We start from the raw sequence: 57,466 nt of genomic DNA on the forward strand, positions 1-57,466 counted from the left end.
CCCGTCGCGCTATCTCATTGCGACAGTTGAGGAGCTGGACAGTCAGCTATGGACGGTCAACAGCATCAAACCGAACACAGATAACACGGTTTCCCTGACCGTCGCGGAATACAGCGACGCCATCTACGAATAAGAACCGCCCCCCCGACAAACCAAACCCGGCGAGAGTCCGGGTTTTTTTATGGAATAAATATGGCCACTACACCTACTAATCTGCCAGTACCTAGTGAATCTCCGTTCGATTTCAAATTCAACATAGGAAAAATCGACGAGGTTGTTACGTCAGAAAATCATGTTTATGTTGACAGGTTCGGCGATGAACATCGTACAATTGCGGGAATAAATTACGATGCGAATCAGGCAATTCTTAATTATGGCTATATCACGAAGGATTCTTTTGAAGATGGCAGCACCATTAGCCTTGCTAACGAGTGCCTACGCTGGAAGAGCAACGGGGAATATTACAGATGGGACGGAATCCTCCCCAAAGTAGTTCCCCCAGGATCTACTCCCGATAGTACTGGCGGTATTGGTGACGGGAAGTGGGTCAGTGTTGGGGATGCCGCTTTAAGGACAGAGCTAAACAACGGTAAATACCGCAGTGACGCATTAGCTGTAAAATATGTTCCAGGGGTCGTCATCGATGGCACGACAGATAACCGCGCAGCAGTATACGCTTACACAGGACAAATTTATGTTCCGAAGGGTGTCCAGCTACGCTGTAATTTCCTGCCAGACGATGATGTAACAAAATTCATCGGTGAAGGGAAAATTCTTACTCGTGATCCGTGGGGTAATGAGCATACCTTTGACGTGTCTTTATCTACACATGGCCCGAAGCTTACAGCACTTGGAACCATTGCTGAGTTCGCAAATAAACAAGGATATCCGTCTACAATATCTGATTGCAAAGTTGGCATTATTGGCGACTCCATTACTGATGGGGCGTATAGCAAGGACTGGGCTCCAAATCCAACAGATGCAAATGGTAACTTAAATTCAACAACTTATAATCACAACCTTAATGGCGGTAAATATTCATGGTTCCGTATATTTACAGATTGCCTGAACATGATATCAGACAGCACATCAAGCATATTTAAGGGGTATAACTGCGCTTCATCAGGCAAGAAACTATCAGATGGATGGGGCTACGCTAATATAGATTACGGTTTCTTCCAGAATGCTGATTATGGTAGAGCGGCGCCTGACGTGCTTTTCATCAGCCTTGGTTTTAATGATAACAGCGATTTACCCACCATCGGATTTGATGCTTATTTCCATGAGTTTGAGAAGCTTATCCGTAAGTCCTGGGGGTATGGCTGCCCGATCTGCTTCATAACCGTTAATAATAATGATGCGCCTAAAGCTTTTCTTGAGTTGGCAATTAAAAAACGCATTGAAAGACTATTCCCTAAAGTTGAGTTTCTAGATATCTCAAAGGCCACTACTGATGCGTATGCCGACATTGGCGAGTATTCGCTCCCTGATGTAGCTAAGCGTGATGGAGGAACTGTATTTGACCAGAGCCATCCATCAACCGTTGGTCATGCTTATCTTGGGGCATATGCGGCCAAAGAGGTGTTTAAGGAAAGGGTTTATTTGGCCAGTAAAAACAAAAATGTAATCCCTACAACTCAGTTGTCCTTTATCGGTTTTGGTTTCCCTTCTGGCGCCAGGTATTATCCGTCAATTTCCAATCTGAGTGGAGGAGATTATCTTGATGCTCTCGGTGGTTGGGGGGTTATCACCCCATCATCTGAAAATGTTACGTGCAGGTACTTTGTGTGGAGTGACTCAAGCGATATTTCAGTTACACTGTTCGAGCCTTATAATCCCACCTATACAACTTCAGGCCGTGTGAACCAATTCTCTGTTATCCTTAATGATATCAGGAATGCTGCATATCTGTCAGGGCCGGTTGCGAGTAATGGCATGGCATCATTCACGGGCAAGCAGACAACAAATATCGGAACTCTTAAAAAGGGTCTCAATATTATATCCGTATCTTATGACGGGGCGCCTTCAAGAGTTTACCCTCCGGGATTAATGTTCAGGGAGCCAATGAAACAAATTTTCACTGGATTTAACTTCATTGCGCTAAATGCTGCACAAATAAAAGGTGTGTCAGGTAATGACCCTTCGGTCAATGATTTGACTTTAGGATATAGCTTATCAACACCTGACGATGAAGCTCCTGATATGGTTAATGGAGTCAAGGCATACCAGGTATCAACAGTCGATCTGGAGTCTATGCCAGTTGGCACCATGGTGCTTTTTAACTACAAACAAAAGCAGAAGTCCGGATGTGGCATAAGCAGAACCGCTACAGGCACTATCAACTTCTATACGATGAGTAATGGCACGCTAACCTCGGTAGCTACATCCTCCGTTGACGTGACAGGAAAGGTAAGAGTTATTAAAGGTGGTGACACCATCACTCTATACCCAACCTCAGGAAACTCTGTTTCGCAAAATATAAGTGGATTTTCTGGCGGTAAAACCTGCATGATGAATGCGGGAACAGCATCATTCACTGTTGCTTTGCTTTCTGCATTCTCTAAATAGTATGAACTAGCCCGTCATAATGACGGGCTATAATTCAACAAGTAAATGTCTATCTAATTTAACCACTTACAAGTCAATTCTGCCTCAGGGCTTGATCGACAATGTCGCTTAATATTACTGTGTATGCATACAGTAATATTAAGGGTGGTTAGATATGAAGCCTGCATCTCAAAGTTACAAACTTGAGCAGTTGTGTGGCGTTAACCGCTACTCCTGCTTGGTTGAAACGTCAGGCGGTTATGCGCTTTTTCAGCCTGATCTTGTGCCATCCAACGGAACACGCGTGCTGGTAAATGCGTTCGGACAACTACAGTTCGCGGTCGTTATGGGCGGGTCGCTCATCACCGAAGACGGTGAAAGCATAGAAGGTGATGCTTTAGATGAAGTCGATGTCATGGGAGTGGTGACCTTTTTTATCAATGGCGCTGCGGCGTTCACAGACGACAACCCGGTGATGTGATGTTTGCCCTGGTCGATGTGAACTCATTTTATGCCAGCTGTGAAACAGTATTCAGACCAGACCTGCGCGGGCTGCCTGTTGTCGTTCTGTCCAATAATGACGGGTGTGTTATTGCACGTAGCGCAGAAGCAAAGGCTGCCGGGATCGCGATGGGTGAGCCGTTCTTCAAGCAGAAGGATTTGTTCCGGCGCGCTGGTGTTGTTTGCTTCAGCAGCAACTACGAGCTCTATGCAGACATGTCCAGCCGGGTAATGACCACGCTGGAAGAAATGAGCCCGCGCGTGGAGATTTACAGCATAGACGAAGCCTTTTGCGACCTGACCGGCGTAAGGAACTGCCGGGACCTGACTGAATTTGGGAGAGAAATCCGCGCGACGATATTACAGCGAACACATCTTACAGTGGGGGTCGGCATAGCTCAGACCAAGACGCTGGCTAAGCTGGCTAACCATGCTGCGAAAAAATGGCAGCGGCAGACGGGCGGGGTGGTTGACCTCTCAAACGTCGACCGGCAGCGAAGGCTACTGGCGCTTGTTCCTGTGGAGGATGTCTGGGGCGTTGGCCGGCGCATCAGCAAGAAGCTGAACGCTATGGGCATCAAAACGGCGCTGGATCTCTCAGAACAGAGCACGTGGATTATCCGTAAGCACTTTAATGTGGTGCTGGAGCGAACCGTCCGTGAGCTGCGCGGCGAGCCATGCCTGGATCTGGAAGAGTTCGCGCCGGTGAAGCAGGAAATTGTATGCAGCCGATCTTTTGGCGAACGCATTACTGACTATGAGCAAATGCGGCAGGCTATTTGCAGCTACGCGGCCCGTGGTGCTGAAAAGCTTCGCGGCGAGCACCAGTATTGCCGTTTTATATCCGCTTTCGTCAAGACCTCTCCATTTGCCCTTAATGAGCCGTATTACGGAAACAGCGCATCGGTAAGGCTGCTCACGCCAACTCAGGACAGCAGAGACATCATCAACGCCGCGGTAAAGTGTCTGGACAAAATATGGAAGGACGGTCACCGGTACCAGAAAGCGGGCGTCATGCTGGGTGACTTCTTCAGTCAGGGGGTGGCCCAGCTCAATCTGTTCGACGACAGTGCTCCCCGAGCTGGTAGCGAGAAGTTAATGGAAGTACTGGATCACCTGAATGCAAAGGACGGAAAGGGCACGCTCTATTTTGCCGGGCAGGGTATACAGCAGCAGTGGCAAATGAAGCGAGAAATGCTGTCGCCTCGATACACTACGAGATTTTCAGATTTGCTTGTTGTCCGATAAAAGAGGTGCGCACCTGATAAATCTTACAATCGGATCGGTGGTGATTATTCTGATGGTATGGGAAGGCGTAAAGCGGCAAGTTGCGAAACTGGAAGGAGCTACGCAAAGTTGAGGCGATGGGGCGGGTGACGTTCTTCATCAACAGCGTGATGCAGGATGACAGGGTGGTGTGATGGGGCATGGGTGGGGCATTAAGTTACCGCGAAACGACGTTAGTTCATTGCACATGACAAATCGTATCGCGGCAACATAGCAGAAGTTACCGCACATCAATCCAACATCAAGCCACTTCGTTAAAAGACTTAATAGTCTCCAGATGAAGATCGCCTGAAGTACCGGATTTCCGAGGAAAGGGATTAGAGTAATGACGTCATGGCTGCTTAACGAGCTGCCGATCCCCAGCATGATCCCGCAAAAAGAGAGAAGCGCCACGGGCAGCATAAAGGTTTTGCCCAGTTGCTGGAAAAACTCCCACAGCGATATTTTTTGTGCTGCTTTCGTCGTCATAAAACGACTCCTTAAATGGTAGAAAGAGATTTAACGACCGCGATGGGGCGAAAAGATAAAACGTTTTATCAAACTTTAGTGCGCGCTAAATCACATTCTCAGGCTTTTACTGGTAGTATAAAGATAACGTATTGATAAAACGTTTTAGCGATCTCATTATCAAGGAGTCACGCCACCACATGGCTGTAGCGAAAAAGATCACCATCAACGATGTCGCGCTGGCGGCGGGGGTTTCCGTTAGCACCGTTTCGCTGGTATTGAGCGGGAAAGGGCGCATCTCTCCTGCTACGGGTCAGCGCGTCAACGAGGCCGTTGAGCAACTGGGCTTTGTGCGTAATCGCCAGGCGTCGGCGCTGCGCGGTGGGCAAAGCGGGGTGATAGGGCTGATTGTTCGCGACCTCGCGTCGCCGTTTTATGCAGAACTGACCGCCGGGCTTACCGAGGCGCTTGAAGCGCAGGGACGAATGGTTTTCCTGCTCCACGGTGGGCGCGAACCGAAGCAACTGCTCTCCAGGCTGGATATGCTGCTGACGCAAGGGGTGGATGGGGTGATCGTGGCCGGCGCGTCCGGTGTGGGCAGTGAATTGTGTGAGCGCGCGGCGCAGAAAGGCGTACCGCTGGTGTTTGCGTCGCGCGCCAGCTATCTCGACGAAGCCGATACCCTTCGGCCGGATAACATGCAGGCCGCGCAAATGCTGACCGAGCATCTTATTCATCGCGGCCATCAGCGCATCGCCTGGCTCGGCGGTAAAAGCTCGTCCCTGACGCGTGCCGAGCGGGTGGGCGGTTACTGCTCCACGCTCATCAAATACGGCTTGCCGTTTCACAGCGAATGGGTGGTGGAGTGTGAATCCAGCCAGAAAAAAGCCGCCGAAGCCATCGGCACGTTGCTTCGCAACAGCCCGACGATCAGCGCGGTGATTTGCTATAACGATGTGATTGCGATGGGGGCGTGGTTCGGCTTGATCCGCGCCGGACGCCAGAGCGGTGAGGGCGGGGTAGAAACGTTCTTCGGCCATCAGGTGGCGCTGGGGGCATTTGCGGATGTCGGTGAAAATGCGCTAGACGATCTCCCCATCGTCTGGGCGACGACGCCGGCTCGTGAAATGGGATACACCCTGGCAGACCGAATTATGCAGCGTATTGAAAATACGGACGTGCAGGCCGGGCATCAGATTGTGGCGGCGCGGTTAGTGACGGTGAAGTAATCTCCGCTGCACATCGCCTGGCAATAAAAAAACCCCTCATGCGAGGGGTTTTTCGTTTACTGCTGCGGTACTGCTGGCGGCGCTGCCGGTTCAGCCGGTGCCGGAATGCCCAGCGTCGGCATACCAAACATGCCGACAAAATCTTCCAGCGGCATTTTATCGCCGTTGAGCGTTACCTGGCCATTAGCATATTGCAGGCTGGTGGAAATGGTGTTGTCTTCCACCTTCGTGATGCGGAACATCTGGCCCATCGCCGCCAGGCCTTTCACCTGTTGGTTTGCCAGTTTACCTGCATCTTCTTCACCATACCCTTCGAGTTTCGCAATCTGCGTCATGAACTCGGTTGCCATATCCATCGGGATGGTCAGCTTGCTGTCGAGCGATTTCACGCTGCGGTCAACTTCCTGCGCCAGGGTCTGCGGCTCGCCGGTCGCGGCCGCCGGATCCTTCAGGAACAGCGACAGGTTGAAGTTGGTTTCGCCTTTGTCGTTTTTCCAGCTCAGTGGCGCAACGGTAATTACCGGCTCGCCTTTCAGCAGGATCGGCAGGTTATTAAACAGCACGGCCATCGCCTGCTGCTGGTACGCCTGCGGGTTCTGTTGCAGGGCGGCATCGGTCAGCAGAGCCTGACTCTCTTTGCTGTATTTCTGGCTAAATTCGTGCCATGCCTGGCCGTCAATGTTGCCAATTTTCAGTGACAGCTTGCCGGTACCCAGGTCCTGATTCTGTACTTTCAGGCTTTTCAGGCTGTAATCCAGCTGGGTGTTGATGCTTTTACCGTCTTTGGAAACGTCAGACTTGCCGTCCAGATCCATGCCTTCCAGCACTGCCATCTCTTTACCTTCAATCGCAATGGCGATCTTATCGAGGCTCAGCGTCTGATCGCCAATACGCTCGTCAAAATCGGTCATACGGCTATTGCCGCTGGCTTTCAGGTTGTTGAAGGTAAGCTGGACCTTCTGGTTATATTCATTGACTGAATTCACCAGGCCGCTGGCGGCATCGCCGGTCAGAGAGACATTCTTGCCGTCGCGATCGGCATCAAGCTGGAAATTACCGCCGCTGAAGGCGACTTTATCGGTGCCTTGTTCGTAATTCAGCGCTTTCAGGTCGATGTCGGAACGCGTATCACCGGCATAGCTGATGCGGGTATTGATCTCGAACGGCGACTCATTTTTCGCCATATCGAAAATTGGCTTCGTCACCTCGTTATTTACCAGTACGGTTCTGGCGGATGCCATAGAGGGGATCAGGTTAAACTTTTTCAACTGTGCCAGCGGGAACGGACCGTGGCTGACCACTTCATCCAGTACCACGCTCTGGCCCGGTTTCAGCCAGGCGTTCTGATTGCCCGCTACCGGCTTCACCACCACCTGCATATGGCTGGTAAAGACGCCACGCTGGTAGTTCTGGTAGCTCAGCTCCAGACCTGCTTCAGGCGCGCTGCGCTTAATCTCGCTGTTTGCCTGCGCCATCATCTCTGCCAGACGGCTTTCCAGCTGTTTCCCGGTATACCAGGAAGCACCCGTCCAGATCACGCCTAAAGCAACAATCACTCCTACCGCTACGACCGATTTTTTCATTGCGATTATCCCTAAAATGAAACCAGGCGGTTAAAACCGCCTGGTGTTACAACGCCTGTTACTAGCTTAGCAAGAGTTGTTAAAAAATTCAGTAAGTCCCTAAAGCTTATTAAAAACGCGCGCCAGGCGACCAGTGCCGCTCACGAAGACAGGCGACTCGTTTGCCGGGACAAAAGCGGACTCCCCCGGTTTAAGCAGCAGACGCTCGCTACCGTTATGCAACGTCGCTTCGCCTTCCACACAGAACAGGATCGCGGCGCTCTCCTGTGCAATGGCGGTTTCGTCTGCGCTGAGGTCATGCAGGGAGAAGGCAAAATCGTCAACCGGAATCGGGAAGTCCAGCTCTGCGCCGTTTTTCACCGGCTGAGTAAGCAGCTCCGCAGCAGGTTTCGCCACGAACTTCACGTTGGCAACCAGCTCAGTGATGTCGATGTATTTTGGCGTCAGGCCCGCGCGCAGTACGTTATCGGAATTAGCCATCACCTCCAGCGCCACGCCGTTCAGGTAGGCGTGCGGGGTTTCAGCGAACAGGAACATTGCTTCGCCCGGGTTGAGCTTCACCACGTTCAGCAGCAGCGGAGAGAAGAGGCCGCTGTCGTCCGGATAAAACGCGGAAATTATGCGAATGGTGTCCCATGGCTCACCCTGCTGGCCGTTCAGCGCGGCTTTCAGCACCGCCAGCGCGTGGGATTTTTCCTCGCCCTGCATATTCAACAGGCTGGCAAACAGCGCGCTCAGGGCTTCTGCGTTCGGGTTTTCCAGGAAGTGGGCGATCGCGTTGTGAGCCCCAGCGACCGGTTGCAGCAGGGAGATGATCTCGGAAAACTCGCGGAAGGCATTCATCGCCAGGAAAGGGGTAAGGGCGAAAACCAGTTCCGGCTTGTGGTTAGGATCTTTGTAGTTACGCTCTGCGGCGTCTAACGGAATACCGGCGGCATTTTCTTTGGCAAAGCCCAGCTCAGAGGCTTTTTTGTTCGGGTGAACCTGAATGGAGAGCGGCTGGTCGGCGCACAATACCTTGAACAGAAAAGGCAGCTCACCAAAACGATTCGCCACTTTATCGCCGAGCAGCGCGGCTTTGTCGGCATCGATGACATCACGCAGGCTGCGCACCTGGCCGCTGGCATCTTCAATTTTTGAGCTGCTCTTCGGGTGCGCGCCCATCCACAGCTCTGCCATCGGCAGGTTGTCCGGGTTGGCGATACCGTAGAGATCCGTTAACGCAGTTTTACTTCCCCAGGCGTAGTTTTGCACTGAGTTGATGAGTTTTTGCATTATCAAGCCCTGATTCATATGTGGAATTAACTTCGCGTATTAAAGCAATAAACCGAATGGAAGTAACCTGGGGATGTAAAAAGTCGTACTAGTCTCAGTTTTTGTTAAAAAATTGTGTAGGATAAGCTGACTCGCTTTTAAGCCGGGCAGCGGAACATCTGCCCTGAATAAACAGACCGAAGCAGTAAGTGAGAGAATAATGTCGAATAAACCCTTCCATTATCAGGATCCTTTCCCCCTCAGTCAGGATCGGACCGAGTATTACCTGTTAACCCGCGATTACGTTTCTGTCTCTGAGTTTGAAGGGCAGGAGATCCTCAAAGTTGACCCGCAGGCGCTGACGCTGCTGGCGCAGCAAGCCTTCCACGATGCTTCCTTTATGCTCCGTCCGGCGCATCAGCAGCAGGTTGCCGATATTTTGAGCGATCCGGAAGCCAGCGAGAACGACAAGTACGTTGCCCTGCAATTCCTGCGTAACTCTGATATCGCGGCGAAAGGCATTCTGCCGACCTGCCAGGACACCGGCACGGCGATTATCACCGGTAAAAAAGGCCAGCGCGTCTGGACCGGCGGCGGTGACGAAGCGGCGCTGGCGCGCGGCGTTTACAATACCTACACCGAAGATAACCTGCGCTATTCGCAAAACGCGGCGCTGGATATGTACAAAGAGGTGAACACCGGCACCAACCTGCCTGCGCAGATTGACCTCTACAGTGTCGACGGTGACGAGTACAAATTCCTCTGCATTGCCAAAGGCGGCGGTTCAGCCAACAAAACCTATCTTTACCAGGAAACCAAAGCGCTGCTTACCCCGGGCAAGCTGAAGAACTATCTGGTTGAGAAGATGCGCACCCTCGGCACGGCGGCCTGCCCGCCGTACCATATCGCGTTTGTGATTGGCGGTACGTCTGCTGAAAGCACCCTGAAAACCGTTAAGCTGGCCTCAACCAAATACTACGATGGCCTGCCAACGGAAGGTAACGAACATGGTCAGGCGTTCCGCGACGTGCAGCTTGAGCAGGAATTGCTGGCCGAAGCGCAGAATCTGGGGCTGGGCGCGCAGTTTGGCGGCAAATACTTCGCGCATGACATTCGCGTGATCCGCCTCCCGCGCCACGGTGCATCCTGTCCAGTGGGGATGGGCGTGTCGTGCTCTGCGGATCGTAACATCAAAGCGAAGATCAACCGCGACGGCATCTGGATCGAAAAGCTGGAGAACAACCCGGGCAAATACATCCCTGAAGAACTGCGTAAAGCGGGTGAGGGCGAAGCGGTACGCGTTGACCTGAATCGCCCAATGAAGGAGATCCTGGCGCAGCTTTCGCAGTATCCGGTTTCAACGCGCCTTTCTCTGAACGGGACGATTATTGTTGGCCGCGACATCGCCCATGCGAAGCTGAAAGAGCGCCTGGACAACGGTGAAGGGCTGCCGCAGTACATTAAAGATCACCCGATCTACTACGCAGGCCCGGCAAAAACGCCTGATGGGTATGCTTCCGGCTCGTTAGGCCCAACCACGGCGGGCCGTATGGACTCCTACGTCGACCAGTTGCAGGCCAACGGTGGCAGCATGATCATGCTGGCGAAAGGCAACCGCAGCCAGCAGGTGACGGACGCGTGCCACAAGCACGGCGGCTTCTACCTCGGCAGCATCGGCGGCCCGGCAGCGGTGCTGGCACAGGGCAGTATCAAGAGCCTGGAGTGCGTGGAGTACCCGGAACTGGGAATGGAAGCGATCTGGAAAATTGAAGTGGAAGACTTCCCGGCGTTCATTCTTGTGGATGACAAAGGTAACGACTTCTTCAAACAGATCCAGTCTTCCCAGTGTTCGGCGTGTGTGAAGTAATTCTGTAAATTGCCGGGTGGCGCTGACGCTTACCCGGCCTACATTCTCGTAGGTCGGGTAAGGCGCAGCCGCCACCCGACATCAAAAAGAGCGCACAAAGCGCCATAACGTTTCTCAGAAGTCATCAATACTTATCTCTTAAGCATGTGAGCAATCCCATCTTTGTTATCAAGGAGTAAGTAATGACAATGCATCGCCGCGAGAAAGACTCCATGGGCGCCATCGACGTCCCGGCCGACAAGCTATGGGGCGCGCAAACCCAGCGTTCGCTGGAGCATTTCCGCATTTCGACAGAGAAAATGCCCGTCTCGCTAATCCAGGCGCTGGCGTTAACCAAACGCGCTGCCGCCAAAGTCAATCAGGATCTGGGCCTGCTGGATGCCGATAAAGCCTCCGCCATCATCAATGCCGCCGACGAAGTGCTGGCGGGCAAACATCCCGACGAATTCCCCCTTGCCATCTGGCAGACCGGCTCAGGCACCCAGAGCAACATGAACATGAACGAGGTGCTGGCGAACCGCGCAAGCGAGCTGCTTGGCGGCGTACGCGGCATGGAGCGGAAGGTTCACCCGAACGATGACGTGAATAAAAGCCAGAGTTCCAACGACGTGTTCCCGACGGCCATGCACGTGGCGGCCGTCATCGCTATCCGCGAGCAGCTTATCCCGCAACTCAACGTGCTCAAATCTACGCTTAACGAGAAAGCGCAGGCTTTCAGCGACATTGTAAAAATTGGTCGTACGCACCTGCAGGACGCCACGCCGCTGACGCTTGGCCAGGAGATCTCCGGCTGGGTGGCGATGCTGGAGCACAATCTTAAGCATATAGACAACAGCCTGCCGCATCTGGCGGAGCTGGCGCTCGGCGGAACGGCGGTTGGCACCGGGTTAAACACCCATCCCGAGTACGCGGTGCGCGTGGCCGAAGAGCTGGCGAAGATCACCGGGCAGCCGTTTGTTACCGCCCCGAATAAATTCGAAGCGCTGGCGACCTGTGATGCGCTGGTCCATACCCATGGCGCGCTGAAAGGGCTGGCAGCCTCGCTGATGAAAATCGCCAACGACGTGCGCTGGCTGGCCTCCGGCCCGCGCTGCGGCATCGGCGAAATCAGCATTCCGGAAAACGAGCCGGGCAGCTCCATTATGCCGGGTAAAGTAAACCCGACGCAGTGCGAAGCCATGACCATGCTGTGCTGTCAGGTGATGGGTAATGACGTTGCGGTCAACATGGGCGGCGCGTCGGGTAACTTCGAGCTTAACGTCTATCGCCCGATGGTGATCCACAACGTACTGCAATCGATTCGTCTGCTGGCCGATGGCATGGAGAGCTTTAACGAGCACTGCGCGGTGGGCATTGAGCCTAATCGCGAGCGAATCAGCCAGCTGCTGAATGAGTCCCTGATGCTGGTCACGGCGCTAAACACCCATATTGGTTATGACAAAGCGGCCGAAATCGCTAAAAAAGCGCACAAAGAGGGGCTTACCCTGAAAGCCTCTGCGCTGGCGCTGGGCTACCTGACGGACGCCGAGTTTGATGCCTGGGTCCGCCCGGAAGCGATGGTGGGCAGCATCAGGTAATCACTGCGCCACATACAGGTGCAGCCGCGGGATAATCAGCTGTAGCGGCTGCGCCTGGGGTTTATAGCGATGCTGAACGTTTTCAGCATCGTAGTTCAGCAGTTCTCCGATATCCGGCACCACCGCACCCTGATCGGCATCGTAGAGCGCAATCAGCGGTGTCGGGCAGGCGTATTGCACCTGCTTTTGCTGTCCGGCATACCAGACACGAGCGATAGGCTGCACCTTCACCGGACGCTTTATTTTAAGACGGGTATCAGCCGGCAGGGAGGCAATGCTGTGGTACTCCTGCTCCAGCCGTTCAATCCACTGTTCCCGCGACCACGGGGCGACCGTTCGCGGCGATTTCAGGCTTTTCTCCAGCTGAGCCAGGATCTCGTCGCGCGTGAAGTTTTTAATGATGTGCTTGTTGGCCCAGCCGAAGCGCAGCGTGGCGGGGTGGCGCAGTACCGTCAGCGTGCGGTAAGCATTCAGGGTGATCAGCCCCGGAAGCTGGCGATGCACCCATTCAAAACGGGCAGCCGGTGCCAGCCCGGATTCAACGGTCACGATTTTCTCGAAGGCGGCTTTCAGCGTATTAATATGCGTAATTTGCGCCTCAATGGCTTCACGCGTTGCGGTATCCGTTTGCAGACAGATGACGCCGGGCAGGCGAACGGCGGCCTTACTGCTGCGATTTTCGGACTGCTGCTGGATGAAAAGGCGGCGATAGTGCTGCAACGTCAGTTCCAGCGCCACTTTACCGATATGCTGCGTTACCTCAATGGTGTTCAGCGGGTCGTGTTCCGCGCCTTTCGCCACCTCGGGCAGGGAAAAGACGCGGGCGGCCAGCAGGCGGCAGCCCTGTAGTTGCGCCGTCAGGGTCAGTAACGCCTGCTCTATTTCCCGAAATGTGGTGTTAAGCCTTTCGATGAGATCGTAAGTCGCCATAATAGCCCTTAATTAGTTACAACATACTACTGATATAGCACAACACGCCGGGTCAGGCCAGCGTGCGGTTTAGGTCAGGCAGGTACGGGAAGAGGAATGTTGTGATAGATCGGCCAGCTAAAGACGAACCGGGCCCCGCCCAGCTCGCTCGCTTCGCAGCGAACCGAACCGCCCATCGCCTGGGCAATAGAACGGACAATAGCCAGCCCCAGACCACAGCCGCCGGTAGCACGGTCGCGGCTGGGGTCGAGGCGCACAAACGGCTCGAAAACTTTTTCACGCTCCGCTGGCTCAATACCGGGGCCATCGTCTTCCACACACAGAATTGCCTGGCTCCCCTGCAAATCTAAACCTATGCGCAGCGTGGTTTCGCTGTAGCGCATGGCGTTGTTCATCAGATTATCCAGCACGCGTTCCATCAGGCGCATGTCCAGCGCGCCGTACGCGCCGGGGGTAATGGCTGTCAGCAGTTTTCGCTGAGGGTTAACGCTCTGCACATCGTTAATATGCGTCTGTAGCCAGACGGGAAGATCCGGCGTACTGAGGTGCAACTCCGTCTGAGGCCGATCGAGGCGGGCATAGGTCAGCAGCTCTTCAATCAGCGCTTCAAGCTGGCCAATATCCCGATTGAGGGCCTGCGATTCCGCGGCGGTGAGGTTCTCGCTCATCTCCAGGCGATAACGCAGGCGTACCAGCGGAGTGCGCAGTTCATGCGCAATACCGTCGATAAGCTGCTTCTTGCTGGCAATCAGGGCGTTGATGTTATCGGCCATCTGGTTAAAGGCAATACCGAGACGGTCAAAACTGGAACCGCTATCGAAATGTATGCGTTCAGTTAAATGACCCTCCCCAAAACGGTGTGCGGCGGATTCCAGTTTCAGCATGTCCTGCCAGTGCGGTCGCATCCAGATGAACACAGGGAAAGCGAGCGAGATGGCAATAAAGCCCAGCAGGGCGAGATCCAGCAGGCGCATCTGGTGCAGGTAATAGAGATAGGGCACTGGCCCGACGGCCAGGACATAGTGGCTGCGCGGTATACGCTGAATGAAGGTATATTTCTCGTCCAGGGCGACGATGTCTCCGTCGCGCAAACGCTGCATCGCCGGCGGCGCTAAATCAAAATCCTTCATGGGTTCGATACGCAGATCAAACGACAGATTCAGATCCAGCTCTTTTAACGTACGTGCCCAGTCATGCGGAGGAATTTCGCGCAGCTCGCTACGCATCAGGTAGAGCGAGCTTTTCATCAGATCGTCCAGGGATTGTCTGCCCGCACGCTCTGCGGTGAACTTATAGACCAGCCCGACCAGCATGGTCATCACCAGAAAGCAGACAAACAGCAGTAAATAAAACTGAACAAACAGCTTCTTCATTAATTTCACCGAAACAGGGGCTTCACTACACGTCTTTTACCAGCAGGGTCGCTATGGGCGCAAGTCAGGCATGATGCGTTGAAAAGGGGTATTCGTCGAAAGGTAATAAAACACGGCATCGCTTTATTCCATCAATGCCCGGGTAATCCGTTTACGCTTCGCTATACGAGTTTATTTGCGATTGAGAGTATTTGTGAATCAGAATAACAATGACAAAGGCCACCTGCGGGTGGCTTTATTTATGGCGTTTACCACTGAGAGGTATCCGGCGCAAACGGTGTGACAAAGATACTTATCTTTGTAACCTGAACATTACCAACATTCGTTAATGTCTGGATTTGACTGTGCTGACAATCAGTGGATTCGTGATAAACCCATGCGGACACTTACGCGCGTTGCAATGCACCGCGTAGGTACATATCTCCTCTTCCTGGTTTCGATTGTATGGGCAGGCCATCTTGTTTTTAATTTCACTCCATAACATCTCGTTGTAAGGGGAGATGTTGTATATCGATATTGGCTTGAAAACACCATTAATGAAGACGCCATTCTTTGTCGGATATATCCTATCGCCGGGGTACAAATAGACATCGCTTTCATACCAAATGATGAGTTTCAAGAACTTGAGTCCCAAGATGCTTGAATAAACGATCCCCGTGTTAGGACAAATTACCGAGCTAATGACTCTCCATGACATTGCTATACCTCGTTCATTAAATAATTGAGAGAGTATAAGGTTTAGCATGAGAATTAGATTTCTGCAAACGCGTAAGCTATTGAAAAAGATCGATATTATTTATATGCTAACTATATCCCCTTTGTTTTCATAAGGATAAGATAATAATTTAGTCAATTGTAAAGTTCATTTTTAACACAATGTGCATTTAAGTGACGGATTTTTGATCGATAATGGTTCCTGAACTGCTGAATATATATTGTACTATAGCAATGAAATACATTAGAGCTACTTTTGTTTACGCGAAAAATGCACATCGAAATTGAACAGGTAAGAGCAATGTGATCAAGGGATATTTCATGACTAACGATGCATATAATCGAAAACTTACGACGTATACCGATAACATTCCTGATGCATCGCAAGTTAGTTTTCGAAATTTACTGTGTGGTTTTTTTTCAGGTTTCCCATGCGTGCGGGGCAAACAGGTAGCCCTTATTACGTACGGTTTTAATGCGGTAGGGCTCGGTGGCGCTGTCCTGCAGTTTTTTTCGCAGGCGAGAAATCGCCACATCAACGCTACGATCCATTCCGTCGTAACTTACGCCGCGCAGATTTTTCAGCAATGCATCCCGGTCCATAATTTGCCCGGCATGAGTTGCCAGCTCCCACAGCAGGTCAAAATCTGCGGTTGAGAGCGCAATTAGCTCCCCGGAAAGCATAACCTGTCGGTTGACCGGGTCGATAGAAAGCGTGCCGAACCGCATCGCCTTATGCGGCGTTAAAGAGGGCGCAGGCGCTTCACGCTCAGCGCTGGCACGCTGACGCAGATGAAGGCGCAAACGGGCAAGCAGGACCGCCGGCGGCGTGGTTTTCAGGATGTAGTCATTCGCGCCCATCTCAAGGGACAGAATATGATTCATATCGCTGTCGAGAGAGGTCAGCAGCACGATCGGGCCGTCCCACTTCGCGCGCAGATCCCGGCAAAGCGTCATGCCATCTTTTCCGGGCAGCATAATGTCCAGCAACACCAGGTCCGGATTTTCGCGGGTGACGACGTCTTCAGCGCGATCGCCACGAGGTTCGACAACCACTTCAATATCATGTTTACCCAGATAAGCGGCGATCAATTGACCCACTTCAGGTTCATCTTCAACATAAACAATCTTATTCATACTACGTCTGTCATCGCGAAAAACGTCAACATACACCGCACAACCTTAACCTTCCATTAATCTTTCATAATTAGCCGGAGTTCCGTTATCCTGCACGGGAATGTTATTTGATTGTTAAGGGAAAAGAATGGGGCTGTTGATCAAAGCCGCGCTGGGTGCGCTGGTCGTGCTGCTGATTGGGGTGCTGGCTAAAACGAAGAACTACTACATTGCCGGGCTTATCCCGCTGTTTCCCACCTTTGCGTTAATTGCGCACTATATTGTGGCCTCTGAGCGGGGTATAGAGGCGCTGCGTGCCACCATTGTATTCGGGATGTGGTCAATCATCCCGTATTTCATCTATCTGCTGTCGCTGTGGTACTTCACCGGTTTTCTGCGTCTGCCCCTGGCGCTGGGCGGGGCGGTGGTCTGCTGGAGCCTCAGCGCCTGGGTGCTCATCTTCTTCTGGAGCCGCTTTCACTAGCGCAGCGGGCGGCCACCGTCCACGGCAAACGTCCTTCCCGTGACGTAACAGCTGGTCAGCAGATAATCGATCAGGTCGATCACCTCTTTCTCGCCGGGCGCAATTTTCATCAACGATTTGTTAAGCGCCTGCTGACGATACTCGGCATCATCGCCCTCGTTAAATAAAATCATCGCCGGGGCAATCGCGTTGACTTTTACCTCGGGGGCCAGCTTGCGCGCGAACGAGCGAGTCATATTATCCAGCGCGGCTTTGCTGGCCGCGTAGGCGATGTGTTTATCGCTGCCTCGCTCCACCACGTAATCGGTGAAATGGATAATGTCGCCTGCGGCATGGCCGTGTCCGCGTAGCAGATCCTGTAGGGCATGGTTGAGCAGATAAGGCGCATTAACGTGGATCTGCATCATGCAGGCGAGCGTTTCGCTGAGCGAATGTCCTGCTTTTTCAGGAAGCCAGGTACTGGCGTTGTGAATAACCGCCCGCAGCCCGGGGGTGGTCGATTTCACTTTTTCCGCGAAAGCAAGAATACCTTCATCCGTGGAGAAATCCGCCTGAATGCAGACGGCTCCGGCATGTCGTAGCCCTTCAATGGAGGGATATTCCGTGCGGTAACTGACGATAACCGGATGGCGAAGATTGAGAAAGTGATGGGCGAGGGCGAGGCCGATGCGACGGCCTGCGCCAGTGATCAATATTGGGCGTTGCTGCGTGTGTCCCATCGTAATCTCCTTTTCAGTTCAACAATGGGACAGGCGGCGCTATCCCATTAACATCCACGTTGCCGGTACGGCAGCGACTAACAGCAAACCTATCAACGCCATTTCGCGGCGCTTAAGAGCATTATCAAGCTGATGCGTACGGCGAGCGTAGATAAATACCAGCAGGCCTGGCGCGTAGAGCACCACGGACAGCAGCAGATGCATCGGGCCGGAAGCATACAATAACCATAGACCGTAAATACAGGCACCTACGCCTACCGCATAGTGTGCCGGGCGGGTCGCAATTTTTAACAGATATGCGCCCACTAAGAAATAGGGTACCAGAATCATCTCGGAGGCGATGGTCAGCAGCGTGTTATAGTCCGAACCTGTGAGCCAGATCAGCACCAGACAGACCTGCACGCTGATGTTGGTGAGCCACAGAGAAGCCGATGGCGCACTGTTTTTATTCTGACGGGCAAACAGGCGCGGGAACGCTTTGTGCGTGGCGGCCAGGAACGGAACTTCTGCCGCCATAATGGTCCAGCTCAGGTACGCGCCGCAGACGGAGACAATCAAACCTGCCGCGATAACCACATCACCCCAGGGACCGAGCATTTTCACCATCAGCCCGGCCATGGACGGATTACGCATCTCCGCCAGTTCAGGGCGGGCCACCACACCGAGCGACAGCAGCGTCACCAGCAGATAAACGCCCAGCGCCGCCAGGACGGCCAGCAGCGTGGCGCGTCCCACGTCGCGTTTGTTACGCGCGCGGGCAGAAACCACGACGGCACCTTCAACACCGATGAACACCCACAGGGTAATCAGCATGGTATTTTTCACCTGCTCCCAGACGGGAACGCCCAACGCAATACCGCTGAAATCGAGCTTAAAGACATCGAGACGGAAGGCGAGGAAGGCCAGCACGACGAACAGGCCAAGCGGCACCAGCTTGGCCAGCGTCGCCACCAGGTTAATGCTGGCCGCGGTCTGAACACCGCGCAAAATCAACCAGTGAACAATCCACAGCAGCACCGAGGCGCCGACGATGGACTGCCAGGTATTGCCGTCACCAAACAGGCGCAGTTCGGGCGTATCGGTAAAGAAACTGAGCGCCGAGAAGACGATAACCAGATAGGAGACGTTGGCGATCACCGCGCACAGCCAGTAGCCCCAGGCGGAGCAGAAGCCAATCAGCTCGCCAAAACCTTCACGGGCGTAAGTGAATATTCCGCCGTCCAGATCCGGTCGGATACGCGTCAGCAGCAGCATGGCGAACGCCAGCAACAAAATCCCGACGCCGGTGATGCCCCAGCCAATCAATAATGCGGCCGGGCTGGCGACGGCCGCCATGTTCTGCGGCAAACTGAATACGCCCGCGCCCAGCATTGAGCTCAATACAAGTGCAGTTAACGCACTCAGGCCAAGTTTCTTTTCCATTGGCTTCCTGTTATGAAAAGTCCAAATCCAGAATAATTATTTCGCTAAGGCGCATAAAAATGGTGGATCACGCTAAGGCGCGGGATTTTACGGAGTGTGACGGATGCATGCAATGACATGGGGCAGAAATCAGAAAAAAAGTAACAAAAAAGGCGGCACTGCGCCGCCTTTATGAAACCGTTTTGTTACTTGTACAGATCAGCACTGATGGTCAGGTTGTTGCCACGTTCCTGCCACTGGCGGGTGATGTGGTAATACTTCGCGCCTTTCTTCGCAGCACGCTTCGCCACCTGATAGGAGATTTCTGTCATGTTGCCATAGTTGCCCGTAAACTTGATGCTGTCGAACGGCACCATCTGCGCGGCAGTGGCTTTGTTCAGCTCTTCAATTTTCGTGCCGTCTGGTAACGTAACGGTATAACGACCGCCTTTGGTGGATTGGGTTTCAAAGAAACGACCCACTTCTGCGCTTGGTGCCGCAGACGTTGCTACGCCCGGAATTTCAACTTTCTTCGCTTCTTCACCGCCTTTTGCTAACGCAGCACGACCGGCTTCTGAATCCGCTGGAATCGCATCCGGGCTTTGCACTACGCGTTTTTTCGCATCTTGCTTATAGATGAAGGCGGTAATGCGCTGGTTTCCGCCCTGGTTGGCATCAACCTGACGCACGATATAAAACGCGTAAGCGCCTTTTTCTCTCGCGGCTTTGGTGATGGCATCGTTAACTTCAGGCTGGCTGCGGTAGAAGCCCTGAACGGTCACGGTGTCATACGGTTCCAGCTGAACAGCCTGATCTTTCGGCAGTTCAACAATGCCGTTAATAACGCGGTTTTTCTGTTCATCTGCCTTTGGGGCATTCTCTTTGTACAGCGCAACAGTCACGCGCTGGTTACCGCTGTTGCCCTGATCGGACTGGTCAACAACGTAAAACGAGGCAGCGCCGTTTTTATCGGCGGCTTTTGATGCGGCGGCGACGGCATCGCCAATGGAATTATACCGACCCACAATGACCGTATGGTCAAAAGGTTTTAACGCTGCCGCTTGCTCCGGCGTCAACTCTGTCGCAGCATTCGCTGACAGGGCGGTCGCGGAAAGAAGTGCGGACGCCAGGAGTGTGTTCTTAAGCTTCATAAAAATAATCCTTCGCCTTGCGCAAACCATGTACTGGTGTTGTTGTTAATTTGAGACGGTCCCGATTATGGCATTTAACACCCGTCGCTGTCTGCGGCATTTTTCACAGCCTGTGCTCAGCAAAGGACCTGATTCGATAACATTTTGTGATATGTGGAAAAAACAGGCGTTTCACAAGAAAAACTGATTAAGCATATGACTTTTACAAGTTAATTTAATGTTAATGAGTTGTTCTTTTATGGCGCTATATCATGTTTTTACCGCTTCGCTTGCGCGATTTATCGGTCCTGAAGGCGAATTTAAGGTAAATATCTCTGTCAGTGACCCCGATCGCTTATTTTTCACAGATAAAATAAGAAATAGTGTTTTCTGGCGGTAGATCACGGGCGCTATTTTCAGTAGGTTATAGAAAGTTTGTTACTGTTTTATTTTCCGGGGTTAATCATTCTCCGTCGTTATCGCGATGGTGAAAATTGATACGAACCGCGGGCAATTATCGACAAACCATCATCACAAACCGATGGAAGGGAAAACTATGCGTATTGGGGTACCAAAAGAACGGTTAGCCAATGAAACCCGCGTAGCGGCAACACCAAAAACGGTGGAGCAACTGCTTAAACTGGGTTTTACCGTCGCGATTGAAAGCGGCGCGGGCAAACTGGCGAGTTTCGATGACGAGGCCTTTACTCAGGCTGGCGCGGACGTAGTGGACGGTGCTGAGGTCTGGCAATCACCCATTATTCTGAAGGTAAACGCACCGGAAGAGAGTGAAATTGAACTGCTGAACGCGGGCACGACGCTTGTGAGCTTTGTCTGGCCAGCCCAAAACCCGGAGCTGATGGAGAAGCTGGCGGCACGCGGTGTCACCGTGATGGCGATGGATTCCGTGCCGCGTATTTCGCGCGCGCAGTCTCTGGATGCGCTGAGTTCTATGGCAAACATTGCCGGCTATCGCGCCATTGTCGAAGCTGCGCATGAGTTTGGTCGCTTCTTTACCGGTCAAATTACGGCCGCAGGCAAAGTACCACCCGCGAAGGTGATGGTAATTGGTGCCGGTGTGGCAGGTCTTGCCGCCATTGGGGCCGCAAACAGCCTGGGCGCTATTGTTCGTGCGTTTGATACCCGGCCGGAAGTGAAGGAGCAGGTGCAGAGTATGGGCGCCGAATTCCTTGAGCTGGACTTCAAGGAAGAAGCGGGCAGCGGTGATGGTTACGCGAAGGTCATGTCTGAAGCCTTTATTAAGGCGGAAATGGCGCTTTTTGCGGCGCAGGCAAAAGAGGTGGACATCATTGTCACCACCGCGCTTATTCCGGGTAAACCGGCACCGAAGCTGATCACCCGTGAGATGGTGGATTCCATGCAGCCGGGCAGCGTGATTGTCGATCTGGCGGCGCAAAACGGCGGTAACTGTGAGTATACCGTGCCAAATCAGGTCACGACGACCGCGAACGGCGTGAAGGTGATCGGTTATACCGACCTGCCAGGACGTCTGCCAACCCAGTCCTCTCAGCTGTACGGCACGAACCTCGTTAATCTGCTGAAGCTGCTCTGCAAAGAGAAAGACGGCAACATCACCGTTGATTTTGATGATGTGGTGGTGCGCGGCGTGACCGTGGTGCGTGAAGGGGAAATCACCTGGCCTGCACCGCCGATACAGGTTTCCGCTCAGCCTCAGGCTGCGCCGAAAGCGGCGCCTGAGCCTGCAGAACCAGCGAAACCTGCGTCGCCGTGGCGCAAATACGCCATCATGGCGCTGGTCATTATCCTGTTTGGCTGGCTGGCGGACGTCGCGCCAAAAGAGTTCCTTGGCCACTTCACCGTCTTCGCGCTCTCCTGCGTGGTGGGTTACTACGTCGTGTGGAACGTTTCCCATGCGCTGCATACCCCGCTGATGTCGGTTACCAATGCCATCTCCGGGATTATCGTGGTTGGGGCATTGCTGCAAATTGGTCATGGCGGCTGGATCAGCTTCCTGAGCTTCATTGCAGTGCTGATCGCCAGTATCAATATTTTCGGTGGTTTCACCGTGACTCAGCGCATGCTGAAAATGTTTCGTAAAGGCTAAGGGGTAGCATATGTCTGGAGGATTAGTTACAGCCGCATACATTGTTGCTGCAATCCTGTTTATTTTCAGTCTGGCGGGGCTTTCCAAACACGAAACGTCTCAGCAGGGAAATAACTTTGGTATCGCCGGGATGGCGATTGCGCTGATTGCCACCATCTTTGGGCCGGACACCGGCAACGTGGCGTGGATCCTGGTGGCGATGATCATCGGTGGTGCGATTGGTATTCGTCTGGCGAAACGCGTTGAAATGACCGAGATGCCGGAGCTGGTTGCTATTCTGCACAGCTTCGTGGGTCTGGCCGCGGTGCTGGTGGGCTTCAACAGCTATCTGTACCACGAACCGGGTCTGGAACCGATTCTGGTGAACATCCACCTGACCGAAGTGTTCCTCGGCATCTTCATTGGCGCGGTGACCTTCACCGGCTCAATCGTGGCGTTCGGCAAACTGCGCGGGAAGATCTCTTCCAAACCGCTGATGCTGCCTAACCGCCACAAGCTGAATCTGGCGGCGCTGGTCGTTTCCTTTGTGCTGCTGGTGGTCTTCGTGCGTACCGAAAGCGTAGGCTTGCAGGTGCTGGCGTTACTGGTGATGACCATTATCGCGCTGGCCTTCGGCTGGCATCTGGTGGCGTCTATCGGCGGGGCAGATATGCCGGTAGTCGTCTCCATGCTGAACTCCTATTCCGGTTGGGCAGCGGCGGCAGCAGGCTTCATGCTGAGCAACGACCTGCTGATTGTCACCGGTGCGCTGGTCGGTTCTTCCGGTGCGATCCTGTCTTACATCATGTGTAAGGCGATGAACCGCTCGTTTATTAGCGTCATCGCGGGTGGCTTCGGTTCTGACGGTTCATCAACCGGTTCTGATGAGGAAGTGGGTGAACACCGTGAAATCAGTGCGGAAGACACCGCAGAGATGCTGAAAAACTCGCATTCCGTTATCATCACCCCGGGCTATGGCATGGCGGTGGCGCAGGCGCAGTATCCGGTGGCGGAAATCACCGAGAAACTGCGCGCGCGCGGTATCAAGGTTCGCTTTGGTATTCACCCGGTGGCGGGGCGTCTGCCAGGCCACATGAACGTGCTGCTGGCGGAAGCGAAGGTGCCTTACGACATCGTTCTGGAAATGGACGAGATCAACGATGATTTCGCCGACACCGACACCGTGCTGGTGATTGGCGCCAACGACACCGTTAACCCGGCGGCGCAGGACGATCCGCGCAGCCCGATTGCGGGTATGCCTGTTCTCGAAGTGTGGAAGGCGCAGAACGTCATTGTCTTCAAACGCTCTATGAACACCGGCTATGCTGGCGTGCAGAACCCGCTGTTCTTTAAAGATAACACCCACATGCTGTTTGGCGACGCCAAGGCCAGCGTGGATGCGATTCTGAAATCTCTTTAATTCCGCTTCATCCTGTCAAACCGCCCCTGGGGGCGGTTTTCTTATTTCTGCGGTCAGCTATTCTCCTCTGTCTATACTTTACCCTTTGTGTAATACGAGGAGGTGTAATGCAATTTCTGTCCCGCTTTGACATCATCGCGCTGATGATGACGCCATCATTCTGGATTGGCGTCGCCACGGTAGTCTTTGTAACTCTGCTGGTGTACTGGCTGCTGACGCGCCTGATCGCCTTTGTTAAGAAAGGGATCACCACCTGGGGCGACAAGCATCCCACCACCAACCGGATGCGTTTTATCCTGACGGATATGCTTAACCGCACCAGCCGCTTCCTGCTTTTTGTCGTGGCGCTGCTGTTCAGCCTGCGTTTCGTCGACTTACCGGATCATCTCTTTGGTACCGTTAGCCACGCCTGGTTCCTGGTCTTCGCTATCCAGGTGGCGCTGTGGATGGATCAGGGGGTGGTGTCGTGGCTTCGTCACGTCATGCTGGCGCCGGGAAGCCATAAAAACCCGGTGACGCTGGTGATCACGGGGCTTATCCTCCGTGCCATTGTCTGGTCAGTGATGCTGCTGTCTATCCTTGCTAACGCGGGCGTCAACATCACTGCTCTGGTTGCCAGCCTTGGGGTAGGGGGTATTGCTATCGCCCTCGCGGTGCAAACGATCCTGAGCGACGTGTTTGCATCGCTCTCCATCGGTTTTGATAAGCCGTTCGAAATCGGCGATTTTGTGGTGTTTAACGATGTCGCCGGGACGGTAGAGCACATCGGCCTGAAAACCACCCGTATCCGTAGCCTGAGCGGGGAGCAGATTGTCTGCGGGAACGCCATCCTGCTGCAACAGACGCTGCATAACTACAAGCGGATGCAAACGCGCCGGATCGTCTTTACCTTCGGGGTCGCCAGCGACACGGCGCCGGAAAAACTGCGTTCAGTGGGTGATATGGTCAAACAGATCATTACCGACGTCGGGGAAACGAAGTTTGACCGCGCCCATTTCCTGGGCTTCGATCGCGATCGCCTGACCTTCGAGGTGGTCCATATCGTTAATACGGCGGATTACAACAAGTACATGGATATTCAGCAGGAGATCAATATTCGTATTCTGGAGGGGCTGAACCAGCAGGAGATCAAGCTGGCGCTGCCGAGCATGGTTCTGCACGCGCCCTGGATGAATGCTGGCGACGAGGCACCGGCGCAACGGTTGAGCGAAGCGCAATAAAAAAAGCCCGCCGTTACCGGCGGGCTTTCATTTTGGGGTCAATCGTCTTCCTCATCGTCCAGTTCAACCGGCGTCTGATACTGATCCGGCTTGATAACCAGAAGGTCGCAGCGAAGATGGTCGATCACCTGCTCGGCGGTATTACCCAGGAACGCGGCAGAAATACCGGTCCGGCCAATGGTGCCCAGCACCACAATCCCGGCCTGCAAATGCTCCGCCAGATCCGGAATAACCTCTTCCGGTAACCCTTTTTCTACGTGGGTCATGTTCTCATCGATACTGAATTTCTGCCGCAGCGCTTTCATGGCCAGCAGATGCTGACCGCGAATCGCGTCGTTATACACGCTCGGGTCAAATTCAGGCAGTTCGATGGCGATATTGATTGGCGTGACCGGATAGGCTCCCACCAGATGGACTTCGGTATGGTTAACCTGGTCGGCAAGCTGAAGGGTCTCCTTCACCAGCTTCTCGTTCAGCGAATTGTGATAATCCTCTTCGCTGGCCAGATTGACCGCCACGACGGCTTTCCCGCCCTCAGGCCACGGCTGATCTTTCACCATCCATACCGGACAAGGGCATTTGCGCAGCAGGTGCCAGTCGGTCGGGGTGAAAATCACGGATTCCAGTTTGTCATGCTGGTGCGCCATTTTCAGCAACAGGTCATGCCCACCGGCCACCACTTCCTGAATAATGGCTTCAAAAGGACGGTTGTGCCAAACCACCTTGATATCGATAGGTACGCCCGCTTCCAGATAATACTTCGCCTGCTCGCGGATCCACGCGGTACGCTGGCTGATCACTCCCTGACGCATAGCGGTGCGCTCGTCAGGCGACAGAAGGGTGGTCATCTCGTATGAGAAATCATAAATCGGCAAAAAGGCTTTAATTTTGCCACCAATCCGTTGATGTAAATACACAGCACGTCGTAATGCTGGCTGATCGTCCTGATTCGGATCGATAGCCACCAGCATATTTTGATACTTTGCCATACAGGTCTCCTTACTACTGTCACCACAGTCTGTAAGTAAAAGAGTAACCTATATATCTTGAATGAAACAGGGGGGAAGTTTTTGCCAGATCAATAATCATGAAAATTTATCGACCTGGCATAAGATATCCGGGAGAGTTATGCCACGTTACGTGAGTGACCCGCCAGAATGGCCAGCGCTTCACCGTTTTCAATGGTGATGTACTTACCTTTAACCGCCAGCATTCCGCTCTTCTGGAAACGACCCAGCAGACGGCTGATGGTTTCCACGGTCAGGCCCAGATAGTTACCAATATCGCCACGCGTCATGGTCAGACGGAATTCGCGTGGGGAGAAGCCACGTTCCGCGAAACGGCGGGAGAGGTTATAGATAAAGGCGGCCAGACGCTCTTCGGCGTTCTTTTTGGAAAGCAGCAGGATCATATCCTGATCGCCTTTGATCTCACCGCTCATCAGACGCATCATCTGCTGACGCAGGTTCGGCATCTTACCGGACAGATCGTCCAGCGTTTCAAACGGGATTTCACAAACCATAGAGGTTTCCAGCGCCTGAGCAAAGCTCGGGTGATGGCCACTGCCGATGGCGTCAAAGCCCACTAAATCGCCCGCCAGATGGAAGCCAGTGATCTGCTCGTCGCCCTGTTCGGTAATGGTGTAGCTTTTGATGGTGCCAGAACGGATAGCATAGAGCGATTTCAGTTCGTCTCCCGCTTTAAACAGCGTCTGCCCTTTCTGAATAGGCTTTTTGCGCTCGATGATATTGTCAAGCTGATCGAGTTCATGCTCATTCAGAGTAAACGGGATACAGAGCTGGCTGATGCTGCAATCCTGGCAATGGATAGCACAACCGCCAGACTGAATGCGTCGTATAATTCGCTTTTCCGGGATCATAGGTTTGCTCAAGCCTTAATTGATATTGGTCAATTTTAACATCTTTTTGGTAAGGACGTAAGTCTGGCAAACCCCCAATAAAGATAAGAGACGGCAGCGAGCTGCCATCTCCTTGAAATTCCACAGAATGATTAAGGATTATTAGCCTAACAGGAAGAAAATTAAGCACAAAAAGCCTGGGAATTACAGCAGAAAATACCCTTCGTGACGCAGCAGCCACTCTTTACGCTGTACGCCCCCGGCATAGCCGGTGAGGGTGCCGTTGCGCCCGATCACGCGATGGCAAGGCACCACAATGCTGACGGGATTTGAGCCATTCGCCGCACCGACTGCGCGCGCCGCGCCGGTACGGCCAAGCTGCTCTGCCAGCTGACCGTAGTGCATCACCTGCCCGCAGGGAATGTTACGTAGCGCCTGCCACACCTCGCGCTGAAAAGGGGTACCCGCCGTGGCGGTTGGCAGGGTATTAATAATGCTGAGATCGCCCTCGAAGTAGGCCGCCAGTTTATCGCTCAGCCCGCCAGGATTACGGGCTGTAATACGCTCGTAACCCTCGGCGCGATAATGAATGTTGAGCAGCTCAACCATCCGGTCGCTGTGCTCTTCCCACTCAACAGCGCGAAGATTGAACGCTTCATCCGCGATAACCCACAGCGGCCCCAGCGGTGTCGCAATCTTGTCTTCGAGTAATCTCAGCATCAGTATTCCTTAGTTCAGCCTCGGGTAAATACCCGGTCCAATCGGCAGGCCGACAAGATACCACGCCACCAGCATCACCAGCCATACCCCTAAGAAGATAAGCGGATAGGGCAAGACCAACGAATAGTAGGTACCCAGCTTAGCCTCCGGTCTGTAGCGTTGCAGGAAGCCTAAAAACAGCGGAACGAAGGGTGACACGGGCGCCAGCGGGATCACCGAAGAATCGGCGACACGGAACAGGATCTGGGCGAACGCCGGATGAAAGCCGAGCATCATAAACATGGGGACAAAAATGGGGGCCAGAATCGACCAGATGGCCGACCCGCTGGCAATAAACATGCACAGCAGGGACGACAGCAGCGCCAGGCCGACAAACGCCGGAACCCCGCTCAACCCCGCCGCCTCCAGCGCGTCCGTCAGGCTCACGGCCATAAACTTGCCCATGTTGCTCCAGTTAAACATGGCCACAAACTGCGCCAGCGGGAACACCATCACGATAAAACCCGCCATCTCCTTCATCGGCTCGATCATCAGGTGCGGCAGATCTCCCTGACGGCGGATTTTACCGGTAGCGATGCCGTAGGCGAGCGAAACGACGAAGAAGAAGAGAATTATCAGCGGCACAATACCTTGAATAAACGGCGAGGGAAGTACGGTGTGTTTGATCGGATCGCGCAACACGCCATTCTCCGGCACCACCATCAGCGCCACAGCCGCAATGAATGCCAGCGAGACGATCCCGGCGACGCGCAGGCCGAACTGCTGCTCTTTGCTCAGCGTCTCCAGCTTTTCATCGCTCCGGCCTTCCCATTTACCCAGGCGCGGCTCAACGATCTTATCGGTAATCAGCCCCCCGACAATCGTCAGGACAATCACCGAACTGGCCATAAAGTACCAGTTGTCGATCACGCTGACGTGCATGGCCGCATCGATGGTGCTGGCAGCCTCCGTGCTGATGCCGGAGAGCAGCACATCGGTGGTCACGATAAGCAGGTTAGCGGTAAACCCACAGCCGACGCCTGCGATCGCCGACAGCAGGCCCGCAACAGGATGACGGCCAACGGCGAGGAAAATCAGCGCCCCCATCGGCGGCATGATCACCAGCGCCGCGTCGGACGAGATATGGCTGAAGAAGGCAATAAACAGCACCATATAGCTGGCATAACGCGCGCTGACGTGCGAGGCCATTTTCACCATCAGCGCGGGCAGCAGACCCACGCGTTCGGCCAGACCCGCGCCTAACACCAGCGCCAGGATGGCGCCCAGCGGCGCAAAACCGCTGAAGTTTTTAATCACGTTCGGCAAAAACCAGTGCAACCCCTCCACGCTGAGCAGATTTTTTACGGCCACCATGCTGCCGTCGGCCGGGCTGCGCACGCTCACATCAAAGGCGGACAGCACGGCTGTCGCGACCATCAGGATGACAATTAAATAGATAAAAAGCAGGAAAGGGTGCGGCACTTTATTGCCGATCCTTTCAACCCAGCCATAGAGCTTACCGGATGGGGAATGCGAAGGTATGGATGACATACTCATGGGCGTTCCTCGGGACTGTTGTTGTGTTGTGTTGTGTTTTTTTATTTTAAAGGTGACGGTGTCACGTCCTGTGGGATCGGACACTCGTACGGTTTTTGTGTTATGTGTTGTTCAAATTCTTCCCGACATTTTCGCAGCAGGTCGGCATCCTGAAGCAGATGCAGCGCGGTCGCGCCCATCACTTTTCCGGCCAGCAGCATGCCTTTATGGGCAATAGAGGTACGCCCCTGCGCCACCAATTGCCAGGTATGCAGCGGGGTGCCGACGGTAAAACAGGGGCTAAAGCACTGTGCGACAGGCATCTTCCAGCTGACATCCCCCACGTCGGTGGAGCCTGCCAGCACGTTATCGGTGATGGCGTAAGGGGCAACTTCATCCACCAGTAGCGTTTCGTGATGGCGTCGGGCAAAGGCTTTTCCCTCTTCGGCTCCTGTTGCGGCAATGTTTTTCAGGCTGTTTTGCAGGTCGTTTGCCGTGAGCGTGGCGCGGATTTCACGGGCAAATTCGCGTTCTTCTTCCGTCCAGTCCGGCGTGCCGTAATGCTGCAATGCGCGGTACATGGCCGCTTCGAGCGTACGGTTCGGCAGATAGCTGGAGCAGGCTTTATCAAAGCGACACTCGACAGTGGTTTCGGTCATCATCGCCGCGCCCTGGGCGATTTTCTCGATGCGCGCGTAGATCTGCTGCGCATCGGCCATCTCCGGAGCGCGGATCAGGTACAGCACTTCTGCCTGAGCCTGCACCACGTTAGGCGAAATTCCGCCGGTATCGGTGATGGCGTAATGAACGCGCGCTTTTTCAATGATGTGTTCGTTGAGGAAGTTTGTGCCGGTGGTCATCAACGTCACGGCATCCAGCGCGCTACGTCCCAGATGTGGGGAGTTTGCGGCGTGGGCGGCGATCCCCTTAAATCGCCAGGCGGCCTGAATATTGGCCAGCGTGCTGACGTTAAACATCCCGGCAAAGGCTTCCGGATGCCAGGTCACGGCAGCGTCCACGTCGTCAAATAATCCTTCACGCACCATAAAGGTTTTACCGGAGCCGCCTTCCTCGCCGGGGCAGCCGTAAAATCGTACCGTTCCGCTGCCGCCGTGCTGTTCCAGCCAGCTTTTCACCGCCACCGCACCGGCAAAGGCAGCAGTACCCAACAGGTTATGCCCGCAGCCATGGCCGTTAGCCCCCGGGGTGGCGGATTGCGCCGTCGCGCAGTGCGCCTGCTGGCTCAACCCGGCCAGGGCGTCGTATTCGCCCAGAAGGGCGATAACGGGCTTGCCGCTGCCGTAGCTGGCAATAAAGGCGTTGGGAATGCCTCCGGCTTCCCGCATCAGGGTAAAGCCCTCGGCTTCCAGCGCGCTGGCAAGCCGTTCGGCGGACCAGAACTCTTCAAAGCGCGTTTCGGGATGATCCCAGATGTCGTCGGCAATATCGGTAAACGTCTGACATCGCGTGTCGATGGCATCAGCGATAAAAGCGTAGTTCTCCTGCATTACACACCTCGCGTCCACGGGAAATTAAGCGCAGTTCGCGCCAGTGTTTCGATGGCAACGTTCATCACCTGCTCATCAAAATCGAATTTTTCGTTGTGATGTCCGGCGCTCAGTTCGGTGCCGAAGACCATATACGAGGCCATGCCACCGTTCTGCTGCACGCGGGCCATCATTAGCGTGGCATCTTCGGAGCCCGCAGGCGCTTTGACCTTATTAATGGCATGAGTCACGCCGGGCACCTGGCTTGCCTGTTCGCGCAGATAATCGACCCAGGCCGGGGAGGGGGCACTGGAGGTCGCCGCCCCCATCAGGTTTATCCCGGCTGTTACGCCGTAGAGTGCTGCCGCGCCGGTAATCACCGCCTGCGCGCGATCGAAGACATACTGATTTATCGCCTCGCTTTCACCGCGGGTTTCAACCTTAAGCAACGCATCAGCCGGAACCACGTTGCGTCCGCTGCCCGCCTGCATGACTCCGACGTTAACCCGGGACGCGCCTTCGCTGTGTGGCGCGATGCCATGCAGCGCGATTGCGGCCTGGGCCGCCGCGAGCAGGGCGTTACGGCCCTCTTCCGGTTTACCGCCAGCGTGTGCGGCAACGCCGGTAAAGCGCACGTCAAATTTGGTGGTCGCCATGAAGTTATCGCTGCCGCAGATCACCGTCCCTTCCGGAACGCCGGTTCCAATATGAATGGCGGTAAAGTAGTCCACGTCGTCCAGCGCCCCTGCAGCGACCATAGCGCGGGCGCCGCGCGTACCCTCTTCGGCAGGCTGGAAGAGCAGTTTGATGGTGCCGTTGAGCTGGGCTTCATGCTGCTTAAGCACCTGCGCCAGCCCCAGACCAATGGTGGTGTGGCCGTCATGCGCGCAGGCGTGCATCATGCCCGGGTTGCAGGAGGCAAAACCGTCGCGGTACGGCCGGTGGCTGTCGTCATGCGCTTCGCTCAGATCAAGCGCATCCATGTCCACGCGAAAGGCCAGCGTCGGGCCGGGGCGACCAGTATTCAGGGTCGCGACAATGCCGGTGAACCCGCCTTCGAACGGCGCGAGCCATTTCTCCGGTGCGCCTTGCGCGCGGGCGCGGGCAAATTCCCGCGCCAGGGTTGCGTCATCGGGCAACCCCATCCGGCTTTCGGCATCCACGACATCGCGACCCATCGCCAGCTCGTAACCCAGCGAGTCCAGGATCTCCGAGACTTTCGCGGCTGTGCGAAACTCCACCCAGCCGGATTCCGCGAAATGGTGAAAATCGCGACGCCATGCGCTCAGTTGGGGGGATAATGTGTGGATGTACTGCGCCAGTGCGTTCATATCTTTTCCTGTCATCATTAAAATATGTGAACTGCTTCACGCTGTGATAGTTTTTACTTATCACTAAGCGATTTTTCACAGTTTTAACCGTTCAGGAATTACCCTCGCACATCCGATTCCATTAAAGTAGATGACAGTTTCTTTACTCTGATAAACAACGGTTATCGGTCGGGCTATGTCATTTCAGATTAAATTTCATCAAATTCGGGCTTTTGTCGAAGTGGCGCGTCAGGGCAGTATTCGCGGAGCCAGCCGGGTGCTGAATCTTTCGCAGCCCGCGCTGACTAAATCCATTAAAGAGCTGGAAGAGGGCATGGCGGCACAGCTGTTTGTGCGCCGGAGTAAAGGTGTCGCCCTGACCGAGTGCGGGGAAGGGTTTTATCACCGCGCTAATTTGATTCTGGAAGAGCTTCGCGCAGCGCAGGATGATATCCGTCAGCGTCAGGGGGAGCTGACCGGGCAGATCAATATTGGGATGGGTGCCAGCGTGGCGCGCAGCCTGATGCCCGCCGTTATCTCCCGTTTTCATGCGCAGCATCCTCAGATCAAGGTGCGGATTATGGAAGGTCAGCTGGTATCAATGATCAATGAATTACGCCAGGGTGAGCTGGACTTTACCATCAATACCTATTATCAGGGGCCTTACGATCACGAGTTTACGTTTGAAAAACTCTTTGAGAAACCTTTTGCGGTATTTTGTCGGGAAGGACATCCGGCGTTGGGGGCTACCTCTATTAATGAACTTCTTCGTTATAACTGGACAATGCCAACGCCGCGGGGAAGTTATTATAAGCAGCTTGAGGATATATTTCATCATCGCTCGCAGATACCGCGTATTGGCGTCGTTTGCGAAACCTTTTCGTCCTGTATTAGCCTTGTCGCACAAAGTGACTTCCTGAGCGTGCTGCCGCAGGAGCTGGGCTGTGACCCGCTGCTGGCGCACCGGCTGGTCATGCTGCCGGTTGTGGAAACACTTCCCAGAGCGGCCTATTATTTAATTCAGCGCCGTGATGCACGCCAGACGCCCCTGGCTGAATCATTAATTACACAATTCAGAAGGGAAGCGAGAAAAATAGTTTTATCGTGAAATTGCCAAAGAAAAAATAGAGCCTGTCCGACATCAGACAGACCCTACAGTACACACAGCAGTGCGTCCTTTCGCAAATCCTGGGTATTATATCCATGAGGCAGGTATATTTAGGTATAACATCTTTCCTGAAAAAAGAAAGGCGGCACGTCATTGGTTTTACAAAATTTCAACGCAAATCACTTATTTTAACTCTGCTGTAGTTTTAGTTAAGTAATATTTAAATAACTTTAATGGTAGCTATATATATTCATCAGATTAATATTTATCTTGCCCCTTGCGGTAAGGGTTATTGAGGCCCCTGCCCGGTGCAGGTATAGTACAAGCCCCGATGTGCCCGGAGGATTTCCATGAACCCTGACGACAAATCACTTTTTCTTGACGCCATGGAGGATGTCCAGCCCCTGAAACGCTGCACCGATATCCACTGGCAGCAAAGCCGTAATACCCGGGTTCGCCAGGAGATCGATACCGAGCAGCTCGACAACTTTCTCACACTGGGTTTCCTGGAACTCTTGCCGCTTGAAGAGCCGCTGATGTTCCAGCGCGAGGGCGTTCAGCAGGGCGTTATTGACAAGCTGCGCTCGGGTAAATACGCCCGACAGGCCAGCTTAAATCTGTTGCGTCAGCCCGCCGAACGCTGCCGCCAGATGCTGTACGCCTTCATTCGCCAGGCCAGCCGCGACGGTTTACGTAACCTGATTATCATTCACGGGAAGGGCCGCGAGCAGAATTCGCACCCGAACGTGGTGCGCAGTTATCTTGCCCGCTGGTTAACTGAGTTCGAGGACGTGCAGGCTTTCTGCGTGGCGCTGCCGCATCACGGCGGCAGCGGGGCATGTTATGTTTCACTCCGAAAATCCGATGAGGCGAAACAGGAGAACTGGGAACGTCACGCCAAGCGCAGCCGTTAACGGTAAGGCCTAGAACGTCTCCCAGTATGTGTCACCTGAGGCACTGACCGTGGCGGGACGCAACAGTTGCGGTGCTTTTGTATTTTTTGGCCGCGGAGCGGTGTTTTCCTGCATGTTCAGCCGGAATGCCGCCACGGCCTGGCGCAGCTGTTCAGACTGATCTTCCAGCGCCGCCGCCGCCGTTGCCGACTCCTGTACCAGCGCGGCGTTTTGCTGCGTTACGCTGTCCATCTGCGAGACCGCCAGGCTGACCTGTTCAATACCGCGGCTTTGCTCGTCAGACGCCGACGAGATTTCAGCCATAATATCGGTTACGCGTGTCACGGCCGCGACGATCTCTTTCATGGTCGCACCCGCCTCGCTCACCTGTTCCGAGCCGGTATTCACCCGGCTGACGGAGTTTTCAATAAGCCCTTTGATCTCTTTTGCCGCCTGCGCGCTGCGGCTGGCCAGCGTCCGTACTTCGCCTGCCACCACCGCAAAGCCGCGGCCTTGTTCGCCGGCACTGGCGGCTTCAACCGCCGCGTTGAGCGCCAGAATGTTGGTCTGGAAGGCAATGCTATCGATAACGCCGGTGATATGCGCAATTTGCTGAGAACTGTCGGCAATGTCATTCATGGTACGCACTACATTATTCACCACCTGGCCGCCGCGTGCGGCGGTTTCAGACGCATTCTTTGCCAGCAGCGTCGCCTGACGAGCGTTATCCGAGTTCTGTTTCACCGTGGCCGTCAGCTCTTCCATGCTGGCGGCGGTCTCTTCCAGCGAGGCTGCCTGCTGCTCGGTTCGGGCGGAAAGGTCGTTACTCCCGGCGGCAATTTCTCCTGCGCCCGTGTAGATAGAATCTGTGCTGCCGCGCACGGCGCTGACGGTGCTGACCAGCGACTGTTGCATCTCATGCAGACCGGCGGCCAGCTGGCCCATTTCGTTGCGCCCGGTAATCGCGACGTTTTGCGTCAGATCGCCGCTCGCGATGGTGCGAATATGGTTCATGATGGCGTTGAGCGGTCTCAGGAGCAGGTGCTGTAAACCCTGCCAGATCACCACCAGCACGGCGATAACGGTCAGGAAGATCGCCGCCAGCGTCCACTGCATCTGGGTAAAGCTGTTCTGGTTCTCTTCGGCGGCGGCTTTCAGCAGCACGTTGTTTTCCGCGCGCCAGCGGGTATAGACCGCCTCCATCTCATCCTGCGCCTGCTGGGCGTCCAGGTCGCCATAGGCCTGATAGTTATCGGCGCGCAAGTACGCAATGGACAAGCGCATTACCTCGTGCATGTTCTTCCAGGCTTTCTGCATCTCTTCGGTGAGTGCGGCATTTTGCCCCTTCACCTGCGGAATCGCCTGCCAGTTTTTGTAATAGTCTTCGGCTTTGGCCAGCGAACCGTTCGCGGTGCCCAGCAGCGTATTGATTGCCGCGAGAGAGGCCGGGTCACGCTGGTTTTTCAGGTAGCGGATCGCCACGCGGGTGACGGTAACGCGCGTTTTCACCAGGGTGTTCACACTGTCGCTCAGGCTCTCCTGCTGGGCATTAAGCAACCCGGAGTTCTGAAAGTTGTGACGATCGTTGTTAACGGCAGAGTAGAACAACCCTCCCGTGACAACTTGCAGCAGACAGAATATGGTGAGGGCAAAGATAATACCGGTAATCACGTGCAGATTTTTCAGCATGGCGGTCATCCGTAATAGAAGAGGCAGGGTTACATCAATACTATCGTCGTAGCGAATTTAAACTTTAATTTTACTATTGCTTAACTAATGGTTTCGTTGCGGAACCTGTTGTAAACCCGGATCATTTTTATGAGGAAGGTCAGCATGAGCAGCATAGATAAATGCGGAACATTCACGCTCGGAACGCGTACGGTTAAACGGTTTGGCTATGGCGCGATGCAGCTTGCCGGACCTGGCGTTTTTGGTCCGCCAAAAGACAAAAATGCGGCGCTGGCGGTGTTGCGTGAAGCGGTAGAGTCGGGGGTAAATCACATTGATACCAGCGATTTTTACGGCCCCCATGTGACCAACCAGCTTATTTGCGAGGCGCTTCATCCGTACCGGGACGACCTTACGATTGTGACTAAGATCGGAGCCCGACGCGGCGAGGACGCCTCCTGGCTGCCGGCGTTTTCCGCCCAGGAGCTGACGCAGGCGGTGCATGACAACCTGCGCAACCTGAAGCGAGATGTGCTGGACGTGGTTAACCTGCGGATCATGTTTAGCGCCCACGGACCAGCGGAAGGCTCGATTGCCGCGCCGCTAAGCACCCTCGCGGAGCTGCAACAACAGGGGCTGGTTCGCCATATTGGGCTGAGCAACGTCACTGCTTCGCAGGTGGCTGAAGCGTAGAAGACGGTTTCCGTGGTATGCGTACAGAACATGTACAACGTGGTGAATCGCGGTGACGATGCGCTGGTAGATTCGCTGGCGCAGCAGGGGATTGCCTGGGTGCCGTTCTTCCCACTGGGTGGTTTCACGCCATTGCAATCTTCCGGGCTACAGGCGGTGGCGGATTCACTGGATGCGACGCCTATGCAGGTGGCGCTGGCATGGCTGCTGCAACGCTCGCCAAATATCCTCTTGATCCCGGGTACTTCTTCGGTGGCGCATCTGCGTGAAAACCTGGCGGCAGCCGATCTGGTATTGCCGCCTGAGGCGCTGGAGACGTTAAATACGCTGGTGGAGTAATCCAGACAGCAGCAAAAGCCCGGGGGATTTTTCGGGCTTTCGGTGTTTATGACACAATCTGATTCCTTTGGCGGTGAAGTGCTAACGCTTCCGCCACGATTTCCTGCTTACTTTTCCGTGTTTCATACGCAGTAATGCGGATGTACTCCATCAGCGCTGGATCGATGCGCGCACTTAACATCCTGAGATCGGCCTCCTTTGCTACACCGCGAGCAACACGCTTGTCGGGATAATCACGGGCTGGCATAGAAAACGTCCTCCAAAAATTGTCTTGTTAATTTGTGCTGTAAAATATGCGCTAGTCTTGGTGTAAAGTCAACGTGTAGTGAAAGCGCAGTGAATTATTGTTTGGCTTTTCTGCGATTCAAGACTTCATTAAGTGATTTGATAGTGTTTGTATTGTCACGCTGTGAGTCCGCTTTGATGCGGAAAGTCACATTTTCAGTGCTGATAATGACGGAATGTTCAACGCACCAGACGCTCTAAAATTATTGATAATTTCTTCCTGAAACTGAACTCAGGTTTATCCCTGTGCTTATTCATGGTTATTGCTTAATTAAAACTTCTGTTTGAAGGCTCAGCTGTAAAAATCTGACGCTATAAGACCGGCCTTGGGGGAATCCTGATATTAATCCTTTAAGCAACTTTCGGCTGGTCATATATTCCAGCATCGGTGACGTAGTTAGCGATATTCGCTATTTTAACCCTGTTAAACCCATGCAATTGCGCTGGTTTTCATTTCTTCCGACATAATAGATTTTGTCTACGTTCTCTTTTTAATTTATGCTTCGCATACGAACAATTAGCGTTGTGCAGGGTTTTAACATCGTGGCAGTTAATAAAACCCTGCTTTATATAAAGTAATCAGGAGATTCATTTTTATGTCAGACAATAATCCCCGCCCATTGGGCTGGTTAGGCCCGTGGTGCCTGCTGGTGGGTGTGGTACTTCTTGTGACGGGGCTGCTTTTTGCCATCGGCGGTTTTAAACTGGTTTCCCTTGGGGGGAGTTGGTACTTTCTCATTGCCGGGGTTTTCACGCTGCTCTCTGCAATTCAGTTTTTCCGCCGCAAATCCTCTGCCGTAGGGCTGTTTGCTCTGGTGTTTCTTGGCACCCTGATTTGGGCATTTTTCGATGCCGGACTCGACTTCTGGCCCCTGGTTTCCCGATTAATGGTACCCGCCGGGCTGATGGTGCTGGCAGCAGCCACCTGGCCTGCATTGCGTAAGCGTGAAGGAAAACCGTCCTCCACGAAAGGGACGATGGCGGTCTGCGCGGTCCTTATTATCGGCATGGGCGTCACCTTTGTTCAGATGTTTCAACCCCATCCGACCGTGCCGTTTAGCGGCGAAAAGCGCCCGCTGGTGCCGGTAAAAGAAGAGGCGAAACAGCAGAACTGGGATCACTACGGTAATACGGCTGGCGGTAGTCGCTTTGTGGCGCTGGACCAGATAACCCGTGACAACGTGAAAAACCTGAAACCGGTCTGGACCTACCATACCGGTGATATTCCGCAAAGTCCGGATGGCAATGGCGCAGAAGATCAGCAAACGCCGCTACAGGTAGGCGATCGTGTCTTCCTCTGTACGCCGCATAACAACGTGATCGCCGTGGATGCCGATAGCGGGAAAGAGATCTGGAAAGCGGAAATCAACGCTAAGTCTGCCATCTGGATGCGCTGCCGTGGCCTGGCGTACTTTGATGCCACCAAACCGCTGGCACAGCCAACGGTAGCCGGCTCCACACCGGTTCTGCCAGCGCAGGTCGCACCGGGCGCGGCATGCCAGCGCCGTATCCTGATGAATACCATTGACGGTAAGCTGATCGCGTTAGACGCCGATAACGGCAAATTCTGCCCGGACTTCGGTACTGACGGCAGCGTTAACCTGCATGAAGGAATGGGCGACGCGTCAGATCCCACCTACGTGCTGACGTCGGCCCCGACGCTGGCGGGTACCACGGTCGTGGTTGGCGGCCGCGTTGCGGATAACGTCAGCACCGATATGCCGGGCGGCGTAATACGTGGTTATGACGTGATCACCGGCCAGCTGCGCTGGGCGTTCGATCCGCGTAATCCGGATCCGAACTATGTTCTGAAGCCCGGCGAACACTACAAACGCAGCTCCGCAAACTCCTGGGCCCCTATGTCCTGGGATGCGTCGATGAATACCGTGTTTATCCCGATGGGAAGTTCCTCTGTCGACCTGTGGGGCGCTGACCGTATTCCGGAAGATCACAAATACGCCACCTCAATTCTCGCGCTGGATGCGACTACCGGGAAAGAGAAGTGGGTATACCAGACCGTGCATAACGACCTCTGGGATTTCGATATCCCGATGCAGCCGAGCCTGGTTGATTTCCCAACGAAAGAGGGCAACAAGCCCGCGGTGGTAGTGGGCACTAAAGCGGGGCAAATTTACGTTCTCGATCGCCTGACGGGTAAACCGCTCACTGAAGTGAAAGAGGTTCCGGTAAAACCAGCGGATATTCCACGTGAACAGTACCCGGCAACGCAGCCTCGCTCTGTGGGGATGCCGCAGATTGGCGCTGAAACCCTGAAAGAATCGGATATGTGGGGGGCGACGCCGTTTGACCAGCTGGCCTGTCGTATCAGCTTCAAATCAATGCGTTATGACGGTCTGTACACGATGCCGGGAACCGATATTTCCCTGAGCTTCCCGGGCTCGCTGGGGGGAATGAACTGGGGCAGTTTGTCCACCGATCCGAACAACCAGTATATCTTCGTCAATGACATGCGTCTGGGCCTGTGGGTTCAGCTGATTAAGCAAGATCCGCAGAGCGCGGTGGCAAATACGGGTGGTGAAGCCGTGAACGCCGGGATGGGCGCCGTTCCGATGAAAGGAACGCCGTATTCGGTCAACAAAAACCGTTTCATGTCACCGCTGGGCATTCCGTGCCAGAAACCACCGTTTGGCTCTCTCTCCGCCATTGACCTGAAAACGCAGAAAATCGTCTGGCAGGTGCCGGTCGGTACCGTACAGGATACCGGTCCGTTTGGGGTAAAAATGCGTATGCCAATGCCTGTCGGTATGCCGACGCTGGGCGGTACGCTGGCCACGCAGGGCGGTCTGGTCTTCATTGCGGGAACCCAGGATTACTACCTGCGCGCCTTTGATTCCTCTACGGGGGAAGAAGTGTGGAAAGCGCGTCTTCCGGTGGGTAGCCAGGGCGGACCTATCAGCTATGTATCACCGAAAACCGGCAAACAGTACATTCTGATCTCTGCTGGCGGTGCACGCCAGTCGCCGGATCGTGGTGACTACGTGATTGCCTACGCGCTGGATAAATAACAGCGAAATAAGCAACCTGGCCCCGTCGTAGTACGGGGCTTTTTTTTGACTAAAAACCACGGATATGAAGAAAGCGGCGGGTCCGGTCAGCCCGTGAAAAGCACCCGCCAGCGACGGCGATGGCGAGTCATCTCGCGCCATAGTGCGATTATCTCGTCATGTTGCAGGGCATCAACAGCCTGCGGCGTTAATACCGGTAAACCATAGCGCTGGCGCAGGGCGGCTACTGCCGTGGCGCTGGCATTCATCGGTGACCGGATTTGCGTCGCCAGCTGCTGTCGCAATACGCTGAACGCCGTCTCATCGCACAGCGTCAGCTCACGCAAAAATTGTTTGCAGCAACCCAACAGGTTCACGGGAGAGCGGTCAGGCGACTGTAACGCCAGCAGCAGGCCATCGCGATCGGCAATACGCTGATAACGACAGCTGACCACGTAGCCAATCTGCTGTTCCACGCGCAGGCGCTGGAAAAATTGCGGTTCGCAGCATAACGCCAGCAGCCGCAGCGCGGCGAGCGATGCGCCCGGCGGCAGGGGAATAAACACCAGCAGCGCCGAATCCGCGCTGGCGTGCGGAATGTGTTCGATCCCGCCGGGACAACCGCTTAATGGCGTCGGCTTAGCGTTAACCGGCGCCCGGAGCAGGCCAAGCTGCCGGGCTAACCCGTGCGCGTGCGCGACGCTGCCGCCAACTAGCGCCGCCAGCCAGCCGTCTCGTGGCGGATCCGATGCCAGACGTTCAGGCAATAGCTGAAGCAACTCACGGATGGCAATGCCTTCTGGCACTGGCGTAAGAGCCGGGGCGGAGTGGGAGAGGCGATCGATTATCGCCCCGATGATGTGTTCCGCCGTCACCACGGCGTCAGGAAGCCGCAGGGTGAGCTGCCAGCTACCGTCAACCGTTTGCCACTCGCCGCTGCCGTCAATATGGCGCAGTTCAGCAAGGAGAGGGCGTAACTGTTTGCCCATCGCCACCCCCTGCGCCCGTTCCATGCACGAATAAAAAGGCCTGCGCAGGATCAGCGTTGGCGGTTGTGTCTGCGCCGACAAATGCAGCAGCGGAGCGGCTTCTGACGTCGGGGCTGGCGTAACATACCTGGCAGTCTGCGGGTAGAAGGAAAACGCGATGGGGCTATCATCTGCAACCGGCTGGCGACGCCAATGGCTAAGCGGCAGAGCAAACCCCTGGCTGACGATAATTTCAGAGGTTTCAATTTTTTTGCAGGCCAGATACGAGGTGGGCGCCGCCAGTAAATCGGCACAAAAGGCGGAAAAACTTACGGGCGCCGCACCGGGCGCAAAACCGAACGCCCGCTGGCGCAGCTGCTCCAGCGTCGGCAGGGCGCTGAAACGTTGCTGTGCCAGCCGATAATAATGCCGCTGCTGCTCATCCGTCGTTTGCTGTAGCGCCCGTAGCCAGTGGGTAATATGCGGGTCAACCTCCTCGGGTCGTTCGCTATCAACCGTTAGCGCCAGCCAGCCGTTATCGTTATCCTGATAAAGCCAGTTCAGGGCGACATCTTCTGCCAGCCCGCGCTCCCGCAGCCCGGCAATCAGGCTTCCGGGGGCGTCGTCCAGTAAAAACTCCCGAAATAAGGTGACGTTGTCACTTTTTCGAATTAACGGACAACGCCACAGTGCGGGTCGCTCCGTCACTGCCAGCTGAAAATCTGCTTCAGCGCTAAGACGCAACGGGGGAGCGGTTTCAGGCATGCCACCAGAAGCAAAACCGGACGCAAACGTATGGGCAAGCTCGGCCAGCGCATCCAGCGTTTGCGGCCCTTGCAGCCACAATTGCAGGTGTCCGGCCACATAATAGCGCCGATGAAAGTCGCGCAACGCGGTTTGCAGCGATCCCGTGTCCTGCCCCAGAGAATCCTGGCTACCTACCTGAAAACGGCGAAAAACTGTGGGTTCTTCCATCGCGTGGCGTGCCGCCGCTTCGCGCCTGGCGGAATCATGCTGCTGGATGAGCCGGTTTTCCGCATCAATGACCGCCACTTCGCGCTGTATGTCATCGCATGAAAGCAGCGGCGCCTGCAACATATCCCGCAGTCGTGCGATGCCGTCGGACAGGTTATCGGCGGCCACATCGAAGAAAAATGCGCTGTGGCGAGCCAGCGTGGTGGCATTGACGCTACCGCCCTGACGCTGGACCCACGCCATGAGTCGATCGTCGCCCAGATAGCGCTGACTACCGCGGAACAGCAGGTGCTCAAGTAAATGTGCAAGACCGGCGAAGCGCGGTGGCTCGTGATGGCTTCCGGCACTCACGCGCGCCAGCGCCGCCGCGCGTGTCGCCTGCGGCTGATGCACTAGCGTTGCGCGTAAACCGCCTGCCAGCTCCACGATGCGGGTGGTCATTATCGCTACAGTTCCCGGGTTTTATAGATAAGCTGCGAACGGGTACGGTTGCGGAACTGAAGCTGGCCGATTTTCATATCGCTACAGGCTGCTTCGCGTCGCGCGTCCAGAATTTTATGATGATGCGGCGATTTGCTGCACACCGGATCGGCGTTATCCGCATTCCCGGTGAGCATAAAGGCCTGACAGCGGCAGCCGCCGAAGTCCTTCTCCTTTTCATCGCAGGAGCGGCACGGCTCCGGCATCCAGTCAAACCCGCGATAGCGGTTGAAGCCGAAAGAGTCATACCAGATGGATTCCAGACTCTGATCAAGCACCGAGGGGAACTCCACCGGTAGCTGGCGCGCGCTGTGGCAGGGCAGCGCCGTGCCTTCCGGGGTCACGCTGAGGAAAATCGACCCCCAGCCGCCCATACAGCCTTTTGGTCGCTCTTCGTAATAATCAGGGGTGACGAACAGCAGGTTGGTCAGATTGCCGCTGGCGGCCATTTTTTGCCGATAGTCGGCAACCACGCGTTCCGCTCGGGCAATCTGTTCCCGCGTCGGCAGAAGCCCCTGACGATTAAGGAACGCCCAACCGTAGAACTGGCAGGTGGCAAGTTCGACGTCGTCGGCGTCCAGTTCGATGCACAGCTCGATGATTTTATCGATCTGGTCGATGTTGTGCCGGTGCAGGACGAAATTCAGCACCATCGGGTAATCGCGCGCTTTGACCGCTTTGGCCATCGCCAGCTTCTGCTGGAAGGCTTTTTTATTCCCCGCCAGCGCAGCGTTGAGCACTTCATCGCTGGCCTGGAAGCTAATCTGGATATGGTCCAGACCGGCCTCGCTGAACGCGTCGAGCTTGCTTTCCGTCAGGCCAATTCCCGAGGTGATCAGGTTGGTATAAAAACCGAGATCGCGGGCGGCGCGGATCAGCTCCGGCAGATCTTTACGCGCCAACGGTTCGCCGCCGGAAAAACCTATCTGCACGCTGCCCATCGCCCGCGCCTGGCGGAAAACCTCAATCCACTGTTCAGTGGTCAGCTCCTGATCCTGCCGGGCAAAGTCCAGCGGGTTAGAGCAGTAAGGACACTGTAGCGGACAGCGATAGGTCAGCTCCGCCAGCAGCCACAGCGGTGGATTGACGGCGGGTTTATTCTGGCTCACGGAAAATAATCCACTTCTGTTGATAAGCGATTTGCAGGAATTCTACGACGTCGTCATTCACGCCGCCGGCTTCCGGGAACCGTTCGTTGAGTATGGCAATGATGGCCGCCGCGTCGCGTTGGCCATCGACCAGTTCGAGGATTGCGGCCGCGGTCTCATTGAGTTTAGCCATGCCTTCCGGATAAAGGATGACATGGCTGTCCTGAGCGGCTTCCCATTGCAGGCGATAGCCGCGACGAAAGGCGACGATGGAGTTTTTTTGCATGCTTATACCAGTCGGGTTGTGTGCCAGGCCGCTTTGTCGGTGACCGTGTGATAAGGCGGACGCTGTAGGGCGTAGGCCATGGTCATCGCGTCGAGCATCGACCACAGGATATCGAGTTTGAACTGAAGGATCTCCAGCATCCGATTCTGCTTTTCTGCGCTATCGCAGTAACTCTTCGCCAGCTCCAGACCGTGTTCAACGTCGCGGCTGGCCTGGCTGAGGCGGCTGCGAAAATAAAAATAGCCTTCCTCTTTGATCCACGGATAGTGCTGCGGCCAGCTGTCGAGACGCGACTGATGAATTTGCGGGGCAAACAGTTCGGTGAGCGAACTGCATGCCGCCTCCTGCCAGTTGGCGCGGCGGGCGAAGTTAACGTAAGCGTCCACGGCGAAACGGACGCCGGGCAGCACGTGGCGTTCGCTGATTAAGTCGTCGCGGCTAAGCCCTACGGCTTCGCCCAGCTGTAGCCAGGCTTCGATCCCGCCGTCATGACCGTTGCTGCCGTCGTGATCGAGGATCCGCTGCACCCATTTGCGACGCGTGTGCGGATCCGGGCAGTTCGCCATAATGGCCGCATCTTTCAGCGGGATCGTCGTCTGGTAGTAAAACCGGTTCGCCACCCAGCCCTGGATCTGCTCGCGGCTGGCCTCGCCGTTATGCATCGCGATATGGTACGGATGGTGAATATGATAGTAGGCGCCTTTCGCCCGGAGGGCGTGTTCAAACTCTTGCGGCGAGAGCGTTTCACGAATGTGCATAGTTAGTCCTGAAGCGTGATGGTCATCCCGTCCCAGCTCACTTCAATTCCCTGCTGCGTGAGGGCGTGACGCTGCGGCGACTGCTCGTTAAGGATCGGGTTAGTGTTATTAATGTGAATCAGAATCTTGCGCTTTGCCGGCAGTGAGGCCAGCAGCGCCATCATGCCGTGTTCATCGCCGAGCGCCAGATGGCCCATATCGCGGCCGGTATTGCGCCCGACGCCAGCGGCCTGCAGTTCATCGTCCTGCCAGACGGTGCCGTCAATCAGCAGACAGTCTGCTTTTTTAAGCCACGGCAGGATAGTGTCATCGGGTTCACCGAGACCCGGCGCGTAGAACAGCGTCTGACCGTTGCGGCGGTTTTCGATAAACAGCGCCACGTTATGCCCCGGCAGCGGGCGGTCGCGCCACGGCGAATAGGGCGGTGCGTTACTGGCGATGGGGACAGCGGTAAACTGCAAATCAGGGCAGGCTTCCACGCTAAAGGCGGCGAGCGGTGCGATCGGATGATGAATCAGGCCGCCGTTCCAGTGCCGGAGCATGGTAAAAATCGGGAATCCGCTGGAAAGGTCTTCATGCACCTCTGGCGTACACCATACCTGATGCGGACACCCCTCGCGCAGGCTGAGTAGCCCGGTGGTGTGGTCAATCTGGCTGTCGGTGAGAATAATGCCGCCAATATGCGTGCCGCGCAGAACCTCTTTCTTATTCAGTTCTGGCGTATGGGCAATCTGCTGGCTGATATCGGGCGAGGCGTTACACAGTATCCACTCTTCGCCGTTATCGCTGACGATGATCGACGACTGGGTGCGGGGGGTCGCCTGAAGGGTACCGTTGCGCAAACCCTGACAGTTGGCGCAATTACAGTTCCACTGAGGGAAACCGCCGCCGGCGGCGGAACCGAGGACTTTAATAAACATGAAGATAGGCCAGGTAGTAAAACAGAAATGCCCGCACGGATGGCGGGCTGAGCGATTAGCGGTTGGAAATGTACAGCGTCACTTCCAGGCCAAGACGTAAATCAATAAAAGCAGGTTTCTTCCACATCGTTTTTTCCTCTTTAAAAATGCAGCACCAACACCATTGTTTGTGCCAGTTTTGTGATGGTCATCAAATAATGCGTCACAGTGGGGCAAAGCTCAACCCGAAAGATGTAAGGAATTAACGTAATGTTTACAACGTAACCTATTGTTGCCAAACATTTTGCAATACCTTTTGCCAGTTGCCCCACAGCAGCTTATTCAGCACAAATTGATCATAGCCGCTGTCACGCAACGCGCTGATTAGCCGCGGTAAACCACTCACATCATGCAAATCATCAGGTAACGTGATGCCGTCAAAATCGGAGCCCAGCGCAACATGATCTTCGCCCATGATGTTAATAAGATAGTCGATATGGCGAACGATTGTGCTCAGCGGGGTATCGCTATCGCGTTTACCGTCGGCGCGCAGAAAGGCGTTGCCGAAATTGACCCCTGCCACGCCGCCGCTGTCGCGGATAGCCAGCAGTTGCCGATCGGTCAGATTACGCGGTTGCGGGCACAGCGTATGGGCGTTGGAATGGGTGGCGACCAGCGGTGAAGAGGAATGACGAGCAGTATCCCAGAACGCCTTTTCATTCATATGAGAAACGTCAATCAGCATGTTCAGGGCGTTAGCGTGCTTAATGAGGGCGATACCCTCTGCGGTAAGCCCTGGGCCGCTGTCCGGGCTGCCGGGAAACGCCCCGTTAACGCCAGTGCCAAAACGGTTAGCAATGTTCCAGAAAGGCCCAATGCTGCGCACGCCAGCGGCATAGAAAGCCTGTAGATCGCCACCCTCGCCGTCAAAACCGCCCGCACCCTCAATATGCGCCACCATCGCCAGCACCTTATCCTGACGGCAGCGTTCGATATCTGCCGCGCTCAGGCACAATCGCGCCCGTCCATCGGAGTGTGCGACAAGCTGCTTGAGGATCGTCAACTGTTGCCAGAGAATGTCGATCGGTTGCCACGGCTCGCTGGCGTAGTGCGGCGCCATGCGGGCGATATACTCCTGCGGCGGCACGAACAGCGCGAACAGCCCGCCGGAAAATCCGCCTTGCTGCATGCGCGGATAATCGAGGTGTCCGTTCTCAATGCCGGAAAAGAAGGCCGTAACCGGATCCTGGCGATGGTGAAGCCATAAATTAAGCAACAGGTCATTGTGACCATCAAAAATCGCCATAGCGCATCCCACTGTTTTTTATTGCTGCGAAAGTTGGCAGGCACGATAACCGATTTGTCCTGTCCGGCAAGGAGAAACTTACAACTTAGCAGCAATTGTTAATAACGCTTAACCCTGAGGAGATCCGCACATCATATTGCGTGGCGAGATAAGAGCATTTCCCGTTCCATCTGCGATTGCATCGCGTACGTTCCCTGAGCTACAGGGCTACGCTATACTTCGCCACTTTGAGTTATGCGTGGCAGGTAACGAAATATGCGGGAGAGCATTAATTTTATTTTCGTGGTGCTGTCTTTCACGGCACTGATTATGCTGATGCGCTTTTTCATCAGGCGTATTCGGCATCCAAAGCGCATCGTTGCCGACAGCCGGGGAATGAAAAAAATCTCTACCCATCCTTCCTGGTTTGGCGGATCGTCAGGTAAAACCTACTTTTATGATGAGCAGTATTTATACGAGGTCATAAATAGCGTCACCCGTAAAATTGAGCTGGCGGCTATCGTAAAAATTAAGCCGGGCTCGACAGTGGTAAATAACAGGCGGATCTGGTCTGTGAGCTATCTTGAGGGAACCCGTGAAAAACAGGTGCAATTTTATAATAATCTGACGGTGTTTAATCAAAACTTTGCTGCGTTTTTAGAGGCTGTAAAACGCGTGAATCCTGAAGCCGATATTAAGGCCGTCTCCTTGTTCAATCTGTGACTGGAATACATTACCTTTATCTTTCTGACTGCCCATACGGCAGGTATGGGCAGTAAAGCTGCCGATATTACTTCTTCTTGTTCATCATCGCCTTGAGATCGGCAAAGGGGTTAAACGTGGCGACACCCACGTCTTTTTGCGCATCCTCACCTGCGACAACGGTGGTGCCATACTGATCCGCTTCGGTGTACTTTGAGTGTTCGTGGTCATGGCAAAACAGGCACAACAACTCCCAGTTACTGCCATCTTCCGGATTATTGGTGTGATCGTGGTCGATATGGTGGACCGTGAGTTCACGAAGATTCGAATACACAAACTCCCGCGAGCAGCGTCCACAGACCCACGGGTAAATTTTTAGCGCTTTTTCACGGTAGCCGCTTTCCAGCCGTGCGTAGTTTTTGGGGATCAGAGCCATTGCTGATGTTACCTGTTAAAAAAGAGAATAGTTCACACTATATCCCATTTTGAGATGCCAGGAGAATGCCTCCTCTGCGGGAAGGCAGCGTGCGATTTGCGTATTTCTGTCAGTTTATTTGAAGCATTCCGTTAAATAATCACCATTTATTCTCATCGGTTAATGCGTAGAGTAGGGATAACGCAATGCTTTATCAGGATACTCCACTATGAAAAAGATCGGATTTTTGTCGTTTGGTCACTGGACGCCGTCTTCCCAGTCCGGCACGCAAACCGCAGCTGACACGCTGCTACAGTCCATCGATCTGGCTGTCGCCGCTGAAGAGCTGGGCGCGGACGGGGCTTATTTCCGCGTGCACCACTTTGCCCGCCAGCTCAGTTCGCCATTCCCCTTGCTGGCTGCGATAGGCGCGAAAACCAAACGCATCGAAATCGGTACGGGCGTGATCGACATGCGGTACGAGAATCCGCTGTATATGGCGGAAGATGCTGGCGCGGCAGATCTCATCTCCGGCGGGCGATTACAGCTTGGTATCAGCCGGGGCTCCCCGGAGCAGGTGATTGATGGTTGGCGTTATTTTGGTTACGTGCCGCAGGACGGGGAAAACGAATCTGATATGGCGCGCCGTCACACTGAGGTACTGCTTGATGTATTACGCGGTGAAGGGTTTGCGAAGCCTAACCCACAGCCGATGTTCCCAAACCCGCCGGGATTGTTGCGTCTGGAGCCGCATTCAGAGGGCTTACGCGATCGTATCTGGTGGGGGGCTGGCTCCAATGCAACGGCAGTATGGGCGGCAAAACTGGGGATGAACCTGCAAAGCTCAACGCTGAAAGATGATGAAACCGGCGAGCCGTTCCATATTCAGCAGGCAAAACAGATCCGTGCCTACCGACAGGCCTGGGCCGAGGCAGGGCATACCCGTCAGCCACGCGTTTCGGTCAGCCGCAGTATTTTTGCCCTGATGGACGATCGCGACCGGATGTATTTCGGTTCAAGCCGCAATGAGAGCGACAGCGTTGGCTATCTGGATGAGAAAACGCGGGCCATTTTCGGACGCAGCTATGCCGCAGAGCCAGACAAGCTGATTGAACAGTTGAAAAAGGATGAAGCGATCGCGGAAGCGGATACGCTGTTGCTTACCGTGCCGAATCAGCTGGGCGTGGAATACAACGCACATGTGATCGAGTCCATCCTGAAACATGTCGCACCGGAAATGGGATGGCGCGATCGCAATGCGTAATCTGGCCCTCTGGTATCGCCGGTTTGGTGAGCCTGAATCGGTACTGCAAGCGGAAACCACACCATTGTCACCGCGACAGCCGGGAGAGATACGTGTGCGCATGCTTTTTTCTCCGGTGAACGCCTCCGATCTCATCCCCATCACCGGGGCATATCGCCATCGCACGCCGCTGCCCGCAATAGCCGGTTATGAAGGGGTCGGAATAGTGACCGAAACGCCCGCCGCTTACCCGGCGCTGCTGGGCAAGCGGGTCCTGCCGTTACGGGGGCAGGGAACCTGGCAGCGCTATGTCGACTGCCCGGTGGCGTATGCGGTTCCCGTCCCGGACGACGTCGACTCGCTTCTTGCCGCGCGGGCGTATATCAACCCGCTTGCCGCTCAGATGATGCTGGACCGTTATCCTCCGGTCGGGAAAACGGTGCTGCTCACCGCTGCCGGTTGTGACTGCGCCGTTCTGCTCGGGCAATGGGCACGCCAGGCGGGTGCAGAGGCGGTTTACGGGATCCATCGCTCGCCCGTGCACGCTCAACGTCTGGCTGAAATGGGGATCGTCCCGATTGCGCAAGATGATACGGCCGCCGTCAACGCTGCCGCCGCGCAAGCGGAGGTGGTGTACGACGCCACGGGCGGCAGCCTGGCGGAGGCGATCCTGAGCGTGATGCCCGAAACCGGTACCTTTGTCTGCTACGGGCTACTCTCCGGGCAGACCTTCCTGCAGCAGCGGCCGTTGCCGCGCGTGGCGTGGTTTCACATTCGTAACTATCTGGACGCGCTGAGCGCTGAGGCGTGGCAGGCGGAGTTTCGGCGCATCTGGCCTAAACTGCGCGCCAGCCAGTGCAGCGATGTTACCCTCTACCCGCTGTCGGAATGGCAGCGGGCAGTGGGCAACTACCGCGAAGCGGGAAGAACGGGCAAGCCTATGCTGTCGATGGACAATTAATCGGCCTTATGGCTCATGTCGCTCAGCAGTACAGCGATACTTTGTCCACCGGCGGTCTGCTCCAGGCCAATTTTGACAATAATTGTCAGCGGAACGGAGAGCAGCATGCCGACAGGCCCGAGCAGCCAGCCCCAGAAAATCAGGGACAGGAACACAACAAGAGTTGAAAGCCCCAGCCCGCGTCCCATTATCCGTGGTTCGAGAATGTTCCCGAAGACAAGGTTAATTACCAGATAGCCTGCCAGCAGAATCAGGGCATCATACAAACCGCTGAAAACCAGCACCTGAAGGATAGGGGGGATCGCCGCCAGCACGGAGCCGATGTTAGGAATATAGTTGAGCGCAAAGGCCAGCAGCCCCCAGACGAAGGCAAAACGCACATCCAGCGCGGCGAGCATCCCCCAGACCACTAATCCCGTCACGAGGCTGATGGCCGTTTTCAGCACCAGATAGCGTGAAACGCTGTCGAGCGCGCGCTGAATAGCACCCATTCCCTCTACCGGACGCACCATGATGTGCTGGAGTTTTGCAGGCAGCTGTGGAACTTCCAGCAGCATAAACACAACCGTCAGGAACAGCAGGAAAATCGAGGTCATGGCGTTGGAGAGCTGTGCCAGCAGGCTGGTGACAATCGTCATGGCGGCATTCGGATCGATGTATTTAAGCAGTTCCTCAACCGAGACTTCGATACCCGCGCGTTGCAGCCAGGGTTCAATTTGCAGCAGCGGGGTCGCCAGGGAAGAGCGGTATGTCGGCAGCGTCCGCGCCAGCTCGTTCAGGGAGGTTCCCAGATAGGCGACTAACAGCACCATCGCAACGATAATAATACTGATAAGCAGGCTTATCGCCAGCACACGCGGGATGCGTAGCCGCACCATTCGCTGCACCAGTGGATTGAGGATCACCGCGATAAAAAGCGCCAGGATAAAAGGCACGATGATATCGGCCGCAAAACGAACGCCGGTCAGAATGATCACCAGCATGCCCAGCATGATGACGATCTTAAGCCCGTTGAGGGTGATAATGGGTTTGGCCATGGACGTTCCTGAACAGTTTTTTATTTATAATAGAGGGGAAAGCGGATTAAAAAAACTAACCAAAATCAAACAGACTGGGTAAAGAAATGAAAAGGCTTTGAGTAAATTCCTGGCTTATGATACAAATCAGGCGTGTTCAACTACTGAGGACAATTTTCATCCGCAAAGACGAGAAGCAACACCGCGGATAATTGTAATTTTATGGACAATTTGTTCAGGACGTATTTTTCAAACAACTCTGCTCTGTTTTCTACCTCCCTCTGCACGCTTTCCGGTGAACAACACTGGCGTTCCGCGCTATAGTCACGTCTTCTGCCTGAGCTGGCGCTATGCGCTTAGCTAACTGATTTAATTCCCACTTTTTTGGTTTGCTGTTCGCAGCGAGCCTCGATGGATTATATTCTCAAGCAGGAGAAAAACATGTTTTACTGGATTTTATTAGCTCTGGCTATCGTTGCTGAAATTATCGGCACCTTGTCGATGAAATGGGCGAGCGTGAGTGACGGCAGCACAGGATTTATTTTGATGCTGGTCATGATTACGCTTTCCTATATATTCCTCTCTTTCGCGGTTAAAAAAATCGCGCTGGGCGTGGCATACGCTTTGTGGGAAGGTGTTGGTATTTTATTGATTACGCTGTTCAGCGTCATGATATTTGATGAAACCCTGACGACAATGAAAATTGCCGGGCTGACGACCCTGGTGGCAGGTATCGTGCTGATTAAATCGGGTACGCGCAAACCAGCCAAACAGCAGAAGGAGCAGACCCATGCAGCAGTTTGAATGGATCCACGCGGCCTGGCTGGCTTTCGCCATCGTTCTGGAAATTATTGCGAACGTCTTTCTGAAGTTCTCCGACGGTTTTCGTCGCAAAGCCTACGGCCTGTTATCGATTGCCGCGGTTCTGGGGGCGTTTAGCGCCCTGTCGCAGGCGGTGAAAGGCATCGATCTGTCCGTGGCCTACGCGCTGTGGGGCGGCTTCGGTATTGCCGCCACCCTGGCGGCAGGCTGGATTATGTTCGGGCAGCGTTTAAACCATAAAGGCTGGATAGGGCTGGTATTACTGCTCGCTGGCATGATCATGATTAAACTGGCCTGAGTGACCTACTGCTGCGCCAGGGCTTCCAGCCGGTCGCGAAAACCGGTCACCGCCAACGCTCGGTTATCGGCGCGCCAGCGGTCTTTCGCTGCCGGAGCAGAACTCTGAACGCCAATCAGTTGCCAGCCGTTAACGGTTTTTAACATCAGGGGCGATCCGCTATCACCCGGTAGCGTATCGCACTGATGCGAAAGCACGCTGTTTTGCGCCCAGCCCGTCACCACGCAGTCCGTATGGGTGTACAGCGAATCGAGGTGATCAACAGGGTAGCCTGACTGCGTCACTTTTCGATCGGCGGCTTTCAGGGCGGCGGTGAGCGCGTCTTTGTCACCATCAAAGAGCGGTAGCGGAGCGATCCCGGACGGCGGATAACGTAAAACGATCAGACCGAAATCCCAGGATGCCGCCCCGGGCGGCACAATCCATCCATCGCCATCCGGTTTCAGGCGTTTCCCGAGCGACGGATCCACCCGCCCCTCAATACCGTGAATTTCGTAGCGCCAAATCCCTTTCTGCGAGACAAAGCGCAGGGCGATCGCTTTATCCGGTTTGCCTTCGGGCGGCATTAACAGGCAATGACCCGCCGTCAGCGCAAGGCGTGGCGTTATGAGAGTTGCGGTACATAGATTGCCGCTGGCGGTTTCCAGTTGCCCGATGGCATCCCAGGGCGCTTCGGTAGGATCGGTGACACGCGTACGATCGTCATGACCAAAAAACAGCGTCTTTACCTCTTTGGCGCTGATGGCGTCATCGTCGCCCTCATCCGCATGTGAAAAGCCTGCAAAAAGGCTAAACGTTCCCAGTAACAACACAACAGATTTACGCATATCACACTCTGGTGGGGGTAATTATGATTATTAAAAGTGAACCCTATGAAAATACTATAGACGCGACGGCGAGAAAGTGGGAGTAAAATCAGCGTGCTACATTCAGGAAAGATAAAAGTGGCTGGCGATGAGCGCGCATAAAATTAGCAGGATAAGAATGAACTCAAACCGATAGCGCCGCAGCATACGCCCTCCGGATAAAAAAACGGCGCTGACCGCAATCCCGTTCAGCGCCGGTTTACCAACGTGCCCCGAAGGGCACGGTTAAGCTTGTACTCTTACGCTGCTGGCTGTGCAGCAGGTTTAGCCGCTTCGTGTTTTGCCGCTTTTTTGTGATGCTTTTTAGCCGCCTGGGCTTTCTGCTCTACCGCAGGTTTTGCCGCTTTTTTGTGGTGCTTTTTCGCGGCCTGCGCTTTCTGTGCTGCCGCTGGTTTAGCCGCTTTGTGATGTTTTTTATGGTGAACCGTTTTGGCCGGAGCAGCGGTGGATGCCGCAGGCGCTGCGGTGGCGGTAGTTTCAGCCGCGAATGCAGCGGAAGAAAGACCCATAGCAGCGGCAACAACCAGAGCTAATACTTTTTTCATTTTCATACCCTCGAATTTGGTTTTTCATTTAACCCCACTGCGGGGCCGTTGAAATAACTATATCCCTGTAAATTCGGGGTTTCCGTGAGTGATTGGTATCGGCGTGTAACCATATGTACAACGCCGGGGTGGCCCCCGGCGCGTTCGTTTACAGGTAGCGGGACGTCAGGTGTTCGCGGAAGTAGCGGATATTCAGATCTTCACCTGTGGCCTGGGTGATGAGCTGCGACGTGCTGAAACGGCTGCCGTGCTGCCAGATATTCTGACGCAGCCAGTCAAACAGCGCCGAGAAGTCGCCCCCGGCAATGGATGCCTGCAACCCGGGCAGCGCAGTTTTGGCGGCATGGAACAGCTGTGCCGCATACATTGCCCCCAGCGTGTAAGACGGGAAGTAGCCAAAACCGCCGTCGGTCCAGTGGATGTCCTGCATACAGCCGTTGCGGTAGTTATCTTTGGTGGATAATCCAAGCCAGGCCTGCATTTTCTCATCCCATAACGCGGGGATATCATCCACTTCAATTTCGCCATTGATCAGCGCGCGCTCAATCTCATAGCGCAACACCACATGCGCCGGATAGCTCACTTCATCTGCATCAACGCGGATGTAGCCCGGCTTCACGCGCTGGTTCCAGGCAATAAAATTCTCTTCACTGAATGCCGCCTGGCTGCCGAAACGGGCATGAACCGCCGGAAGCAGATGCTTCAGGAAAGCGTCGCTGCGGCCAAGCTGCATTTCAAAGAACAAGCTCTGGGATTCATGGATCGCCGTAGAGCGCGCCAGCGCAACGGGCTGACCGGCCCACGCTCGCGGAAGGTTTTGCTCGTAGCGGGCATGTCCGGTTTCGTGGATCACGCCGAAAAGCGCGCTGAGCAGTTCATCTTCATCGTAACGCGTGGTGATACGCACATCTTCCGGCACGCCGCCGCAGAACGGGTGGGCGCTAACGTCCAGACGACCGCCGTTAAAATCGAAGCCAAGCATTTTCATCGCTTCCAGGCCCAGCTCGCGCTGGGTGGCGGTCGGGAAGGGACCCTGTGGCGGAACGAACGATCGTTGAGCCTGTTTTTCCACAACCTTTGCCAGCAGCTCCGGCAGCCAGGACTTCAGATCGCCGAACAGCACATCCAGGCGAGCGCTGGACATGTCGGGTTCAAAGATATCCAGCAGCGCGTCGTAAGGCGTGCAGCCTTTAGCCTCGGCGCGCAGGCGGGCCTCTTCACGACTGAGCTTCACCACCTCTTTCAGGTTGGCTGAAAAGCCCTGCCAGTCGTTGGCCGGACGCTGAGTACGCCAGGCGTGTTCACACCTGCTGCCCGCCAGCGATTTGGCCTCTACCAGCGATTCCGGAAGTAAAGTGGCCTGCTGGTAGTGGCGCGTCATTTCACGCAGGTTGGCCTGCTCAACGTCGTTCAGATCTTCTTCTGCCGCCGCCGCCAGCCATTCACCCACTTTTTTATCGGTCAGGATCTGATGTTGCAGGACGCTCATCTCCGCCAGCGCTTCACCGCGCGCGGCGCTGCCGCCGGGCGGCATCATGGTAAACATGTCCCAGCTGGCGATGGAGGAGAGGTGAGAGAAGCGGGAGAGACGCTGGAAGGTGCGGGTGAGTTGTTGATAGTTATTGTTTTTCATGAAGTCCTCGTGTCTGAATCAGCCGATGACAAAAATTAGCATCGGCTCGATTTAAACACGAAGAGGGCTGAATGTTAATGCAGTCGTTTATGCAGGCTCGCGCCCACCAGCAGTGCCGCGCACAGCATCAGCGCGATAAATCCGCCCACGCCGTTCCAGCCGTAGTTATGCCAGAACACCCCGCCGAGAGTCCCGGCAATGCTGGAACCGAGATAGTAACTGAACAGATACAGAGACGAAGCCTGACCTTTAGCGCGGCGCGCGCGTGGGCCAATCCAGCTGCTGGCAACAGAATGCGCGGCAAAGAATCCCGCAGAGAAGAGCAGCATTCCGGCAAAAATCAGCCACAGGGAAGAGACAAGCGTCATCAGCAGCCCGAAAAGCATCACGGCTGTGGACACCAGCATCACCGGACCACGGCCGAAGCGCGCGGTCATGGCGCCTGCTTTTGGCGAACTCCACGTCCCGGTGAGATACGCCACAGAGAGCAAACCCACCAATGCCTGGTTAAGATGCCACGGCGAGAGCATCAGCCGGTAGCCAATATAGTTAAACAGCGTGACAAATGACCCCATCAGCAGGAATCCCATCAGAAACAGTCGCGGCAAACCTTTGTCGCGCCAGTGCAGACGGAAGTTGATAAACAGTGTTTTCGGACGCAGGGAAGTCGGGCGGAAATGGCGCGATTCCGGCAGGATTTTCCAGAACATTAGCGCCGAAGCGAGGGCGAAGCAGCCGATTACGGCCAGCGCAATGCGCCAGTTAAAGAAATCGGTAAACACACCGCTGAGCAGGCGTCCGCTCATCCCGCCGATAGAGTTCCCGCTAATGTACAGCCCCATGGAGAAGGCCACGAAACTCGGGTGGATCTCCTCGCTGAGATAGGTCATCCCGACCGCCGCCACGCCGCTGAGGGATAACCCAATCAGCGCGCGCATGACCAGAATGCCGTGCCAGCTGGTCATCATGGTGGACAGCAAGGTACACACGGAGGCCAGCATTAACGCCGTTACCATGACCTGCTTACGCCCGATGGCATCTGAAAGTGGCCCGGTGAACAGCAGACCGATCGCCAGCATCCCGGTTGAAATGGAGAGCGAAATACTGCTGCTGGCTGGCGACACGCCAAATTCATGCGACAGGACCGGCAGGATCGGCTGAACGCAGTAGAGCAGGGCGAAAGTGGCAAGACCCGCTGAGAAGAGCGCCAGCGTGACGCGCATAAACTGGGGGGTACCACGTTTTATAAACTGAACCGGCTGCGGTACTGCGGGTAAATCATCAATGTCGCTGGCCGGCGCGATATCAACGGTCGTTGTACGGCTCACACATAATCCTTGCTTAAACTTCCCCGTGGTTTCTGGTGACGGGTATGACCACAAGATTAGGGTAGGAAAATGTAAATATTCTGTCTAATATATTAATAATCTCAAATGATACTTTAAAAATATGAATATCGAGCTGCGCCATCTGCGCTATTTTGTCGCCGTCGCCGAAGAGCTCCATTTTGGTCGTGCTGCGGCAAGGCTGAATATCTCCCAGCCACCGCTGAGCCAACAGATCCAGATCCTTGAGCAGCAGGTTGGGGCGCGTTTGCTGGCGCGAACCAACCGCAGCGTGAGCCTGACGGCGGCGGGAAAACAGTTTCTCGCCGATAGCCGACAGATCCTGAGTATGGTGGTGGACGCTGCCGCCAGAGCGGAACGGCTTTATCTCGGGGAAACGGGGGAGCTACGCATCGGGTTTACCTCGTCGGCCCCCTTCATCAGCGCTGTTTCACAAACGCTATCCTCGTTTCGCAGTAACTTTCCGGATGTGCATATTCAGACGCGCGAAATAAATACCCGGGAGCAAATATCGCCGCTTAATGAAGGATCGCTCGACCTGGGGCTAATGCGTAACACGCAGTTGCCTGATACCCTGGCGTGGCAGGTGATCCTCCGCGAACCGCTGATGGCGATGATCCCCCGGGATCACCCGCTCGCCGCGCAGCATAGCGTCACGCTGGCTGAACTGGCGAAAGAACCCTTTGTCTTTTTTGACCCACAGGTGGGTACCGGATTGTATGACGATATTCTTGGTCTGATGCGGCGATATGGCCTTGTCCCGACTATCGCGCAGGAAGTGGGGGAAGCCATGACGGTCATTGGTCTCGTTGCCGCAGGACTTGGCGTGTCGATTCTTCCGGCCTCGTTTAAACGGGTACAACTGCCGGAAATGCGCTGGGTGAATATTGCCGAGCAGGATGCGGTCTCGGAGATGTGGCTGGTGTGGTCTAAACATCATGAACAGAGCCATGCGGCACAGCGTTTCAAAGAACAATTAATTACCGCTTCTCACGGGCGTTATTTATAGGGAAAAGCGGGCGAAAATGTGCAGTAAATCACATGGCTAAGTAAAAATTTGACGTCAGCCATTGAAGTGCTTCACCATAGCCCTCAGTTTATTTCGAAGCTCGAAAATAAGGGAGTACGAGGTGGT

At 54.7% G+C, this 57,466-nt stretch carries 51 protein-coding genes and 3 pseudogenes (1 of these 54 cut by a window edge); 22 read left to right on the forward strand and 32 right to left on the reverse strand.

The window, feature by feature from the left end; all coding sequences use genetic code 11:
* The first annotated feature begins 192 nt into the window (after positions 1–192).
* From ACOTXC_RS00005 to ACOTXC_RS00015, 3 genes are all read left to right on the forward strand, one after another.
* Positions 193–2,568 carry an SGNH/GDSL hydrolase family protein gene (locus tag ACOTXC_RS00005; RefSeq protein ID WP_421767263.1) on the forward strand — a complete coding sequence of 792 codons (2,376 nt, stop codon included), beginning with the start codon at positions 193–195 and terminating at the stop codon, positions 2,566–2,568.
* Between the two features lie 154 nt (positions 2,569–2,722).
* A complete protein-coding gene (locus tag ACOTXC_RS00010; protein WP_421767264.1) occupies positions 2,723–3,028 on the forward strand; it encodes a hypothetical protein in 306 nt (101 codons plus the stop codon).
* The gene (locus ACOTXC_RS00015) at positions 3,028–4,296 is read left to right on the forward strand and encodes a Y-family DNA polymerase (RefSeq protein ID WP_421767265.1); all 1,269 of its coding nucleotides are present in this window, start codon (positions 3,028–3,030) and stop codon (positions 4,294–4,296) included. The genes ACOTXC_RS00010 and ACOTXC_RS00015 overlap by 1 nt, the downstream gene beginning before the upstream one ends.
* Positions 4,297–4,608: 312 nt before the next feature.
* On the opposite strand, the pseudogene ACOTXC_RS00020 reads toward ACOTXC_RS00015, so the two are convergent.
* A pseudogene (locus ACOTXC_RS00020) lies at positions 4,609–4,803 on the reverse strand (PTS sugar transporter subunit IIBC); the annotation flags it as partial.
* A 179-nt stretch (positions 4,804–4,982) separates the two neighbouring features.
* Between ACOTXC_RS00020 and ACOTXC_RS00025 the strand changes: the two are divergent.
* Complete coding sequence (locus tag ACOTXC_RS00025; RefSeq protein WP_421767266.1) at positions 4,983–6,011, forward strand: Mal regulon transcriptional regulator MalI; 1,029 nt, start codon at positions 4,983–4,985, stop codon at positions 6,009–6,011.
* A 56-nt stretch (positions 6,012–6,067) separates the two neighbouring features.
* Here the strand turns inward: ACOTXC_RS00025 and ACOTXC_RS00030 are convergent, their stop codons facing one another.
* Both ACOTXC_RS00030 and manA read right to left on the reverse strand, forming a co-directional pair.
* Positions 6,068–7,594: a YdgA family protein gene (locus ACOTXC_RS00030; RefSeq protein WP_023299969.1), complete on the reverse strand. Its 1,527-nt coding sequence runs from the start codon at positions 7,592–7,594 to the stop codon at positions 6,068–6,070.
* Positions 7,595–7,693: 99 nt separating this feature from the next.
* The gene (gene manA / locus ACOTXC_RS00035) at positions 7,694–8,869 is read right to left on the reverse strand and encodes a mannose-6-phosphate isomerase (protein ID WP_421767267.1); all 1,176 of its coding nucleotides are present in this window, start codon (positions 8,867–8,869) and stop codon (positions 7,694–7,696) included.
* Between the two features lie 199 nt (positions 8,870–9,068).
* Here manA and fumA point away from each other — a divergent pair, with 199 nt between their 5' ends.
* Positions 9,069–10,715: a class I fumarate hydratase FumA gene (fumA, locus tag ACOTXC_RS00040; protein WP_022647928.1), complete on the forward strand. Its 1,647-nt coding sequence runs from the start codon at positions 9,069–9,071 to the stop codon at positions 10,713–10,715.
* Between the two features lie 182 nt (positions 10,716–10,897).
* Positions 10,898–12,292, forward strand: coding sequence for a class II fumarate hydratase (gene fumC / locus ACOTXC_RS00045; protein WP_045308487.1), 1,395 nt, complete (start codon positions 10,898–10,900; stop codon positions 12,290–12,292).
* Here the strand turns inward: fumC and tus are convergent, their stop codons facing one another.
* The 4 genes from tus to rstA all read right to left on the reverse strand — a co-directional run bounded on the left by tus (position 12,293) and on the right by rstA (position 16,446).
* Entirely contained in the window at positions 12,293–13,222 is a 930-nt protein-coding gene (gene tus, locus ACOTXC_RS00050) for a DNA replication terminus site-binding protein (protein WP_022647930.1), read from the reverse strand.
* Positions 13,223–13,296: 74 nt separating this feature from the next.
* Positions 13,297–14,595: a two-component system sensor histidine kinase RstB gene (gene rstB, locus ACOTXC_RS00055; RefSeq protein ID WP_421767268.1), complete on the reverse strand. Its 1,299-nt coding sequence runs from the start codon at positions 14,593–14,595 to the stop codon at positions 13,297–13,299.
* A gap of 325 nt (positions 14,596–14,920) precedes the next feature.
* Complete coding sequence (gene iraM, locus ACOTXC_RS00060; RefSeq protein WP_032671145.1) at positions 14,921–15,340, reverse strand: anti-adapter protein IraM; 420 nt, start codon at positions 15,338–15,340, stop codon at positions 14,921–14,923.
* Between the two features lie 389 nt (positions 15,341–15,729).
* On the reverse strand, positions 15,730–16,446 hold the full coding sequence (rstA, locus tag ACOTXC_RS00065) for a two-component system response regulator RstA (protein ID WP_032671147.1): 717 nt from the start codon (positions 16,444–16,446) through the stop codon (positions 15,730–15,732).
* Positions 16,447–16,573: 127 nt separating this feature from the next.
* Here rstA and ACOTXC_RS00070 point away from each other — a divergent pair, with 127 nt between their 5' ends.
* Positions 16,574–16,909, forward strand: a complete 336-nt coding sequence (locus tag ACOTXC_RS00070; RefSeq protein WP_022647934.1) for a GlpM family protein — start codon at positions 16,574–16,576, stop codon at positions 16,907–16,909.
* On the opposite strand, the gene folM is transcribed toward ACOTXC_RS00070, so the two are convergent.
* The 3 genes from folM to ydgH all read right to left on the reverse strand — a co-directional run bounded on the left by folM (position 16,906) and on the right by ydgH (position 20,180).
* Entirely contained in the window at positions 16,906–17,628 is a 723-nt protein-coding gene (folM, locus tag ACOTXC_RS00075; RefSeq protein ID WP_022647935.1) for a dihydromonapterin reductase, read from the reverse strand. The genes ACOTXC_RS00070 and folM overlap by 4 nt on opposite strands.
* A 39-nt stretch (positions 17,629–17,667) precedes the next feature.
* The gene (locus tag ACOTXC_RS00080; protein WP_192970711.1) at positions 17,668–19,050 is read right to left on the reverse strand and encodes an amino acid permease; all 1,383 of its coding nucleotides are present in this window, start codon (positions 19,048–19,050) and stop codon (positions 17,668–17,670) included.
* 185 nt (positions 19,051–19,235) lie between these two features.
* On the reverse strand, positions 19,236–20,180 hold the full coding sequence (ydgH, locus tag ACOTXC_RS00085; RefSeq protein ID WP_022647937.1) for a DUF1471 family protein YdgH: 945 nt from the start codon (positions 20,178–20,180) through the stop codon (positions 19,236–19,238).
* 535 nt (positions 20,181–20,715) lie between these two features.
* On the opposite strand from ydgH, the gene pntA reads away from it, so the two are divergent.
* From pntA to ACOTXC_RS00100, 3 genes are all read left to right on the forward strand, one after another.
* Positions 20,716–22,245 carry a Re/Si-specific NAD(P)(+) transhydrogenase subunit alpha gene (pntA, locus tag ACOTXC_RS00090; protein WP_017384575.1) on the forward strand — a complete coding sequence of 510 codons (1,530 nt, stop codon included), beginning with the start codon at positions 20,716–20,718 and terminating at the stop codon, positions 22,243–22,245.
* A gap of 10 nt (positions 22,246–22,255) precedes the next feature.
* Positions 22,256–23,644, forward strand: coding sequence for a Re/Si-specific NAD(P)(+) transhydrogenase subunit beta (pntB, locus tag ACOTXC_RS00095; protein WP_022647939.1), 1,389 nt, complete (start codon positions 22,256–22,258; stop codon positions 23,642–23,644).
* A 107-nt stretch (positions 23,645–23,751) separates the two neighbouring features.
* The gene (locus ACOTXC_RS00100) at positions 23,752–24,864 is read left to right on the forward strand and encodes a mechanosensitive ion channel family protein (RefSeq protein WP_022647940.1); all 1,113 of its coding nucleotides are present in this window, start codon (positions 23,752–23,754) and stop codon (positions 24,862–24,864) included.
* A 38-nt stretch (positions 24,865–24,902) separates the two neighbouring features.
* Here ACOTXC_RS00100 and uspE read toward each other — a convergent pair whose 3' ends face one another.
* From uspE to ACOTXC_RS00130, 6 genes are all read right to left on the reverse strand, one after another.
* Positions 24,903–25,853 (reverse strand): universal stress protein UspE, encoded by a 951-nt coding sequence (gene uspE, locus ACOTXC_RS00105; protein WP_003857535.1) that lies wholly within the window; start codon positions 25,851–25,853, stop codon positions 24,903–24,905.
* A gap of 137 nt (positions 25,854–25,990) precedes the next feature.
* Entirely contained in the window at positions 25,991–26,743 is a 753-nt protein-coding gene (fnr, locus tag ACOTXC_RS00110; RefSeq protein ID WP_000611906.1) for a fumarate/nitrate reduction transcriptional regulator Fnr, read from the reverse strand.
* A gap of 183 nt (positions 26,744–26,926) precedes the next feature.
* Positions 26,927–27,442, reverse strand: coding sequence for a methylated-DNA--[protein]-cysteine S-methyltransferase (gene ogt / locus ACOTXC_RS00115; protein ID WP_023306088.1), 516 nt, complete (start codon positions 27,440–27,442; stop codon positions 26,927–26,929).
* A gap of 9 nt (positions 27,443–27,451) precedes the next feature.
* Entirely contained in the window at positions 27,452–28,978 is a 1,527-nt protein-coding gene (abgT, locus tag ACOTXC_RS00120) for a p-aminobenzoyl-glutamate transporter (RefSeq protein WP_022647942.1), read from the reverse strand.
* Between the two features lie 41 nt (positions 28,979–29,019).
* Complete coding sequence (locus tag ACOTXC_RS00125; RefSeq protein ID WP_105322727.1) at positions 29,020–30,465, reverse strand: M20 family metallopeptidase; 1,446 nt, start codon at positions 30,463–30,465, stop codon at positions 29,020–29,022.
* Entirely contained in the window at positions 30,465–31,775 is a 1,311-nt protein-coding gene (locus ACOTXC_RS00130) for a M20 family metallo-hydrolase (RefSeq protein ID WP_421767269.1), read from the reverse strand. The genes ACOTXC_RS00125 and ACOTXC_RS00130 overlap by 1 nt, the downstream gene beginning before the upstream one ends.
* A 175-nt stretch (positions 31,776–31,950) precedes the next feature.
* Between ACOTXC_RS00130 and ACOTXC_RS00135 the strand changes: the two genes are divergently transcribed.
* Complete coding sequence (locus ACOTXC_RS00135) at positions 31,951–32,862, forward strand: LysR family transcriptional regulator (protein ID WP_193543329.1); 912 nt, start codon at positions 31,951–31,953, stop codon at positions 32,860–32,862.
* Between the two features lie 350 nt (positions 32,863–33,212).
* A complete protein-coding gene (smrA, locus tag ACOTXC_RS00140) occupies positions 33,213–33,776 on the forward strand; it encodes a DNA endonuclease SmrA (protein ID WP_023299979.1) in 564 nt (187 codons plus the stop codon).
* Positions 33,777–33,785: 9 nt separating this feature from the next.
* Here smrA and tcp read toward each other — a convergent pair whose 3' ends face one another.
* Positions 33,786–35,444 carry a methyl-accepting chemotaxis citrate transducer gene (gene tcp, locus ACOTXC_RS00145; RefSeq protein WP_421767270.1) on the reverse strand — a complete coding sequence of 553 codons (1,659 nt, stop codon included), beginning with the start codon at positions 35,442–35,444 and terminating at the stop codon, positions 33,786–33,788.
* A 144-nt stretch (positions 35,445–35,588) separates the two neighbouring features.
* Here tcp and ACOTXC_RS00150 point away from each other — a divergent pair.
* A pseudogene (locus tag ACOTXC_RS00150) lies at positions 35,589–36,455 on the forward strand (aldo/keto reductase family oxidoreductase).
* Positions 36,456–36,501: 46 nt separating this feature from the next.
* Here the strand turns inward: ACOTXC_RS00150 and ACOTXC_RS00155 are convergent.
* Complete coding sequence (locus ACOTXC_RS00155) at positions 36,502–36,702, reverse strand: hypothetical protein (RefSeq protein ID WP_023299982.1); 201 nt, start codon at positions 36,700–36,702, stop codon at positions 36,502–36,504.
* Between the two features lie 634 nt (positions 36,703–37,336).
* On the opposite strand from ACOTXC_RS00155, the gene ACOTXC_RS00160 reads away from it, so the two are divergent.
* Positions 37,337–39,766: a glucose/quinate/shikimate family membrane-bound PQQ-dependent dehydrogenase gene (locus tag ACOTXC_RS00160; RefSeq protein ID WP_421767271.1), complete on the forward strand. Its 2,430-nt coding sequence runs from the start codon at positions 37,337–37,339 to the stop codon at positions 39,764–39,766.
* Positions 39,767–39,852: 86 nt separating this feature from the next.
* Here the strand turns inward: ACOTXC_RS00160 and pqqF are convergent, their stop codons facing one another.
* The 7 genes from pqqF to ACOTXC_RS00195 all read right to left on the reverse strand — a co-directional run bounded on the left by pqqF (position 39,853) and on the right by ACOTXC_RS00195 (position 46,505).
* Positions 39,853–42,129, reverse strand: a complete 2,277-nt coding sequence (gene pqqF, locus ACOTXC_RS00165; RefSeq protein ID WP_421767272.1) for a pyrroloquinoline quinone biosynthesis protein PqqF — start codon at positions 42,127–42,129, stop codon at positions 39,853–39,855.
* Positions 42,130–42,134: 5 nt separating this feature from the next.
* Entirely contained in the window at positions 42,135–43,277 is a 1,143-nt protein-coding gene (gene pqqE, locus ACOTXC_RS00170; RefSeq protein WP_421767273.1) for a pyrroloquinoline quinone biosynthesis protein PqqE, read from the reverse strand.
* The gene (gene pqqD, locus ACOTXC_RS00175) at positions 43,264–43,542 is read right to left on the reverse strand and encodes a pyrroloquinoline quinone biosynthesis peptide chaperone PqqD (protein ID WP_126503381.1); all 279 of its coding nucleotides are present in this window, start codon (positions 43,540–43,542) and stop codon (positions 43,264–43,266) included. The genes pqqE and pqqD overlap by 14 nt, the downstream gene beginning before the upstream one ends.
* Before the next feature lie 2 nt (positions 43,543–43,544).
* Positions 43,545–44,300 (reverse strand): pyrroloquinoline-quinone synthase PqqC, encoded by a 756-nt coding sequence (pqqC, locus tag ACOTXC_RS00180; RefSeq protein ID WP_023306095.1) that lies wholly within the window; start codon positions 44,298–44,300, stop codon positions 43,545–43,547.
* A gap of 2 nt (positions 44,301–44,302) precedes the next feature.
* Positions 44,303–45,220 (reverse strand): pyrroloquinoline quinone biosynthesis protein PqqB, encoded by a 918-nt coding sequence (pqqB, locus tag ACOTXC_RS00185; protein ID WP_045308496.1) that lies wholly within the window; start codon positions 45,218–45,220, stop codon positions 44,303–44,305.
* Between the two features lie 55 nt (positions 45,221–45,275).
* Positions 45,276–45,347, reverse strand: coding sequence for a pyrroloquinoline quinone precursor peptide PqqA (gene pqqA / locus ACOTXC_RS00190; RefSeq protein ID WP_002905689.1), 72 nt, complete (start codon positions 45,345–45,347; stop codon positions 45,276–45,278).
* A gap of 138 nt (positions 45,348–45,485) precedes the next feature.
* Entirely contained in the window at positions 45,486–46,505 is a 1,020-nt protein-coding gene (locus tag ACOTXC_RS00195) for a dipeptidase (RefSeq protein WP_038415974.1), read from the reverse strand.
* A 255-nt stretch (positions 46,506–46,760) separates the two neighbouring features.
* Between ACOTXC_RS00195 and ACOTXC_RS00200 the strand changes: the two genes are divergently transcribed.
* Positions 46,761–47,207, forward strand: coding sequence for a hypothetical protein (locus ACOTXC_RS00200; protein WP_032624342.1), 447 nt, complete (start codon positions 46,761–46,763; stop codon positions 47,205–47,207).
* Positions 47,208–47,274: 67 nt separating this feature from the next.
* On the opposite strand, the gene yajD is transcribed toward ACOTXC_RS00200, so the two are convergent.
* Positions 47,275–47,622 (reverse strand): HNH nuclease YajD, encoded by a 348-nt coding sequence (yajD, locus tag ACOTXC_RS00205; protein WP_006808895.1) that lies wholly within the window; start codon positions 47,620–47,622, stop codon positions 47,275–47,277.
* Between the two features lie 208 nt (positions 47,623–47,830).
* On the opposite strand from yajD, the gene ACOTXC_RS00210 reads away from it, so the two are divergent.
* Both ACOTXC_RS00210 and ACOTXC_RS00215 read left to right on the forward strand, forming a co-directional pair.
* Positions 47,831–48,865 carry an LLM class flavin-dependent oxidoreductase gene (locus ACOTXC_RS00210; RefSeq protein WP_022647957.1) on the forward strand — a complete coding sequence of 345 codons (1,035 nt, stop codon included), beginning with the start codon at positions 47,831–47,833 and terminating at the stop codon, positions 48,863–48,865.
* Complete coding sequence (locus ACOTXC_RS00215) at positions 48,858–49,805, forward strand: zinc-dependent alcohol dehydrogenase family protein (RefSeq protein ID WP_421767274.1); 948 nt, start codon at positions 48,858–48,860, stop codon at positions 49,803–49,805. Before ACOTXC_RS00210 ends, ACOTXC_RS00215 begins: the two co-directional genes overlap by 8 nt.
* Here the strand turns inward: ACOTXC_RS00215 and ACOTXC_RS00220 are convergent.
* Entirely contained in the window at positions 49,802–50,842 is a 1,041-nt protein-coding gene (locus ACOTXC_RS00220) for an AI-2E family transporter (RefSeq protein ID WP_003857467.1), read from the reverse strand. The genes ACOTXC_RS00215 and ACOTXC_RS00220 overlap by 4 nt on opposite strands.
* A 132-nt stretch (positions 50,843–50,974) precedes the next feature.
* On the opposite strand from ACOTXC_RS00220, the pseudogene ACOTXC_RS00225 reads away from it, so the two are divergent.
* The 3 genes and pseudogenes from ACOTXC_RS00225 to mdtI all read left to right on the forward strand — a co-directional run bounded on the left by ACOTXC_RS00225 (position 50,975) and on the right by mdtI (position 51,941).
* Positions 50,975–51,145 (forward strand): annotated as a pseudogene (locus ACOTXC_RS00225) (hypothetical protein).
* A 117-nt stretch (positions 51,146–51,262) separates the two neighbouring features.
* Complete coding sequence (gene mdtJ / locus ACOTXC_RS00230; RefSeq protein WP_421767275.1) at positions 51,263–51,625, forward strand: multidrug/spermidine efflux SMR transporter subunit MdtJ; 363 nt, start codon at positions 51,263–51,265, stop codon at positions 51,623–51,625.
* Positions 51,612–51,941 carry a multidrug/spermidine efflux SMR transporter subunit MdtI gene (gene mdtI / locus ACOTXC_RS00235; protein ID WP_022647960.1) on the forward strand — a complete coding sequence of 110 codons (330 nt, stop codon included), beginning with the start codon at positions 51,612–51,614 and terminating at the stop codon, positions 51,939–51,941. Before mdtJ ends, mdtI begins: the two co-directional genes overlap by 14 nt.
* A 5-nt stretch (positions 51,942–51,946) precedes the next feature.
* Here the strand turns inward: mdtI and ACOTXC_RS00240 are convergent, their stop codons facing one another.
* The 5 genes from ACOTXC_RS00240 to ACOTXC_RS00260 all read right to left on the reverse strand — a co-directional run bounded on the left by ACOTXC_RS00240 (position 51,947) and on the right by ACOTXC_RS00260 (position 56,313).
* Positions 51,947–52,768 (reverse strand): trypsin-like serine peptidase, encoded by an 822-nt coding sequence (locus tag ACOTXC_RS00240; protein ID WP_023299991.1) that lies wholly within the window; start codon positions 52,766–52,768, stop codon positions 51,947–51,949.
* 102 nt (positions 52,769–52,870) lie between these two features.
* On the reverse strand, positions 52,871–52,954 hold the full coding sequence (locus ACOTXC_RS00245) for a hypothetical protein (RefSeq protein ID WP_057979992.1): 84 nt from the start codon (positions 52,952–52,954) through the stop codon (positions 52,871–52,873).
* Between the two features lie 92 nt (positions 52,955–53,046).
* Complete coding sequence (gene asr / locus ACOTXC_RS00250; RefSeq protein ID WP_022647962.1) at positions 53,047–53,352, reverse strand: acid resistance repetitive basic protein Asr; 306 nt, start codon at positions 53,350–53,352, stop codon at positions 53,047–53,049.
* 148 nt (positions 53,353–53,500) lie between these two features.
* Positions 53,501–54,985 (reverse strand): carboxypeptidase M32, encoded by a 1,485-nt coding sequence (locus ACOTXC_RS00255; protein ID WP_421767276.1) that lies wholly within the window; start codon positions 54,983–54,985, stop codon positions 53,501–53,503.
* 74 nt (positions 54,986–55,059) lie between these two features.
* Positions 55,060–56,313, reverse strand: a complete 1,254-nt coding sequence (locus tag ACOTXC_RS00260; RefSeq protein ID WP_165715809.1) for an MFS transporter — start codon at positions 56,311–56,313, stop codon at positions 55,060–55,062.
* 121 nt (positions 56,314–56,434) lie between these two features.
* On the opposite strand from ACOTXC_RS00260, the gene ACOTXC_RS00265 reads away from it, so the two are divergent.
* Positions 56,435–57,340, forward strand: coding sequence for a LysR family transcriptional regulator (locus ACOTXC_RS00265; protein ID WP_421767277.1), 906 nt, complete (start codon positions 56,435–56,437; stop codon positions 57,338–57,340).
* 121 nt (positions 57,341–57,461) lie between these two features.
* Positions 57,462–57,466: the start of a sugar metabolism global transcriptional regulator Mlc gene (gene mlc, locus ACOTXC_RS00270; RefSeq protein WP_022647966.1), read on the forward strand. 1,216 nt of this gene lie beyond the right edge of the window; only the first 5 of its 1,221 coding nucleotides appear in the window; the start codon lies at positions 57,462–57,464; its stop codon lies off the right edge, out of view.

Origin of the sequence: Enterobacter cloacae complex sp. IR5428 (assembly GCF_049238585.1) — a bacterium.
GTDB classification, from domain to species: domain Bacteria; phylum Pseudomonadota; class Gammaproteobacteria; order Enterobacterales; family Enterobacteriaceae; genus Enterobacter; species Enterobacter intestinihominis.

Coding starts and splice junctions, on each gene's coding strand:
- ACOTXC_RS00080 (WP_192970711.1), bottom strand. CDS start 19,050: ATGGAAAAGAAACTTGGCCTGAGTGCGTTAACTGCACTTGTATTGAGC.
- ACOTXC_RS00070 (WP_022647934.1), top strand. CDS start 16,574: ATGGGGCTGTTGATCAAAGCCGCGCTGGGTGCGCTGGTCGTGCTGCTG.
- fnr (WP_000611906.1), bottom strand. CDS start 26,743: ATGATCCCGGAAAAGCGAATTATACGACGCATTCAGTCTGGCGGTTGT.
- ACOTXC_RS00215 (WP_421767274.1), top strand. CDS start 48,858: ATGCGTAATCTGGCCCTCTGGTATCGCCGGTTTGGTGAGCCTGAATCG.
- ACOTXC_RS00195 (WP_038415974.1), bottom strand. CDS start 46,505: ATGGCGATTTTTGATGGTCACAATGACCTGTTGCTTAATTTATGGCTT.
- tus (WP_022647930.1), bottom strand. CDS start 13,222: ATGGCGACTTACGATCTCATCGAAAGGCTTAACACCACATTTCGGGAA.
- ACOTXC_RS00005 (WP_421767263.1), top strand. CDS start 193: ATGGCCACTACACCTACTAATCTGCCAGTACCTAGTGAATCTCCGTTC.
- folM (WP_022647935.1), bottom strand. CDS start 17,628: ATGGGACACACGCAGCAACGCCCAATATTGATCACTGGCGCAGGCCGT.
- asr (WP_022647962.1), bottom strand. CDS start 53,352: ATGAAAAAAGTATTAGCTCTGGTTGTTGCCGCTGCTATGGGTCTTTCT.
- ACOTXC_RS00160 (WP_421767271.1), top strand. CDS start 37,337: ATGTCAGACAATAATCCCCGCCCATTGGGCTGGTTAGGCCCGTGGTGC.
- uspE (WP_003857535.1), bottom strand. CDS start 25,853: ATGGCAAAGTATCAAAATATGCTGGTGGCTATCGATCCGAATCAGGAC.
- ogt (WP_023306088.1), bottom strand. CDS start 27,442: ATGCTGAGATTACTCGAAGACAAGATTGCGACACCGCTGGGGCCGCTG.
- pqqD (WP_126503381.1), bottom strand. CDS start 43,542: ATGCAAAAAAACTCCATCGTCGCCTTTCGTCGCGGCTATCGCCTGCAA.
- ACOTXC_RS00240 (WP_023299991.1), bottom strand. CDS start 52,768: ATGCGTAAATCTGTTGTGTTGTTACTGGGAACGTTTAGCCTTTTTGCA.
- pqqB (WP_045308496.1), bottom strand. CDS start 45,220: ATGTTTATTAAAGTCCTCGGTTCCGCCGCCGGCGGCGGTTTCCCTCAG.
- smrA (WP_023299979.1), top strand. CDS start 33,213: ATGAACCCTGACGACAAATCACTTTTTCTTGACGCCATGGAGGATGTC.
- ACOTXC_RS00265 (WP_421767277.1), top strand. CDS start 56,435: ATGAATATCGAGCTGCGCCATCTGCGCTATTTTGTCGCCGTCGCCGAA.
- ACOTXC_RS00100 (WP_022647940.1), top strand. CDS start 23,752: ATGCAATTTCTGTCCCGCTTTGACATCATCGCGCTGATGATGACGCCA.
- pntA (WP_017384575.1), top strand. CDS start 20,716: ATGCGTATTGGGGTACCAAAAGAACGGTTAGCCAATGAAACCCGCGTA.
- ACOTXC_RS00135 (WP_193543329.1), top strand. CDS start 31,951: ATGTCATTTCAGATTAAATTTCATCAAATTCGGGCTTTTGTCGAAGTG.
- ACOTXC_RS00220 (WP_003857467.1), bottom strand. CDS start 50,842: ATGGCCAAACCCATTATCACCCTCAACGGGCTTAAGATCGTCATCATG.
- manA (WP_421767267.1), bottom strand. CDS start 8,869: ATGCAAAAACTCATCAACTCAGTGCAAAACTACGCCTGGGGAAGTAAA.
- ACOTXC_RS00200 (WP_032624342.1), top strand. CDS start 46,761: ATGCGGGAGAGCATTAATTTTATTTTCGTGGTGCTGTCTTTCACGGCA.
- tcp (WP_421767270.1), bottom strand. CDS start 35,444: ATGCTGAAAAATCTGCACGTGATTACCGGTATTATCTTTGCCCTCACC.
- pntB (WP_022647939.1), top strand. CDS start 22,256: ATGTCTGGAGGATTAGTTACAGCCGCATACATTGTTGCTGCAATCCTG.
- ACOTXC_RS00155 (WP_023299982.1), bottom strand. CDS start 36,702: ATGCCAGCCCGTGATTATCCCGACAAGCGTGTTGCTCGCGGTGTAGCA.
- fumA (WP_022647928.1), top strand. CDS start 9,069: ATGTCGAATAAACCCTTCCATTATCAGGATCCTTTCCCCCTCAGTCAG.
- ACOTXC_RS00245 (WP_057979992.1), bottom strand. CDS start 52,954: ATGCTGCGGCGCTATCGGTTTGAGTTCATTCTTATCCTGCTAATTTTA.
- mdtJ (WP_421767275.1), top strand. CDS start 51,263: ATGTTTTACTGGATTTTATTAGCTCTGGCTATCGTTGCTGAAATTATC.
- ACOTXC_RS00025 (WP_421767266.1), top strand. CDS start 4,983: ATGGCTGTAGCGAAAAAGATCACCATCAACGATGTCGCGCTGGCGGCG.
- rstB (WP_421767268.1), bottom strand. CDS start 14,595: ATGAAGAAGCTGTTTGTTCAGTTTTATTTACTGCTGTTTGTCTGCTTT.
- pqqC (WP_023306095.1), bottom strand. CDS start 44,300: ATGCACATTCGTGAAACGCTCTCGCCGCAAGAGTTTGAACACGCCCTC.
- ACOTXC_RS00015 (WP_421767265.1), top strand. CDS start 3,028: ATGTTTGCCCTGGTCGATGTGAACTCATTTTATGCCAGCTGTGAAACA.
- ACOTXC_RS00130 (WP_421767269.1), bottom strand. CDS start 31,775: ATGAACGCACTGGCGCAGTACATCCACACATTATCCCCCCAACTGAGC.
- ACOTXC_RS00010 (WP_421767264.1), top strand. CDS start 2,723: ATGAAGCCTGCATCTCAAAGTTACAAACTTGAGCAGTTGTGTGGCGTT.
- iraM (WP_032671145.1), bottom strand. CDS start 15,340: ATGCTAAACCTTATACTCTCTCAATTATTTAATGAACGAGGTATAGCA.
- mdtI (WP_022647960.1), top strand. CDS start 51,612: ATGCAGCAGTTTGAATGGATCCACGCGGCCTGGCTGGCTTTCGCCATC.
- fumC (WP_045308487.1), top strand. CDS start 10,898: ATGACAATGCATCGCCGCGAGAAAGACTCCATGGGCGCCATCGACGTC.
- ACOTXC_RS00125 (WP_105322727.1), bottom strand. CDS start 30,465: ATGCAGGAGAACTACGCTTTTATCGCTGATGCCATCGACACGCGATGT.
- pqqF (WP_421767272.1), bottom strand. CDS start 42,129: ATGACCACCCGCATCGTGGAGCTGGCAGGCGGTTTACGCGCAACGCTA.
- rstA (WP_032671147.1), bottom strand. CDS start 16,446: ATGAATAAGATTGTTTATGTTGAAGATGAACCTGAAGTGGGTCAATTG.
- abgT (WP_022647942.1), bottom strand. CDS start 28,978: ATGAGTATGTCATCCATACCTTCGCATTCCCCATCCGGTAAGCTCTAT.
- ACOTXC_RS00030 (WP_023299969.1), bottom strand. CDS start 7,594: ATGAAAAAATCGGTCGTAGCGGTAGGAGTGATTGTTGCTTTAGGCGTG.
- ydgH (WP_022647937.1), bottom strand. CDS start 20,180: ATGAAGCTTAAGAACACACTCCTGGCGTCCGCACTTCTTTCCGCGACC.
- ACOTXC_RS00210 (WP_022647957.1), top strand. CDS start 47,831: ATGAAAAAGATCGGATTTTTGTCGTTTGGTCACTGGACGCCGTCTTCC.
- ACOTXC_RS00255 (WP_421767276.1), bottom strand. CDS start 54,985: ATGAAAAACAATAACTATCAACAACTCACCCGCACCTTCCAGCGTCTC.
- yajD (WP_006808895.1), bottom strand. CDS start 47,622: ATGGCTCTGATCCCCAAAAACTACGCACGGCTGGAAAGCGGCTACCGT.